Source organism: Ruixingdingia sedimenti (assembly GCF_031432425.1).
Classification (GTDB): Bacteria; Pseudomonadota; Alphaproteobacteria; order Rhodobacterales; family Rhodobacteraceae; genus Ruixingdingia; species Ruixingdingia sedimenti.
Genome location: NZ_JAVKPH010000026.1, coordinates 1 through 57,219 on the forward strand (window position 1 = coordinate 1; position 57,219 = coordinate 57,219).

Genomic DNA, 57,219 nt, shown 5'->3' on the forward strand with positions numbered 1-57,219 from the left:
CCGCCGAAAGCTTCCTGGGCTTCATCGACATCACGTCGATCCGCCTCTGGCTCCGCCATTTGTCAACATGACCTAGAGAGGGGCGGCCCGAGATGAATATCGCTGCAACAGAGTCGCGTGAAACCCGGACGCAGGCCGCGAATGCCCTGCTGGTCATGCGCAACGTCACCAAGGAATACCACGGCGTCCCTGCGATCCGCGACGTCACCTTCACCCTGCGCGAGGGCGAATGCCATGCCCTTTTGGGCGAGAACGGCGCCGGCAAGTCGACGCTGACCAAGATGCTGTCGGGCGTGACCACCCCCACGCGGGGCGAGATCTTCCTGAACGGGCAGAAGGTGACGATCAACTCGCCGATGGATGCGCGGCGGTTGGGCATCGTCATGGTGTTTCAGGAAACCAGCATGGTGCCCTCGATGACCGTGGCGCAGAACCTGTTTCTGGGCGACGAAAAGGCGTTCAACCGGATGCGGCCGCTGAACATCGCGGCGCAGGTCTTTCTGAACTCGCTGAACTTCGACGTCGATCCGCTGGCCATGGTGTCCACCCTCGGCGCCGCCAAGCGCCAGATGGTCGAGATCGCCCGCGCCGTGCGCCAGAACGCCCGCATCATCATTTTCGACGAACCTACCGCCTCGCTGACGCCGGAGGAAAAGGGGCATTTCTTCGCCCTGATCTCGCGGCTGCGGGAACGCGGGATCTCGATCACCTTCATCAGCCACGCGCTGGAAGAGGCGCTGGACATCGCCGACCGCATCACCGTCCTGCGCGACGGGCAGCATGTCGTCACCGACGACGTGGCGAATTTCGACCGCGACCGCATCATCCGCTCGATGGTCGGGCGCGAATTGTCGGGCGAGCTTTACGGCCATGCCGACCGGCAGTTGCGCCAGCGCGGCGAAGAACGGCTGAGCGTCAGCAACCTGTCGATGGGACGGATCGTGCGCAACAGCTCGTTCACCGTCTATGCCGGCCAGATCACCGGCATGTTCGGCCTGATCGGGTCGGGCCGGACCGAGACGGCCAAGATCGTCTCGGGCCTGCTGAAGCGCAACTTCTTCTACGGCGGGCAGGTGCTGCTGGACGGCCGGCCGGTGCGCTACCGCGTGCCGCGCAGCGCCGTCAGGGACGGCATCGTCTATGTGACCGAGGACCGCAAGGTCGAGGGGTTCTTCGAAACCATGTCGATCGGCGACAACTTTCTGGTCAGCAAGCTGGCGGCCACGCGGGGGGCGCCGCTCATCAACCTGGCCGAGGCGCGGACGCTTTACGAATTCTGGAAACAGCGCCTGTCGATCCGGGCGATCAGCGACGCCGCCAAGGTGATCGAACTGTCGGGGGGCAACCAGCAGAAGGTGGTGATCGCCAAGGCGCTGTTGCAGCGGCCCCGGCTGATCATCTTCGACGAACCCACGCGCGGCGTGGACGTGGGCGCCATCGCCGAAATCCACCAGTTCATCAACCAGCTGGCCGATGACGGGATGGCGGTGGTGCTGATCTCTTCCTACCTGCCGGAGATCCTGAACCTGTCCGACCGGATCCTTGTAACCCATGCCGGCCGGGTGGTCGAGGAATTCGACCCGATCGAGGCGACCGAGGAAAGTATCATGTACGCGGCGATCCACTGAGGGCATGGCGCGCCCTGCCGGATTGCCATTCTTTCCCGGCGCCGTCCGGCAGCGTTGAAATCGCGGGCGATCTTCGGTACTGGCGCGGCTTGCGGCAGCAGGAGGCGCGCATGACCACCGATCTGGGCATCGTTCTGGCGCTGCTGCTGGCGACCATCGGGATGTTCGCGCTGAACCGGCCGCGGATGGATGCGGTGGCGCTGATCATGGTCGTGGCGCTGCCCCTTTCCGGCGTGATCGGGGTCGATGCGGCGCTGGCGGGGTTCAGCGACCCCAACGTCATCCTGATCGCCGCGCTGTTCGTGGTGGGCGAGGCGCTGGTGCGCACCGGGGTGGCGCAGCGGGTGGGCGATCTGCTGATGCGTTCCGCCGGTGCGTCCGAGGCGCGGCTGATCGTGCTGCTGATGGTGCTGGTCGCGGGGATCGGCGCGTTCATGAGCTCTACCGGCGTCGTCGCGATCTTCATCCCCATCGTGCTGCGGATCGCGGCCCATTCGGGCATTCCCGCCGGGCGGCTGATGATGCCGCTGTCGGTCGCGGCGCTGATCAGCGGGATGATGACGCTGGTCGCCACCGCGCCGAACCTTGTCATCGACAGCCTGCTGCGGCGCGAGGGGCTGGCGGGTTTCGGCTTTTTCGCCTTCACGCCCTTCGGGGTGCCGGTGCTGGCGCTGGCGATCGGGTGGATGCTGGTCGCGCGCCGCTGGCTGGCGCGCGGGGCGGTGGCGGCGCCGGGCGGGCGGCCGCGGCTGGCCGACTGGATCGACGCCTACGGGCTGGCAGACCGCGAATTCCGTATCCGCATCGGCGCGGGTTCGGCCCTGGCGGGGCGGCGGCTCGACCAGCTGTCGCTGCGCGCGACCGAGGGCGTGAACATCCTCGGGGTCGAACGGCGCGCGGGCTATGGCCAGCGGCTGATCCATCCCGCCGCCGATACCGTGTTGCAGCCGGGGGATGTGCTGTTTCTCGACGTGATCGGCAAGGGCGCGGATGTGGACCGGATCTGCGCCAGCCTCGACCTGACGCGGCTGCCGATGTCGGGGCGGTATTTCAGCGACCATGCGCAGGACATCGGCATGGTGGAACTGATGCTGCCCCCCGACTCGCCGCTGGTGGGGCAAAGCCCGGTGGCGGTGCGGTTCCGGTCCGTCTTCGGGCTCGCCATCGTCGGGATGCGCCGCGACAACCGGCCGGTCGAGGGGCCGGTGGCAGAGGTGCCGATGCGGGTGGGCGACATCCTGCTGGCGGTCGGGCCGTGGAAGGCGATCCGCAACCTGATGCGGCGGCGCGACCTGATCGTGCTGAGCCTGCCGGCGGAACTCGACGAGGTGATCGAGGCCCCGGGCCGCGCCCTGCCGGCGGTGGCGATCCTGGCGGGGGTGGTGGTGCTGATGGTCAGCGGCGTGGTGCCGAACGTTCTGGCGGCGCTGGCGGGCTGTCTGGCTCTTGGCCTCTTCGGCTGCATCGACATGGCGGGGGCCTATCGCGCGATCCACTGGCAGACGCTGGTGCTGATCGTGGGGATGCTGCCCTTTTCCGCCGCGCTGCAGGCCACCGGCGGGGTGGCGCTGGCGGCAGAGGGGATGATGTGGCTGATCGGCACCGCCGGGCCGCGCACGGCGCTGGCGGCGGTGTTCGTGCTGACGGTGGTCATGGGGCTTTTCATCTCCAACACCGCGACGGCTGTGCTGGTGGGGCCGGTGGCGCTGGCGGTCGCGGCGGAACTGGGGGTTTCGCCCTGGCCCTTCGCGATGACGGTGGCGCTGGCGGCATCCTCGGCGTTCCTGACGCCGGTGTCCTCGCCGGTCAACATGCTGGTCGTCGGCCCCGGCAACTACCGTTTCGCCGATTTCCTGCGCGTGGGCCTGCCGCTCGCCGTGATCGTGCTGGTGGTGGCGGTGGCGCTGGTGCCGCTGGTGTTTCCGTTCGGGGCCTAGAAGATCCCGGTCACGTACAGCAGGATGATGACCACGATCGGAACGCCGAGCAGCCAGGCAATGATGCCCTTCATGGGTTTCTCCTTTCGATGCGGCGACATGGCCGCAGGACCGAGTGTGACACCACGGCCCCCTTGGCGCCACCGGCAGCGCGGGCGGTGGCAGATTCCTGCCATGCCGCGCCGCCGCAGGCAAAAATCCGCCGCGGTGCAGCATCGGGGGCGGGGTGTCCTGCGCGGGGCTTGCAAGGGATTGAGGTTGCAGGAAAATTCCTCTTCCTGCGGTTGCATCCGCGGCTTTCGGCGCGGGTTCGTTCGCAGCGTCGCCCGCATCCTTCGTCCGCAGCGCGGGAAAATTTCGCCCCCCGATTGCGCCGCGGCGGGGGCTTCTGCTGGCGTCTTTTCGCGTGATGTAGCATATGTGGACGGGATTTTGATGGCGGAGGGCGGTTTTGCGTATCTTTGGCACGGCTTTGGACGGTGTTGTTGTTTTCGTTCCGCGTCGTTTTGGTGATGCGCGCGGCTATTTTTCCGAAACCTGGTCCCGGCGCGTTCTGGCGGGGCTGGGGGTCGATCTGGACTTCGTGCAGGACAACCAGTCGCTGTCGCGCACGGTGGGGACGGTGCGGGGCCTGCATTTCCAGCGCCCGCCGCATGCGCAGGCCAAGCTGGTGCGCGTGGGGCGCGGGCGGATCCTGGATGTCGCGGTGGATATCCGGGTGGGCTCGCCGACCTATGGCAAATGGGTGGGGGTGGAACTGTCGGCCGAGGACGGGCGGCAGTTGTTGATCCCGGCGGGGTTCCTGCACGGCTTCGTCACGCGCGAACCCGACACCGAAGTGATCTACAAATGCTCCGACTACTACGCGCCCGATTGCGACGGTGCGGTGCGCTTTGACGACCCCGGCATCGGCGTGGACTGGGGGATCGCGCCGGGCGATGCGGTGCTGTCGGACAAGGACCGGGCGGCGCCCCTGCTGCGCGATCTGGACAACCCGTTCCGCTATGCGGGCCCCTTCGCCTATTCCGCGGGGCTGGAGGCGCTGGCATGAAGATCCTGGTGACGGGGGGCGCGGGGTTCATCGGTTCGGCGGTGGTGCGGCTCGCGGTGGCGCGGGGGCACCATGTGGTGAACCTCGACGCGCTGACCTATGCCGCCTGCCTCGACAACGTGGCCTCGGTCGCGGACAGCCCGCTTTACGTTTTCGAACATGCCGACATCCGCGACCGCGCCGCGCTCGACCGTATCTTCGCCGCGCATCGCCCTGATGCGGTGATGCATCTTGCGGCGGAAAGCCATGTGGACAGGTCCATCGACGGGCCCGGCGACTTCATCGAAACGAACATCACCGGCACCTACCAGATGCTGGAGGCCGCGCGCGCACACTGGACCCGCGAGGGCCGGCCCGCAGGGTTCCGTTTCCACCATATCTCGACCGACGAGGTGTTCGGGTCGCTGCCCCCCGACCCGTCGGTCAAGTTCACCGAAGACACGCCCTACGACCCGCGCAGCCCCTATTCGGCGTCGAAGGCGGCCAGCGACCATCTGGTGCGCGCCTGGCACGAAACCTACGGCCTGCCGGTGGTGCTGACCAATTGTTCCAACAACTACGGCCCCTTCCATTTCCCCGAGAAACTGGTGCCCGTGATCATCCTCAACGCGCTGGCGGGCAAGCCGCTGCCGATCTATGGCGACGGCACGAATATCCGCGACTGGCTGTTCGTCGAGGATCACGCCGATGCGCTGCTGCTGGTGGTGGAAAAGGGGCAGGTCGGGCGCAGCTACAACATCGGCGGCGACAACGAGCGCACGAACCTCGAACTGGTGCGCGCCCTCTGCGCGATCCTCGACCGGCTGCGGCCCAAGGCCGGGGGGTCCTATGCCGACCAGATCACCTTCGTGACCGACCGCCCCGGCCATGACGCCCGCTATGCGATCGATGCCGCGCGGATCCGCGCCGAACTGGGCTGGCAGCCCTCGGTCACGGTGGAAGAGGGGCTGGAGCGCACCGTCCGCTGGTATCTCGACAACGCGCCATGGTGGCGCGCGTTGCAGGGGCGCCGGGGCGTGGGCGAACGTCTGGGGGTGAAGGCATGAGCGATCCGCTGCTGTCCTGGGACTATCTCAACGACCGGGGCCGCACGGCGCTGATGGAACGCCATGCCGGCGCGGCGGTGGAAGGCCGGATGCCCTGGGACTGGACGCGGGCGCCCTTCAACCGGGTGGCGCTGGTCAACCGGGTGGTGTGGAACTGGCCCGGCTGCCGCTATCTGGAAATCGGCTGCGACAAGGACGTGCTGTTCCACGCGGTGCCGCTGTCCGAAAAGACCGGGGTGGATCCGGTGCAGGGCGGCAACCGGCGGATGACCTCGGATGCGTTCTTCGCCGGCAACGACCGGCAGTTCGACGTGATCTTCATCGACGGGCTGCACGAATACGACCAGATCCGCCGCGACGTGATCCATGCGCTGGCGGCGCTGGCGCCGGGGGGCTGGATCCTGCTGCACGACCTGCTGCCGCAGGACTGGAAACAGGCGCATGTCCCGCGCTTGCAGGGCGAATGGACCGGCGATGTGTGGAAGGTGGCCTTCGACCTGATGGCGAGCGAGGGGCTCGACTTCCGCATCGTGGCCATCGACCACGGCGTGGGGGTGGTGCGCCGCAAGCCGGGGGCGGGGGATGCGGGGCTTTCCCCGCCCGTGGCGGGCCTGCCCGAGGCGGGGTTCGACTGGTTTCTGGACCGCTGGCGCAGCCTGCCGCTGATCGACTGGCCCCGCGCCCGGGCCTGGATCGCCGCCGCCCACCGCAACGGCCCGGCGGAACCCCCGGAACCGGGCGGGGCCGGGACGGGACTGGCGGCGCCCGGCAAGACCGGAACGGGCGAGGCGGACGGGGACCGCGCATGACACGGCGCCTTTACCTGCATGTGGGCACCCACAAGACGGGCACGACCTCGGTGCAGGCGGTGCTGACGCATCAGGCGGCGGACCTGCGGGCGCGCGGGGTGGAACCGGCGCTCGACGCCCGCGGCCGCGCCAATCTGGCGGGGCTGGCGCATCTGTTCATCCGCCCCGGGTTGCGGACGCCGCGGCGGTTGCAGGATCCCGCAGGCGCGGCCTGGGGCCCCGGGGAACTGGCGGCCTGGCGGCAGGGGGTGCGCGGATCGGCCTGCGCGACCCATCTGATCAGCACCGAGGCTTTCTGCTTTCTGCGCACCCCGGCCGAGGCTGCGGCCCTGTGCACGGAACTGGGCGGAGTGTTCGACGAGATCCGCCCGATCCTCGTGTTGCGGCAGGAAGCGGCCTGGCGGCAATCCTGGCTGGCGCAGTTGCAGCGGATGGGGCTGTCCGAACGGATCGCGGCAGAGCCCGAGGCCAGCCGGATCACCGCCGCCTGGTATTTCGACCGCGAGGCGATCCGCAGTTTCTGGGAGGGGATCGGCCCCACCGCCTGTATCGACTACGATGCCGAAATGGCGGCGCAGGGGACGATCCTGCCGGCGGTGCTGCGCGCGGCGGGGCTGGCGGATCTGCAACCCGCCTGCGGCTGGTGGCTGAACCCGTCCGAGGGCGGGCCGACAAGACCGGCCGGAAGGACGACGAAAAGGATGGCGCAATGAAGCTTCTGGTATTCGGCCGCACGGGGCAGGTGGCGACGGAACTGGCGCGGCGGTTGCCCGTGGGCTGGCAGGCCGATTTCCTGGGCCGCGACCGGGCGGATCTGGCCGACCCCGCGGCCTGCGCGGCGGCGGTCATGGCGGCGGAGGCCGATGCGGTGATCAACGCCGCCGCCTGGACGGCGGTGGACAAGGCCGAGACAGAGGAAGCCGCGGCGACCCTGGTCAACGGCGCCGCCCCCGCCGCGATGGCGCGGGCGGCGGCGGCGCGGGGGATCCCGTTCCTGCATGTGTCGACCGATTACGTTTTCGACGGCACGGGCGACCGGCCCTGGCGGCCCGGGGATCCGACCGGCCCGCTCGGCGCCTATGGCCGGTCCAAGCTGGCCGGCGAGGACGGCGTGCGCGCCGCGGGCGGGGCGCATGCGATCCTGCGCACCTCGTGGGTGGTGTCGGCGCATGGGGCGAATTTCGTCAAGACCATGCTGCGCGTCGGGCGCGAACGCGGGGCGCTGAACGTGGTGGCCGATCAGGTGGGCGGGCCGACCCCGGCCGCGGCCATCGCCGATGCGCTGCTGGCCATCGCCGCGGCCTTCCATGCGGGGCGGGGCGTGACCGGCACCTTCCATTTCGCGGGCGCCCCCGATACCAGCTGGGCCGGTTTCGCGCGCGCGATCTTCGCGCAGGCGGGGCTGGAGGTCGCGGTGACGGATATCGCCACCGCCGACTACCCGACCCCCGCCCGCCGCCCGGCCAATTCGCGGCTGGACTGCGCGGCGCTGACCGAAGCCTATGGCATCGCCCGGCCCGACTGGCGCGCGGGCCTCGCCGACATCCTGCACGACCTGGGAGAGAAAGCATGACCCCCACCCCCGCTTCCGCGCATGGCGCCGGCCGCATTTCGGGCCGCAAGGGGATCATCCTGGCCGGGGGTTCCGGCACGCGGCTCTATCCGATCACCATGGGGCTGTCGAAACAGCTTCTGCCGGTCTACGACAAGCCGATGATCTACTATCCGCTCAGCGCGCTGATGCTGGCCGGCATCCGCGAGATCGCGGTCATCACCACGCCCGAGGATCAGGCCCAGTTCCAGCGGCTTCTGGGCGACGGGGCCGAACTTGGCCTGCGTCTGTCCTATATCCCCCAGCCCTCGCCCGACGGGCTGGCGCAGGCCTATCTGCTGGCAGAGGATTTTCTCGCCGGTGCGCCTTCTGCGATGGTTCTGGGCGACAACATCTTCTTCGGCCACGGCCTGCCGCAACTGCTGGCCGAGGCCGATGCGCAGGCCCTGGGCGGCACGGTTTTCGGCTATCACGTGTCGGATCCCGAACGCTATGGCGTGGTGGAATTCGACGCCGAGGGCCGGGTGCGGTCCATCGTGGAAAAACCCGCCCGCCCGGCCTCGAACTATGCCGTGACGGGGCTTTATTTCCTCGACGGCACGGCGCCCGCCAAGGCGCGGCAGGTCCAGCCCTCGGCGCGGGGGGAACTGGAAATCACCACGCTGCTGGAAATGTATCTTGGCGAGGGCACGCTGGCGGTGAAACGGATGGGCCGGGGCTATGCCTGGCTCGACACCGGCACCCATGCCAGCCTGCTGGATGCGGGGAATTTCGTCCGCACCCTCGAACAGCGGCAGGGCATGCAGGTCGGCTGCCCCGAGGAAATCGCCCTGCAACAGGGATGGATCACGGCCGAGGCCCTGAAGGCGCGCGCGAGGATGTTCGCGAAGAACGAATACGGCAGATACCTCAACGCGCTGATGGGATGATGGGAAGGCCGCCCCGATGACCCGGTTGCCCGAAGCCCCGCCGCAGGCCGACACCCCCGAGGTGGTGATCCTGCTCGCGCTCTACAACGGGGCGCGGCATCTGGGGGCGCAACTGGAAAGCTTCTGCGCGCAGACCCATGCGCGCTGGTCGCTTCTGGTCAGCGACGATGGCTCGGACGACGACGGGCCCCGGATGATCCGCGACTTCGCCGCCGGACAGGCCGGGCGGCGCCATGTGCAACTGATCGAGGGGCCGCGCAGCGGCTTTGCCCAGAACTTCCTGCACCTGCTGCGCGTGGCCGGGCCCCTGCCGGGGATCGTCGCGCTGTCGGATCAGGACGACGTGTGGTTGCCCGAAAAGCTGGCCCGCGGCGTGGCGGCGCTGGCGGCGGTGCCCGAGGGCGTGCCCGCGCTCTATTGCAGCCACTGGTATATCTGCAACGCCGATCTCAGCCGCCGCCTGATGCGCCGCCCGTTCCGCCGCCCGCCGTCCTTCGCCAATGCGCTGGTGCAGAACATGGCCAGCGGCAATTCCATCATGCTCAACCGCGCGGCGCTGGATCTGGTGCAGCAGGCCAGCCGGGAAAGCGCGGGCATCTTCTGCCATGACTGGTGGATCTACCAGATGGTCGCCGGGGCAGGGGGGCGGGTGATCTACGACCCGGCGCCGCAGGTCCTCTACCGCCAGCACGGCGGGAACATGATCGGCGCGAACCATACGCCGCTGGCGGGGCTGGTGCGGCTGCGCATGGTGCTCAAGGGGCGGTACCGCGAATGGAACGCGCGCAATGTCACGGCGCTGATGGCCTCGCGCCAGCGGCTGACGCCGGAAAACCTGGCCCGGCTGACCGATTTCGCCCGCGCGCGCAGCGCGGGCCCGGCCGAACGCTGGCGGCTTCTGCGCCGCGCCGGGGTCTACCGGCAGCAGATGGCGGGCAATCTCGCCTTCTGGATCGCCGCCGTGCTGGGCCGGATCTGACCCGGCGCCGCGATGGACAATGCCGGCGCGCTCGCATAAACAAACCCGGTTGATTTGGGTTCGCAAGGACAGAACAGTATGCTGAAGATTTTCCAGCGCATCCACATGGCGATGCTCTATCCGTTTGCGTTCACGGTCGTGTTTCTGCAATCGACGCGGGCTTGGTACAAGGCACTCGGAAAGAAGCCGAAAATCCATTTCGAGGCAGAGTATGCCGGCCAGCGCATCATGCTGCTGGCGCTTTACGAAAAGGGCGTGCTGCGGCCCGACGTGATCCGCCTGCTACAGGCCGCCCGGGCTGCGGGGCTATACGTGCTGGCGGTCAACACGCTGAAACTGCGCGACCCCGAAAGCCTGCGGGGGCTGGCCGACTGCTATATCGAGCGTCCGAACTTCGGCCGCGATTTCGGCAGCTACAAGACCGGCTTCCTGCATCTGGCGAAACGCGGCTGGGACAAGACCTGCCCGCGGCTTCTGATGCTCAACGACAGCATCTATTTCTCGGAAGACCGCCTGCCGAAGTTCATCGACGACATGATGGGGTCGGACATCGAGGTTCTGGGCAGCACCGAGAACTACGAGATCGAATATCACCTCGGGTCCTTCTGCATCGCCATGGCTGGGTCGATCCTGCGGAATGCCCTGTTCCGCAAATACTGGCGCCAATACCGGCTGACCGACGTTCGCCCGCTGGTGATCCTGCGCGGCGAGATGCGGCTGTCGCGCACGCTCAAGCGGTGCGTGTCGGCGCCATCGGAGTTCTCGGCGCTTTACGGCACTTCGCGCTTCCTGACGGCGTTGCGCAACGACCCTTCCCTTGCGGATTTTACCATCCGCAACCGGCGGACCTCGGATCTAACCGGCTGGAAACGGCTGTCGCCGGAGTTCATCTATAAATTCGTCCAGGACCGCTTTTTCATGCCGGTCTATGGGACGCGCGATCTGGAAGTCTCGATCGAAAGCCAGCTCGAAGAGCTGAACCAGAACGTCTACGTCAACGGGGTCGAGGATTTTCGGAACCTGCTGGAACGGCACTTGGTCGAAGGCTCGACCATGGAGACCGAAAAGCTCCATTCGCTGACGGTCGCGCTGCTGACCGAAATCTTCATGGACGGCAGCCAGATCCACCAGAACCCCACGGTGCTGCTGAAACTGGGGCTGCCGATCGTCAAGCTGGACGGGCTTTACCGGGGCATGTTCAACATCTTCGACATCGAGAACATCGTCCGCCAGATGACCCCGGCCGAGCGCGAGGAACTGCAACGCCTGCTGCTGGAACGGCCCTATGGCGGCACTACGCTGATCGGCTGGAAACGCGCGGCCTTCATGCGCGGGCTGATCTGACCGGGCCCGCAACCCTGCAAGAGTTGCGCCGGGGGGCAAACCGAAATAGACTTGAAGAAAGGGTCGCACAGCCCGACCTTCGCAAAGCAGGATAGTTTCATGAGCATTCAGACAGTCTGGCTGCATGTCGGCCACGGCAAGACGGGCAGCAGTTTTATCCAGTCGGCACTGGCCGCTTCTGTCCCGGTACTCGACGCGGTGGGGCTGCATTATCCCATTTACCGCCGTATTTACGACCGTGCTCGCGCGGGACATGTCAGCAGCGGTAACATGGCGCCCGAGGCGGGCGCGTTGCGGAACCTGCTGGATCGTGTGCCGACCCCGGCGGGTACTACGGACATCCTGTTGTCGAACGAGGGCTTGTTTCATGCGCTGTTCCGCAAGGAAAGGCTGATCGACGAGGTCAGAGAGGCCTTCCCCGGCGCGAAGATCAAGATGTTGCTGTTCATCCGCGACCCGATGGACCACATGATCTCCAGCTACCACCAGGCGGTGAAACGTTCGGGCTTCCTCGACAGTCTCGATACCTACAGCGAGAACTATTCGATCCCGAGCGCGGTTGTCGGTTTTCTCGACGCCGCTGCCGCAGAAGGGATAGAGTTGACGGTGCACAACTATTCGCGCCATGCGGACGCGCTTTTGCCGCTGGTCGAAAAATGGCTTGGACTTGCGCCGGACGCGCTGGTGCGCCCACCCGTGGAACGGGTGAATCGGTCCATGACCAATGCGGAACTGGAACTCCAGCGCGCCTTCACGCGCCATCTGGGCAAGGAATCGTCGCGCTTCATCAGTGATCCGCTATGCGACAGGCTGCCCGATGTGGATTCGGAAACCCCGGGGATGTCTTCCGAGGGGCTGAAGCGGTTCCTCGACAGGATCGGTACGCTTCTGTCCGAGTTAAATGGAAAGGTGCCTGCCGACGAAGCCTATCGTATCGGCACCGAGGCCGATTATGCCGACATGCTCGCGGTGGGGAGGGAGGATTCGATGAATCTCTTTTCCAACGCGCAACTGGAGGTTCTGGCAGAGGCGATTGGCGCCCATATCAAGGCGCTTCAGGATCAGCTGACGATGCGGAGTCCGCGGCATTCGGATGCAACGGAGATCAAGAGTGCGTCGGCCGCACCTGCCGAGATGACCAAGAAGGAACGCCAGGAACGCCAGCGCCAGCGCAGCCTGCGCATGGCGGCCAAGACGGAGCGGGAACGCAAGAAGGCGGAACGCGAAACCGCCAAGGCGGAGCGGGACGACCAGCGTTCGCCGCGGGGGCAGAGCAGCCCCGCCGCCTGAAACGGCGGCGCGCAGCGATGGATGCAAAAACGGGGGCCCTGTGGCCCCCGTTTCCATTTCCGCGCCTGGATGGAGGGCGGGGGCCGCCCACGCCAAGGGATCAGTCCTTGTTGCCTGTCAGCTTCCTGATCCTGCTTTGCAGCCTGTCCACCTGATCCTGCAAGGAAAAGATCATTTGCAGCAGCATCTGGTCCACGACCCAGGGGCTGGCATCGACCGGCTTCTGTGGCTTGGTGCCCAAGGCGAACCCGGGTTGGCCCTTGCGTTCCAGCACGGCATTGATCTCTTCCATGTCGCGGCGGTTGCGGCGCAGGACCTCGGCCAGTTCGGCATCGGTGGGCAGCATCTTGTCGATCGGGGGCAGGCGCGAGGGCTCGTCAATATCGACGCCGGTCTTGCGCATGGCGCGCTGGAACTTGTCGGGCAGCACCGGATCGACACTTTGCGAGTTGTAATAGGCCCACAGCGCCAGCACCTCGGGCGAGGGGGTTTCATAGACCCGCTGCGGCGCAATGCCTTCGGCCCCGATCTGGGTCAGGAAATCGGCAGAGACATCGCCGATCACGTCGAAATTGCGCAGGTTGAAATTCTTGCCGAACTGGGCTTCCCAGACGTCGACCGCCGGCGCGAAATGCAGAGAGCGCGAACGGACCCACTCCGCGAACGGCTTGACCGGGCCGGCATAGGTCTTGTGCTTGATGCCCCATTGCGCATAGGCGCTTTTCGCCCAGTGGTCGTGCCGGCGCACATAGCAGATGATACGGATGCCGACCCCGGTTTCCTCCAGCAGCTTGAGCGCATGGACCGCGGTCGCATTTTGCTGGAACAGGGCCTCGTTGCTCCAGACCGCGCGGGGGATGCCTTTGCTGGCCAGAAGCGTCATCTCGTCCCGAAGGACCTCGAACAGCTCCTTGTGGCGCCGTTCCAACTGGTCGGCCGCGAGAAGCAGGTTCACTTCCGACGGGGCCTGCCATTCATAGCGCGGGTTCTCGCTGCGTTCGAGAGCGTAACCCAAATAGCGGATGCCCTGATGGTCGAGCGCCTCGGAATTGTCGCCAAGCGTTTTCTGGATGGAGGACGTGCCGGTCTTTCCGTTGCCGATATGCACGATCAGTTCAGATTGCATGCCGCCTTACCTGTATCCGGGGCTTGGGTGCCCCGGTGTTGCTGGGTTAAACGAGGGCCAGATGCGCCGCCGCGCAATCCTCGTGCGAAAGCGGCGGGCTGATCCCCTGATGCAACCTATCCCATTGCACTGTATCTGCTGCAACCGATTTCATCGTCTGGCCCCAGGCATGGGCATTGCCCACGTCCACATGTCGCCCGTTGACACCATTCACCACCTTTTCGGCCATGCCGCCGATGTCGGATGCGATCACCGGGCGGCCGTGGGCAAACGCCTCCTGGATCACGAGGGGCGAGTTTTCCCACCAGATCGAGGGCACCACCACCCAGTCGATGTTGCGCAGCCGGTCGGTCATCTGGCGCGGCTCGTAGGGGCCGATCCAGTAGAGCGTGCGTTCGGCCTCCAGTGGCGCGCGCAGGGCGTTGATGCGGTCCTGGAAGTCCTGGGTCTGCACGTCGAGGTTCGCGCCGTGGATTTCCAGCACGATCCCCTTGCGTTCGGTGCGCGTCATGCCCGCAAGGCCGCGCAGCAGGATCTCGATCCCCTTGAACTGGTTGATCTGGCCGAAATAGGCGAACCGGTTGCGCGTCTCGCCGGGGGCCAGCGGGCGGGGGGGCAGGGGGTCGCGCCGGGGCTGGCCGTTCTCGATCGTCACGATCCGTTCGGGCGCGAGGCCCCAGTCGATATACCGCTGGCGCAGGAAATCCGAGGGTGCGACGAACTGGTCCACCAGATCGAAATACTTGACGAAGAAATGCCGCCGCAGCCAGAAATCCTCGGGCGTCTTGTCGGGAAAGCACTGGTGGCAATCGTCGTAGCCCGAGGCATAGCACAGCCGGTTGGTGCCGGTTTTCACCATCTGGCCGGAATTGGCGCAGATCGCGATATATTCGTGCAGCGTCATCACCAGCTTGATCGAGGGGTCGATCTTCTTGATGATGCGCAGGAATTCCAGCCCCATGAACACATAGTGGTGGACATGCACCACGGTGGGTTTCAGCGTCTGGATCAGTTCGGTGAAATAGCCGTGCAGTTCGAACTGGTTGAGCGCCTTCATCTCGTGAAAGCTGCGCATGCCCTGTTCCCACAGGAATTCGTTTTCCCGCCGGTGGACGATGCGCCCGCTCGGCCCGCGGCCGCGTTCGGCGCGGGCAAGGAACCATGTCGCCTCCACCCCCGGGGCGGCGCTGTAGGCCCTGTGCAGGTTGTAGGCGGCCAGTTCCCCGCCGCCCTTGGAAAAGTCGGGGTGGCCATGCGCGATGGTCAGGATGCGATGTGCGGTCATGTCTCGGGCGGCCTTCATTGCTGCGGCGCGGCGCCGTCGGCGCCGAGGTATTTGCGCCACCGGACCTGGTGGCGGGCGGCGTTGGTCAGCGTCACGCGCAGGCGGAAACTGTCCTCGCCGAGCAGGCGGAAGGATTGCCGTTCCAGATGCACCAGCTGCGCCTCCGGCAGGTAGGCGACGGCCAGCCCCGCATCGCGCAGCGCGAGGCAGAGATCCGAATCCTCGTAGTCGCCGATCACATAGCCGGTGTCCCAGCCCCCGATCCGGTCCAGCGTCGCGCGCGTGATCAGCACGCAGGCCCCGGTGATCAGCGGCGTGCGCACCGGGCCGGTGTTGTCGTCCATGGCCGGGTCGAAGCCCATGCGGGGATGGTGGTTGATCCAGATCCCCAGATGTTCGTGCCAGCGGTTGACCATGCCGGCATGCTGGATCCCGCCGTCGGCAAAGACCAGCCGGGGCCCGACGGCGCCGATGTCGGGTTCGTCGTCCAGCACGCGGACCAGCTTTTGCAGCCAGCCCGGCCCGGCCGGAAAGACATCGCTGTTCATGAACAGCATGTAGTCGCCCCGCGCCACCCTGGCGCCCAGGTTGTTCGCGCCCGAAAAGCCGCGGTTCACCTGACCCCAGATCCAGCGGAAGGGCATGCCGTAGATCTTGAACAACTCGTCCGCCTGACTGCGGAAGGGCTCCACCAGCCGGGGATCGTCGATGACATAGATCAACTCGGCGTTGCGGCGCAGCCAGGGATCGTCGATGAATTCCAGCAACTGGTGTTCCACGAAATCCGTCCGGCCATAGAGCGGGATGATGATGGACACCAGCGGCGCATCGGGCAGTTCGCCCTGATCCACCGACAGGATGTCATAGCGGTCCCACTGCGCCTGTTGCAGCGCCAGTGCCCGCGACAGGATCGGCACGTCGAAGAATTCCGCGCGCTTGACCAGATCGGTCATCGGCGTCTCGATGGTGGCGAGGCGCTTGCAGATCTCTTTCACGTCGGACACCAGCGGCGATGCCGCCATCCGCGCCAGCGGCCAGGCGCCCTCCTGCGAAACTGCCCAGATGGCCAGCACATTGCCCGGGCGCGCCTCGGGCAGATGGGCGAAGAAGCCGACATGGGCGTCGGTTGCCGGAATGTCGGGGAACGCGGTCAGCACGTCCAGCCGGTAGCGGCGATACCCGCCGTGGAGCGTCTGCACATGGCCCTGATCGTCCTCGAGCCAGACATGCACGTCGGGCGCATGCAGCACCCAGCCGCTGGCCATGCCGCCCACCTCGTCCGCAGTGGCGCAGGCGATGTCGAAATGCGCCCGCGCCCGCGACGGCGGGGCGCCGCGCACCGGCGGGATCGCGGCGCGCAGCGATTTCCAGATCGGCGAGCCGGGAGGTTCGGAGGTGAAGATATCCAAAAGCCGGTCGGCGATCACGCCAAAGGCGAAGCTGTTGAAGGGCAGCTTGTTGGGCCGCAGCGTGTCGCTCCGCTCTGGGTCCATCCCCGGGACGGTCCAGGTCAGTTCCACCGGGTCGTCCGGGCCCGCCCGCCCGATCAGCACGAAGCCGGTGGTGTCCGGGTCGAGCGGTTCCTCGTCGTCGGCCAATGCGTAGGACTTGACGACATCGGGCCGTTCCATCGGGAAGGCTTCGGTCCTGATCGCCACGCCGTTCGAGGCGAGCCCCGGCACCAGCCCCGGCATCGTGCACCAGCCGACCGCGACCAGCAGCGTATCGCAACGGTAGAAGTAATCGAGCTTGAAATGCCGCAACGCGCCCGTGTCGGGCAGAGCAAAGACCAGGGGGGCCTGGGCCGGATCGGGGCGCGGCGGCGGTTCGTCGGCTTCTTGCGATTCGCTTGCGGGCGGGATCTCCGGCGCTGCTTGCGGTTCCGGCTCGATCTCCGGCCCGGGTTCGTCGGCGTCGGGGGGAGGCACCGTTTCAGTAACTTCGACCTGGAAGAGCGTAAGGTCGTGCCGGGACTCAGGGGGATGCTCGGTATCGCGATTCTTCCACCCGCGGAACAGGTCAGGTGCCTTCATAGGTCACGTCCATATCTTTATCACTGGCCGCCGGGGCGGCATCATTCGTCAGAAAATGGCTTTCGGGGGCTGCTAACTCGGAACCAGGAATCGGCATAATCACCCCGACATCGCGGGTTGTATCGGCCCCCCTCTGATGGGTCAAGCATGGCCACGGGCCCCCTGTGGGCGGCTGCCCGCCGATTGGTCATCCGGTCTTCATGTTGCGGTCATGATGGGCGATCGCGGCCTCGACATCGTCGTACATGGTCAGCGTGCCATCCTCGATCACCGCCGCCATCGTGCACAGCCGGCGCACCTCTGCCATCGAATGCGATACGAAGACCGCACCCGCATTCGACAGCCGTTCAAGGAACACTTCGGCGCTTTTCTTCCGGAAGGCCGCGTCGCCCGTCGCCGTCACCTCGTCCACCAGATAGGTGTCGAACCGCACGCCCATCGAGGTGCCGAACGCCAGCCGCGCCCGCATGCCCGACGAATAGGTGCGCAGCGGCAGGTGGAAATGCTGGCCGATCTCGGCGAAGTCCTGCACGAAGTCGATCAGCTCGTCGCTGTCGACCCCGTAGATCCGTGCGATGAACCGCACGTTCTGCGCCCCGGTCAACTCGGCATGGAAACTGCCGGCAAAGCCCACGGGCCAGGAAATCGTGCCGTCCGACACGATCCGGCCCGAGGTCGGGTCCATCGTGCCGGCGATCATGCGCAGAAGGCTCGACTTGCCCGCCCCGTTGCGCCCCAGAAGCGCGACCGACACGCCCGAGGGGAAGACCGCGTTGATGCGGTCGGCCACCGTCTTGCGCCGGCCCTCGGCGAAATAGATCTTGGTCAGGTTTTCCAGCCGGATCATCGGCAGATCACCGCCTGTCGCGCACGCTGTAATAGACCAGCACCCCCGTGGCCCAGAAGGTCAGCAGAAAGAACCCTGCGATGCCGAGGATGATGAGCCGTTCGGGATATTGCGCCCGTTCGGCCAGCGTCGGGTTGATATGGGCGGCCAGATAGCGCGACTTGCGCTGCGCATCCGCCACCGCGGCGTCATAGCTTGCCATCGCGCCGCGATAGGCTTCTTCGGCGAAATGCTGTTCCACCGCCAGCCGTTCGAATTCCGCCACGAGGGTCGCGTAATCCTCGCCCCCCGGGCCCTTGCCGCCGACGCCGAACTTGCGCCGTTCGTCGTCGATGCGTTTCTGGATCACGTCGATGCGCCGTTCCGCCTGCAGGATCCGGGGGTCGCCCTCGCGCGCGGTCTCGCGCACGAGGTCGAGTTCGATCAGCGCCTCGGCCAGCTGGCCCTGCAAGGTGTTGAGCAACCCCATCTGGCCCTGGATGTCGGCCGAGGGATCGACGATCTGCGTGCGCAGGCGGAATTCGGTCATCTGCTGGCGCGTAAGCGTCAGCCGCCCGACCGCGCGGTCCAGTTCCTCCTTGGCGTAGCGTGTCGCATCCTCGCGCGCGATCATCGACAGCGCGTTGATCATGCGGCTGCTTTCGTCGAAGATCGCCTGCGCGATCTTCTGCGCCTCTTCCGGGGTGAAGGCCAGCACCCGCAGCGTCAGAAGGCCCGTGCCGCTGTCGTAATAGACCTTCACCGCCCGGTCCCAGTAGGACAGCAGGTCCTCGATCGTGCCCGAGGGGTCGTAGGCGAAGACCGGATCCTCGGGCCAGGCGCGCGCATAGATCCGCCGCAGGTCGAGCGCGGCGTCGATCTTGCTGACCAGTTCCTGGCTGCGCACGAACTTGTAGAGGATGTCGGTGTCCGAACTGCTGGATCCCGAAAGCTGCCCGACCCCGCCCAGAAGCTCCAGCGGCGACTGGAATTCCTCCTTGCGGACGGAAAAGCCGACGGTCGAGGCATATTGGTCCACCGCGACCACCCAGAGGTAGAAGGCGATGCACAGCATCGGCGCGACCACGGCCAGAAGGAAACTGGCGGCGATGCCCCAATGGCGCGGGCGCATATGGGCCTCGGCCGCGACCGGCCGGATGGAAGCCGTGCGCGGGGCCTGGGGCTGCGGGGCCTGCGGCGGACGCGGGCCGCCGGGCGGCGACGGGGCAAAGGCCGCCGGACCCGGCGCCGCCGCCCCGGGCGGGCGGAGCGCAGGCGCGCCGGGGGCCGGTTGCGGTGTGGCCGCCGGCGCTGCGGCGGGGGCGGCCGATGCCGGCTGGACGGCGGTGCCGGGCGATGGGGCCGCCTTGGCGGCACCCGCCGGCGGCGTGGCCGCAGGTTGCGGGGCCGCCCTCGCGGCGGGGGGGACCGCCGGGGGCTGTGGTCCTGTTGCAGATACCGGGGCAGGGGGGGGCGCCCCCCGCGCAAGCCCGGCCGTTGCCTGCGGTGCCGCGGCGGGGGCCGGGGTGTCGGCAGCCCCCGCCCCTGTCTGTCCCCCTGTCCGCGATGTCACGGCCGCGGCCCGTGCTTCGGTGCCCTCTGCCGGTGCCGCGGCTCCGGCCAGCCGCGCCCTGCGCCCGCCACGGGCCTCTTCGTCGCCCGCCCGCGCCCCGGGTCCCGCCGTGCCCGCGGCACCGCGGCGGCGGAGCCGTTCGGCCCTTTCCTCCGCGGTTGCGCGGGGGATGGGGGTGCGTGGGGTATCGGATGACTGGCTCAAATCGGCCTCTGCTCTCGCGGCGTGAATTGCCTCGTTCTGCAAATCCATACATAAATGGCACCGGAACTTCCAGCACCCGTTGCTGGCGGACGGAGATCCCGATGGCTGAGAATATCGTGAACGTGGCCCCCAGGCGCCGTTTCCGCATGCCGCGCACCATCGCCGCGCTGATGCTGCGCGAGATGTCGACGACCAACGGCCGCTCGCCCGGCGGCTATCTTTGGGCGGTGCTGGAACCGGTGCTGGCGCTGGCGCTGCTGTCGGTGGTGTTTTCCTACATGTTCCGCACCCCGGCGCTCGGCGTGAACTTTCCGCTGTTCTACGCCACCGGCTATCTGCCGTTCATGTATTACAGCGAGTTGAACGCCAAGATCGCCACCTCGATCCGGTTTTCCCGGCCCCTGCTGGCCTATCCTACCGTGACCTTCGTCGATGCGCTGATCGGGCGGTTCCTGGTGACGTCGATGACGCAGATGCTGGTCGCCTATATCATCCTGACCGGGATCCTGACGCTGTTCGACACCCGCACGATCCTGTCCTTTCCCCCGATCTTCCTGGGCTTTGCGATGGCGGCGGCACTGGGGCTCGGGCTCGGTACGCTCAACTGCTATCTGTTCTCGGCCTTTCCGGCCTGGGAACGCGCCTGGGGCGTGCTGACGCGGCCCTTGTTCATCATTTCCTGCATCCTCTTCACGTTCGAGGCGGTGCCGGAATCGGCCCAGCAGATCCTGTGGTTCAATCCGCTGGTGCATGTGACCGGCACCGTCAGGTCGGGCGTCTATGCGACCTATGACGCGGCCTATACCTCGCCGCTCTACGTATTCGGCATCTCGGCGCTGGCGCTGGCCCTGGGGCTGGCGCTGCTGCGCGGCAGCCACCGGGCCTTCGTCAACGAATAGACGGGGATCAGAGAAGGAAATCCCCCGCCGTCAACCCGGCCACTCCCGCGACGAGAACCGTGAAATCCGCGATCCCGTCGCCGTTCGCATCGCCCTGCACCAGCCAGCCGGTGCCATTCTGCGCCGCGCGCAACTGGCCCGCGGCGGTGAAGGCCGCGTCGCCGACGAACACGAAGGCCTGATCGCCCGCCAGATCGGCCCGTGCGTCGATGGCCGACAGGTCGATGCGGTCCTCGCCCGGGGTGAAATCGGTGATCGTGTCGTGCTGCCGCCCGCGGCTGTCGGCGAGGCCGCGGAACACGAACACGTCATTGCCCGCCCCGCCGGTGAGCGTATCTGCCCCCGGCCCGCCGATCAGCGTGTCATCGCCGACGCCACCCAGAAGCAGGTCATCGCCCGTGCCGCCGCTCAGAAGGTCGTTGCCCGCGCCGCCTTCCAGCAGGTCGTTGCCGTCCTCGCCGTTCAGCGTGTCATCGCCATCTCCGCCGCGGAGCGTGTCGTTGCCAAGGCTGCCGAAGAGGGTGTCGTCGCCCGCGCCGCCATCGGCGATGTCATCGCCGGCGCCGCCCGCGATCCAGTCGTTGCCGTTGCCGCCGTTCAGCAGGTCATCGCCCGCGCCGCCGTCCAGCCGGTCGCCGCCGTCCTCGCCGTTCAGCGTGTCGTTGCCGTTGCCGCCCAACAGCGTATCGTCGCCGGTGCCGCCGAACAGGGTGTCGTTGCCCTCGCCGCCATCGGCATGGTCGTTGCCGGCCCCCCCCGCGATCCAGTCGTTGTCCCCCTGGCCGAAAAGGCTGTCGTCGCCCTCGCCGCCGTCCATCCGGTCGGCCCCCGTGCCGCCCCACATGGTGTCGCGGCCATCACCGCCCAGCATCAGGTCGTTGCCGCCGCCGCCGGTCATGCGGTCGTCGCCTGCGCCGCCTTCGAGCCGGTCGTGGCCGCCCTCGCCCGCCAGCGCATCATTCCCGTCGCCGCCCAGTAGCGTATCGTTGCCCAAGCCGCCGAACAGGGTGTCGTCGCCCTCGCCGCCGTCGGCATGGTCGTTGCCGATCCCCCCCGCGATCCAGTCGTTGTCCCCCTGGCCGAAAAGGCTGTCGTCGCCCGCGCCGCCGTCCATCCGGTCGGCCCCGGTGCCGCCCTCCATCGTGTCTTGACCCTCGCCGCCCAGCATCAGGTCGTTGCCGTCGCCGCCGAACATCAGGTCGTTGCTGCGCCCGCCGCTCAGCCGGTCGTTGCCCGCGCCGCCCTCCAGCAGGTCGTTGCCGTCCTCGCCGTTCAGCGTGTCGTTGCCGTCGCCGCCCAGGAGCGTGTCATTGCCGGTGCCGCCGAAAACGGTGTCGCTGCCCGCACCGCCATCGGTGAGATCGTGGCCCGCGCCCGCGGCGATCCAGTCGTTGTCGCCTTGCCCCAGGATGCTGTCGTCGCCCGCGCCGCCGTCCATCCGGTCGGCCCCCGCGCCGCCTTCCATCGTGTCTTGACCCTCGCCGCCCAGCATCAGGTCGTTGCCATCGCCGCCGAACATCAGGTCATTGTCGCGCCCGCCGCTCAACCGGTCGTTGCCTGCGCCGCCGTCCAGCAGGTCGTTGCCGTCCTCGCCGTTCAGCGTGTCGTTGCCGTCGCCGCCCAGGAGCGTATCGTCGCCGGTGCCGCCGAAAACGGTGTCGCTGCCCGCACCGCCATCGGCGTGGTCGTTGTTGGCTCCTCCCGCGATCCAGTCGTGGCCGTCGCCGCCCAGGATCAGATCATTGCCCGCGCCGCCGTCCATCCGGTCGGCCCCCGCGCCGCCCTCCATCGTGTCGTGGCCGTCGCCGCCCAGCATCAGGTCGTTGCCCTCGCCGCCATCGAGCGTGTCATCGCCCGTGCCGCCATCGAGCCTGTCGTTGCCGATGCCGCCGGTCATCAGGTCGTTCCCCGCCCCGCCGGTCAGCCTGTCGTTCCCCGCGCCGCCGTCCAGCAGGTCGTCGCCGCTCTCGCCGGCCAGCGTGTCGTGGCCCGCCCCGCCCAGAAGCGTGTCGTCCCCGAGACCGCCGAACACGGTATCGTTGCCGTCGCCGCCATCGGCGAAATCATTGCCGGGGCCGCCCGCGATCCAGTCGTTGTCGCCCTGGCCCAGAAGACTGTCGTCGCCCGCGCGGCCGTCCAGCCGGTCGTCCCCGGCCCCGCCTTCCAGCGTGTCGTTGTCAGGTCCGCCGATCAGCGTGTCGTTGCCCGACAATCCGGCCAGCAGCGCCCGCCCCGTTCCCGCGGCCATCTGATCCGCGCGCGCGGTGCCATAGACCATGTTCTCGGGCCCCCTGACCTGAAATCTTGCGGTGTTGAACAGGACCGCATCGGTGAATGCATTGACGGGAATGGGCTTGCGGTCGGTGCTGGTGATGTCCAGCACCTCGTCGCGGAACGTGATGCGCGCGCCTTCGGCGGTGGTCTCGATCAGCAGCTGCATATGGCTGCGTAGCATCGGGTAGGCCGACAGGTCAATGCGATCGCGCCCCGGCTCGAAGTCGAGGATATGGTCGGTCGCGCCGTCCGGGGTCAGCACGAAGATGTCCGCCCCGGGCCCGCCGGTCATCCGGTCGGCGCCGGTGCCGTCGATGAGGATGTCGTCGCCCGCGCCGCCGAACAGCTGATCGTCGCCGTCGCTGCCCGACAGGATGTCGGCGCCAGCGGTGCCGGTCAGCAGATCGGGGCCGAAACCGCCGGTCCGCGTCACGCCAAGGGGGCCCATCGCGGCCTCCAGCGCCGTCACCCCGGTCTCGCTGCCCGAGGCGACGAAGATGCGCAGCACCCCGCCCGCCCCCGCCGCCGCGGCGATGGCGCTGACATTCGCCAGCGTGGTGCCGGTGGTATCGGCAAGGCTGCCCAGATGCAAAAGCCGCCCGTCCGGCAGCAGGGTGAAAAGGCTGATCCCGTCATCCGCGCCCCCCGCCAGCACGAACACCCGGTCCCCGACCGTCACCGTTTCCACCACCGACAGGCGCTGGAAACGGGTGTCGAGGCTGTCGATCACATGGTCGCGCGGGGTCAGCGTGCCGTCGGGGCGGATCTGGAACACGGTCAGCGAGGAACTGCCCGCCGCGCCGAGGATCGCATAGCTTTCCCCGCCCGTTTCCACCACCGCCAGCGCCGAGGGCAGGGAAAAGCCGATGCCGCTGTCCACCCCCGTCACCGACAGAAGGTCGAGCCGCCCGCTCGCGCCGATGCCGTAGACCGCCAGCCGCTGCCCGGATTCCGATGCGGCCAGCAGCAGATCCACCCCGCCCGCCCGCGCGGTGGCCAGCCGGTCGGGCTGCGCCGCGCCGGGGGCCGGGGCTTCTGCGGCGGCGGGGCCGCCGATCTGGCGCAGGCTGGCGGCGGGGCCGGACAGGTCGTAGACTACCGGCGTCTCGTGCCCCGCGCGCCCGGCGAACGCGTAAAGGCGGCCGTCGATGCCGGCGGCGGTGACGGAAACCAGATCGCCCGCAAAGCCCGATGCATCCGCCGGGCGGATCCGCGCCCCGATCGCCCCGCTGCCGTCCAGCCGGTAGATCGCGCCGGAAACCCCGGTCATCCCCACCGGCAGGATCAGCCGGCCATCGGCCGTATCCACCAGACCGAGCCGCGGCACCCCCAGATGGCCCACGCCGCTGCGATAGCTTTCCTGCGACAGCACCCCCAACGCGCCCGCGGGATCGACCGAAAAGGCGCTGAGCCCCCCGCCCGCCCGCGTCACCGCATAAAGCCGCAGCCCCGCCGCGGTCTCGACCAGTTCGAGATCGGTGATCCCGGTGATGAAATTCGTGATGCCACCCGCAAAGGTGGTCATATGGCGAAAGACTGCCATTTCCTGCCCCCAACCCATGCACCCCCGTGCAGGGCAGAGACTGGCCCGGGCCGGCGGGCAGGGGGGGCCGGGAATGGGGCGAAAACGGGGCGTTTCGGAACAATGCGACGGGCCGGACCCGCCGGGAGCGGATCGTTGCCCCCGCCCTGCGTCAGAGAGATGGGGCCCGGCACCCGCGGTATCGCCGGTGCCGGGCGGCCCGGGGGCGAAATAGCGGATTGCCGAACCCCGCCGCCGTCAGCGGGATGCAGACGCCCGCGCCCGCGGCATCGCCGATGCGGGCCTGTCGGGCCCGCCGGGGTCAGATCAGCAGGTCGCCGAACCCCGCCGCCGCGCCGCCCGCCAGAAGGATGCGGAAATCGGCGCCCGCGTCGCCGTCGAGGTCGATCTCGATGCGCCAGCCCGCGCCCTCTGCCGCCAGCCGCACCTGGCCCGCGGCGCCGTCGAAGGCGGCATCGCCGATGAAGGACAGGGGCGTGGCGGCGGAAAGGCCGGTCAGGTCGATCCGGTCCTCGCCGCTTGCGAAATCGAGGATCGTGTCGGGGGCGGCGGCGGTGCTGTCCTGCGCGCTGCGGAACACGAACAGATCCGCCCCCGCGCCGCCCGACAGCACATCCGCCCCCGCGCCGCCGTCGAGCGTGTCGTCGCCCGCGCCGCCGTAAAGCGTATCGTCATCCGCCCCGCCCGACAGCATGTCCTGCCCCGCGTCGCCGAACAGCAGGTCGCGGCCCTCGTCGCCCTCAAGGGCATCATCGTCGGTGCCGCCGTAAAGGCTGTCCGCGCCGGTGCCGCCGTAAAGGCTGTCTGCCCCCGCGCCGCCGAACAGCCGGTCCTCGGCGACGCCGCCCGAAATCACATCCGCGCCCGCGTCGCCATGCAGCACATCGGCCCCCGCGCCGCCGGAAATCCGGTCGTCGCCCGCGCCGCCGAAGATCGCGTCCTGGCCCGTTCCGGCCTCGATCACATCATCGCCCGCGCCGCCCGCCAACTGGTTGTCGCCCTCGCCGCCCGCCAGAACATCACCATCCGCGCCGCCCCACAGCGTGTCGTTGCCCGCCCCGCCGTCGAGCGTGCTGCCCCCCGTGCCGCCGAGGATGAGGTCGTGCCCGTCCTCGCCCCACAACAGGTTCGCGCCGCTTTCGCCCGCCAGCCGGTCGTTGCCCGCCCCGCCCCACAGCGTGTCGTTTCCGGCCCCGGCCCACAGGATGTCGTCGCCCGCCTCGCCATACAGGATGTCGTCGCCGCCGCGCCCCGAAATCTCGTCCGCGCCCGCGCCGCCCCACAGCCGGTTGCCCGAGGCGTTGCCGCCGATCCAGTCGTCGCCGCTGCCCGCGACCGCCTCTTCGATCACGGTGCCGGGGGCGATCATGATGTTGCCGCGCAGCCCGTAGGCATCCACCGTCCCGCCGGGGGTCAGGTCGATGCGTTGCGCGCGCCGGTCCGACCGCAGGTCCAGCCGGTCGGTGCCGCCGTCGTCGATGATGGTCCAGCTCATCGCGGCGCCGGTGCCGCTGGCGAGGATCCGCCCGATTTCGGCGAAGATGCCGCCGGCGGTGCTGTTCTCGCCATAGACCGTATCGCCGGTGCGCAGCGCGACATGGCCGTAAAGGGTGCGCATCGCCAGCGTGTCGGCCCAGGTCGGCGTCATCACGAAGGCGCGGCTGGCGTCGGTATAGGGGTTCTGGTCCTGCGCGAAATAGGACATGACAGAGGTCTGCCAACTGTCGTTGAGATAGAGGTTATCGCGCCCGTACACCGCCTGCGTGTCGTAATTGCCGGTATGGCCGAGACCGAGCGCATGGCCCAGTTCGTGCAGGAAGGTGTGGTAGCTGTAGCTGTCCACCGTGGTGCCGTGGTTGCCCTGCCAGGCGGTCGAGACATTGACCGTGGCCGACACCATCCGCCCGGTGGTGGTCAGCGACATGCTGGTGAACGCGCCCGCCCGGCTGTCGTCCAGGGTGATGTGGACCGCCGCCCCCGCCCGCGGCGCAGTGTCGAACAACAGCCCGCTGGCCGCCGTCCAGGCTTGCAGCGCCATTTCCGCCATCAGGCGGCCGCCGGCGGTCAGGCCGGAAAGATCGACATTGATCACCTCGCCCGGCCGCTGCGCCCAGGACCGCGTGCCCTGGCCCTGCCATTGCCAATAGCCATGCGTCAGCTGGCGGGCGATCTCTTCGGGGCTGTAGACGGGCAGGGCGGTGGCCTCTGCCGTGTCCGTCGCGGCGGTCTGCGTGTTCATCCTGCCCTCGTCCGTTTTGCCCCGGGGCCCCGCGCCGCCCGCGTCATTCGGACGACAGCGCGTTGCTGACGCCGACGCCCTGGCCGATCAGCCCGATCACCGTGCGCAACGAGTTCACCGGCGATTCCGTCACCAGCACCAGATCCTCGGACTGGATGCGGAAGTTGCGCGCGCTGAACAACCCGTCGGCGCTGGTCAGGTCGATGGTGAACACCACGCGGTTGCGGTCGGGCCCGCTGCCGTCGGCGCGCACCATCGTGGCGGGATATTCGCGCAGCACCAGCACGCCGCCGGGGTTCGCCCGCCCCGACTGCACCCCGCCGATCAGCGACACGGCGTCGAGCGCGGACAGCGCGTCCTTGGGGAAGGGGATGATCTCCTGCTTGCTGGCGGCGCCGAGGGCGAGGAAATGGCGCGCGTCCTCTTCCACGATCACCTTGTCGCCGCCGCGCAGCACCGCATCGCGCGCGGGATTGTCGAACAGCGCCGCGACCGAGGTCGAGCGCACCTTGCCGCCGCGCACCAGCTTGATCTGCGGGTTCTTCAGCGCGGGCGACACGCCGCCCCCGGCGCTGATCAGGCTCAGCACGGTGAAGTTGCGGTCGGGCAGGGGATAGCTGCCCGCCTTGGCCACGCCGCCCACGAGGTCGATGGTGTTCTGCCGGCCGGCCTGCACGCTCAGCTGCACCTGCGCCGCGGTCAGCACGGCGTCCACCTGTTTCTGGATCTCGTCGCGCGCCTGTTCGGGCGTCATGCCGCGGACGCGGACCTGGCCGACATAGGGCACATGGATGTTCCCGGCAGGCGAAACCGTCAGCGCCGAAATCGGCACGGCCTTCTGCGTGGGCGCGGTCAGCAGGGCGTTTTCGTCGTTTTCCCAGATCGTCAGCGCCACCGTGTCGCCGGTGGCGATCACCTGCGAACTGCTGCCCTGGCCGCCGCCCGACCAGCCGCCGGGCAGGTCGCCCGCCCGCGCCGGCACCGGCCAGGCGGCGATGCGCGGCAGGTTGGTCTGGGTGACGGGGACGACCTCGATGTTGCGGCTCTCGGACTGGGCGGATCCTACGATCTCGCTCTGGATGGCGGCGCCGCGGGGCAGGCTGCAACCGGCAAGCGCGGTGCAGCACAGCAGCGCCAGGATCCGCGGGGGAAGGGCAGTAGGCGTGAAAAGGGACACCGGGCGATCCATGTAATGACAGGGCGGCGGAATCAGCAGAAGATCCCCCGAAGACGCGCCCACCTTACCCGCCACCCCCGCAAGGTCAACGCCGCAGGCCCCGGGATCGGCGGTTATCCACAGATCCGCCGCCCCCCTGCGGTCATGTCGCCGGGGGGCGGGGGTCACAGGATGAGGTCGCCCCCCGACAGCCCGGCGACGCCCGTCACCTGGATCGAGAAATCGGCCGCCCCGTCGCCATCGAGATCCCCCACGATGGCCGACAGCGCCCCGGCGAACCGCACCTGTCCCGCCACGCCCGAAAAAGCCGCGGTGCCGATGAACGCCATCCCCGCCTGGATCTGGGACAGGTCGATCCGGTCGATGCCGGTTTCGAACCCGTCGATCACGTCGCGGTTGTTGCCGTTGCCCGCCTCTGCCGCGCTGCGGAAGACGAAGCGGTCCGCGCCGGGGCCGCCGTTCATCACGTCCTTGCCCTCGCCCCCGATCAGGCGGTCGTTGCCCTCGCCGCCCAGAAGCGTGTCGGCGCCCGCCCCGCCGAAAAGCGTATCGTTGCCCGCCCCGCCCAACAGCTGGTCGTGGCCGCCGTCGCCGCGCAACAGGTCGTCATCCCGCCCGCCGTGGAGCGTGTCTGCGCCCGCACCCCCGGACAGTTCGTCCGCGCCCGCGTCGCCGTAAAGCAGATCGGCCCCGGCCCCGCCGGCGATGCTGTCATCGCCGCCCCCGCCATAGAGCGTGTCGATCCCGGCGCCCCCGCGCAGCGTGTCCCGCCCGCCGCCGCCGGACAACGCATCCGCCCCGGCGCCGCCGTCCAGCGTGTCGTTGCCATTGCCGCCGTCGAGCGTGTCCCGCCCGCCGCCGCCGGTGATGCTGTCGTTGCCGTCGCCCCCGTCGATCCGGTTCGCGCCGGCGCCGCCGATCACGGTGTCGTCGCCGATGCTCATGACGACGTTCTCGACGTCCCGGATATGCCACTGGGGAAGGGCCGATCCATAGACGCCGCTGTTCAGATCGACGATCAGGGCGGTGCTCGCCCAATCCGGGGCGCCGGTAAAGTCGAACACAACGGTGTCGATCCCGTCGCCGCCATAGAAATAATCGAAGCCCGAGGCGTAGGCGTAAAAGAAGGTGTCGTTGCCGGAGCCGCCGTAAAGGGCATCGCTGCCGTTGCCGCCATAGAGACTGTCGTTGCCTTCCCCGCCGAAAAGATCGTCGAAGTCGTCCCCGCCATAGAGAAGGTCGCGCCCGTTGCCGCCGTAAAGCCTATCCGTTCCCGTGCCGCCGTAGAGCGTGTCGTGACCGCCCGCGCCGTCAAGCGTGTCGTCCCCCCCGCCGCCGGACAACTGGTCCGCGCCGTTGGTGCCGGTATGGTTATCGTTACCGGGCGTTCCGGTGTAGACCTCTTCGGTCAGGTTGATCTCTTGGACAGTCATGGTCGCTCCCTGCTGCTGCGTGGGGGAAGATGTGGCTCCTTCGGCCGATGGATTGTAGAAGGGGTTCGGGCAGGGGAAGCAGGGGGACTTCCGCCCCCCTGATGCGCCTTGCCGGTTGTCGTCACAGGATGAAATCGCTCGCCGACAGGCTGGCGACGCCGGTGACTTCGATGGCGAAATCCGCCGCCCCGTCGCCGTTCAGGTCGCCCATCACCAGCCCCTGCGCCTTGTTGAAGCGCACCTGCCCCGCCACGCCGGTAAAGCCCGCCGTGCCGATGAAGCTCAGCCCCGCCTGCATCGCGGACAGGTTGATCTTGTCGATGCCGCTCTCGAAATCCCCGATCACGTCGCGTCCGCCGCCCGCACCCGCCTCTGCGGCAGAGCGGAACACGAACTGGTCCGCCCCCGCGCCACCGAACAGAACGTCTTTGCCCGTACCGCCTACCAGCCGGTCGTTGCCCTCGCCGCCATGCAGGGTATCGGCCCCACCACCGCCTACCAGCAGATCGTTGCCACCATCTCCCTGCAACAGGTCGGCCTGTGCACCGCCGTAGAGCAGATCGCGGATCCCGCCGCCGCGCAGCGTGTCGTTGCCTGCCTCGCCCCGCAGCAGGTCTTCACCCTGGCCGCCGAACAGAAGATCGTTGTCGGCCCCGCCATAGAGTGCGTCGTCGTCGCCTTCCCCGCTCAGCGTATCCGCGCCCGCCCCACCCCGAAGCAGGTCGCTGCCACCGCCGCCAAGAATGCTGTCGGCGCCGCCGTTGCCGTTGATGAGGTTGGCGGCATTGTTGCCGCGCAAGGTTTCCACCGTGCCGGAAAAATTGTTCGAACCGTTGATGTTCTCGAAATTCAGCACCTGCTCGCTGCCCGCGGAATAGGACCAGATCCCGGCCGCAAGATCGATGGTGACATCCACCACCCAGGACATGTGGGACACGTCATAGGTGTCGACGCCGCCGCCGCCGTCGTAGACGTCGCCATTGATAGAACTGTCGCCGATCACCAGGTCGTTGCCGCCCCCGCCATTGATCTGGTCGCCCCCGCTGCCGCCGTCGATCGTATCGCTCCCCGCCCCGCCGTAGAGCGTATCCGCGCCAGACCCTCCCTCGATCCGGTCGGCGCCGCCGTTGCCGTTGATGAGGTTGGCCGCGCTGTTGCCGCGCAGGGTTTCCACCGTTCCGGCAAGGTTGTTCGAGCCGCTGATGTTCTCGAAGTTCAGAACCTGTTCGCTGCCCGCGGAATAGGACCAGATCCCGGCGGCAAGGTCGATGGTGACATCCACCGCCCAGGACCGGTGCGACACGTCATAGGTGTCGATGCCGGCGCCCCCGTCGTACATGTCGCCGTCGATGGAGCCGTCGCCGAGGACAACGTCGTCCCCGCCGCCGCCATAGATGCTGTCGCCGCCCAGGCCGCCCTCGATCGTGTCGTTGCCGTCATTGCCGTGGATCGTGTCGTTGCCCCCGCCGCCGAAGATGGAATCGGCCTGGGAGGTGGCCTGGATCAGGTTGGCGACGCTGTTGCCGTTGATGATGATCAGATCCTGGTTCACGCTGTCGCGGAACCAGTCCTGGAACAGCCAGCCCGAGATGTCGAGGTTGTTGCCGAAGTCCACATTGACGATGATCGTATCGTCCGCCCCGAGGTTGTAGTTGCCGTCGATCAGCAGGTTGGTGGCGAACTCGCTGCTGCTGTCCAGTTCCTTGTTGCTCAGGACGATGGTCTTGGAGGTGTTCGACTCGGCGTAGAATTCGATTTTCTCGATCGAGTCCACGTCGAAGCCGTTGGACCCCGCGCCGAAGTCGAAGGTGCCCGCCCCCTGCACCAGCAGCCGGTCGGTTCCCGCCCCGCCATAGAGGGCCTCGCCGTAGAGCGCGCCCTGGCCGTTCACATAGTGGAAGGTGTCCGAGCCGTTCCCGCCGTACATCACGTCGAGCCCGCCCCTGCCGCTCAGCGTGTCGTTCCCGGCCCCGCCGTAGAGCGTTTCGTTGCCGGAACCGCCGGCGATGTCGTCATTGCCCCGCCCGCCGTCCAGCAGGGTGGAAAAGTCGTCGCCGATGATCGTGTCGTTGCCGTCGCCGGTGAACACCTGCTGGATGTCCGAATTGGATATCGCCACGCCGTCGACCGTGCCCGAGTTGTTGAGCAGGTCGATCAGCACGGAACTCGTGACCGCCACGGTGTTGAGCGTGTCGACCCCGGCCCCGCCGTCGAACGAGGTGCCGTGGCCGAAGGTTCCGGCGTAGTCGGAAAATTCGTTGGTCAGGATGAAGTGGTCGGCGGTGCTGACCGTCGACCCCCAGGCGGCGAAATCGAGGTCGTAGAGGATCAGTTCGTCCCCGCCGAACGAGTCGGTGATCGTCACCGTCCACTGCCCGGCGCTGGTTTCGCCCCAGAAGGCGTTGGTGGAAAACAGGTAGCGCTGGTTGAGGTCGAGCGAGCCGCCGATGTTGTTGATCACCTGATGCGTCGTGCCGTTCGGCGAGGTGATGGTGATCACCAGATCGCCGATATAGGTCGTTTGCAGGTCGAGTTCGATGGTGACATGCTCGATCCTGACGTTGGTGCCCTCGGACCAGGTATAGCTTTCGCTGCCGGAGGTGGCGTTGGTGTCGCCGCCATAGACCACGCCGTCGATGGTTTCGGCGGCGTTGATCAGATCCTCGACCGCGCTGAAACGGTTGCTGCTGGTCTGGGCGGTGCCGATCCGGGTCCAGACCTCGGCCAGGCGCACGGCGGCCAGCGCATCGGCCAGCCCGAAGCCGTAGTCGTTCGAGAAATGCATGCCGCCGCCGTTCCAGTGGCCAGCGTTGTTGAATTGCCAGGCATATTCCTCGTTGCCCGAGATGCCGCCGCCGATGGCGGTGCCCACATGGCGGGCCGACAGCGCCAGGATCGACTGCACGTCGCGCCAGCCCAGGCCGCTGTTCGCCTCCAGCATCACGGCGACCACACCCGATATCTGCGGCGCCGCGGCCGAGGTGCCGTTGAAGCTGCTGGTGTAGTTGCCGCTGGAATAGCCCGCGCTGCCGGTGCGGTCGGTCGTCACGATCTCGCCCGGGATGGGCGAACCGAAGGCAGAGACGAGGACGTTGGCGCCATGCGCCGAATAGCTGGACACGAACCCGTCGCGCAACACGGCCGCGACCTCGATCGTGACCGGGTTCGCCTTCCAGCTGGTGGCGGCGGAATCGAGGTTCTGCACCCGCCCGTTGCCGGCCGAGGCGACATAGATCGTCCCGAGCCCGCCGCGCCCCGACACCACGCCCGCGTTGAAGGCGGCGTTGACCTGGGCCATCAGCGCCTGGTTGTACACGCTGTCGAAGAACACCGAGGTGCCCGAGGTGCCGTAGCTCATGTTCACGACATCGGCCTGGTAGCTGCCGCCGCCCGCCGTCCCCGACGCGTAACTGGTCGAGGCGATCATGTTGTTCAGGAAGTCGTCGTTGGTGCCGCTGTTGAAATTCAGCCGGAAGCCGAAGATGTTCGCGCCGAAGGCCACGCCGACCCCGCCGACCGCGTTGTCGTTCGCGCCGATGATCCCTGCGACGGCGGTGCCGTGCATGTCGGCGGCCAGCGCGGGCGAGGCGTCGGTGTCGCCATCGGCGAAATCCCAGTCGCGCGCGGTGCTGTAGTTGCCGGCCAGATCCTCGTGCGTGCGGTCCACGCCGTCATCGCCGACGGCGACGAAGACGCCCGCGCCGGTATAGTCGTCCCACACCCGGGTGAGGTTGAGGTCGAGCTGTCCGGCCGCGGTGTTGCGCAGGTGCCATTGCGAGGCGAAGAGCGGATCGTCGGGGATGTATTCGCGCCGGTCGATCCATGCCCCCGGATCGGCCGGGGCGTCGCCCGCCTTGCCGGCGGGGCCCTCGGCCAGCGGCGCCTCGGGGATCAGCAGCCCGGCGCCGAGCGCGGGCAGGGCGGCGGCCTCGGCCCCCTGTCCGGCCCGGGGCGGCGCCGCCGCCAGCACCAGCACATCCGCCGCGGCATCGGCGGGCGACAGCCCCGCGGCCGCCGCCGCCCGTGCGCCGCCGGCCGCGGTCTGTTCGTCGTCGAGCGCCGGGTCGGCCTCGGCCGCGGCCGCCGCAGTGGCGGTCAGGTCGTCCTGCGGCCGGGGTGCGGCGTCATCGGGGCGGGCGCGGGCGGTTTCGGGAAGGATCGCGTCTTGGTCGGCCGGTTGGCCGGGAATCTGGTGGATGGACATGCTGCGCTCCCTGTCAGGAAAAGTCTTATGGCAACGCCCTGCGGGCGGAGTTCTTGAAATCAATGCTGTGCCGTTCGGATGCGGCACGGACATTCTTTCGATAAACTTCGCGTCGATTCGACGCAAACGGATTGACGCGGCGGCAGGGGTGGCCACGAAGAATTCCGGCTGATTCGTGCCGGAGGGGGCCCCTCAGCCCGCCAGCCGCCGCCCCCCGGCCCAGACCGCCCGGATGGCGCGGTCGTCGCCCATCATGATCGTCGGGAACAGCGCCTGCCACAGGTCGCCCGCCCGCGCCGCCGCCTGCGCAATCACGGGGGTGGAGGCAAGATCGACCACCACCAGATCCGCCTCCATCCCCGGGGCGATATTGCCGATCCGGTCGTCCAGCCGCAGCGCCCGCGCCGCCCCCTGCGTCGCCAGCCACCACAGCTGCGCGGGGTGCAGCGCATGGCCGCGCAACTGCGCCACCTCATAGGCCGCCGCCATCGTGCGCAGCATGGAAAAGGACGACCCCCCGCCGATATCCGTCGCCAGCCCCACCCGCTGGCCTTCGGCCACCAGCCCGGCCATGTCGAACAGGCCCGATCCGATGAAGCTGTTCGAGGTCGGGCAATGCACCAGCGCCGCCCCCGCCTCGCGCAGCCGGTCGCGCTCGCGCGGTTCCAGATGGATGGCATGGCCGTAGACGGCATTGGGGCCGAGCAGGCCGAAGGACTCGTAGGTGTCGAGGTAATCGCGCGCCTGCGGATAAAGCCCCCGGACCCAGGCGATTTCATCCATCTGTTCGCTCAGATGCGTCTGCATCAGGCAATCGGGATGCGCGGCCCAAAGCGCGCCCAGGGCCTCCAGCTGTTCGGGGCTGGAGGTGGGCGAGAACCGCGGCGTGAACACATAGGACAGCCGGTCCACGCCATGCCATTTCGCCAGCAGCCGCGCGCTGTCGTCATGGGCGGATTGCGCGGTGTCGCGCAGCCCCTCGGGCGCGTTGCGGTCCATGCAGGTCTTGCCCGCCAGCGCCCGCAGCCCCCGCGCCTGCGCGGCGGTGAAAAAGGCATCCACGCTTTCGGGATGGATGGTGCAATAGCTGCACACCGTGGTCGTGCCCTGCGCCAGCATCAGGTCGAAGAACCGTTCCGCCACCGCCGCCGCATAGGCGGGATCGGCAAAGCGCATCTCTTCGGGGAAGGTGTAGAGGTTCAGCCAGTCGATCAGCCGCTTGCCCCAGCTGGCGATGATCGCGGTCTGCGGATAGTGCACATGCGCATCCACGAAGCCCGCGGAAATCAGCGCATCGCCGTAATCCGTCACCCGCGCCCTCGGATGCGCCGCCCGCAGTGCGGCCGGATCGCCCACCGCCGCGATGCGCCCGCCCGCGACCAGCACCGCGCCCCGCGCGTCATGGCGCGCCGCGCCGGGGCCTTCGACCATGGGATCGCCCGCGAACCGCAGCACCTGCCCGACCAGTAGTTCCGCCATCCCGTCCCCCTTTGCGCGGACCCCAGCCTAACCGGCTTTGGCTGTCGCGTAAATTTGCCGTCGGCGCCCTATACGGCCTGTATCCCGGGCCCGGCTTTGGCTATGGTCCGCCCGGAACCGCAGCGGAGGGCGCGATGGCAGACGATCACATGCAGCAGACCTCCGCCGGCGACGCGCTCGACCGTGCGCGGATCGGGGCGGTGCGCGACGCGCTCGCCGACCGCGACGCGGCGCGCGTGCACGATCTGCTCGACCCGCTGCACCCGGCCGACATCGCCGACCTTCTGGAACAGATCGGCCCGCACGAACGGCGCGCGCTGCTGAGCCTCTGGGGGCGCGAGATCGACGGCGAGATCCTGTCGGAACTCGACGAATCCATCCGCGAGGAGGTGATCGAGGCGCTGGCCCCCGACGTGCTGGCCGAGGCGGTGCGCGAACTCGATTCGGACGATGTGGTCGACATCCTCGAAGATCTCGAGGAACCCGCGCAGGAACGCATCCTCGAGGCGCTGGACGCCGAGGACCGCGTGGCGGTCGAACAGTCGCTCGCCTACCCGGAATACACCGCCGGCCGCCTGATGCAGCGCGAGGTCGTCACCGCCCCCGAACACTGGACGGTGGGCGAGGCGATCGACTTCCTGCGCGCCGAGGACTGGCTGCCCGACCAGTTCTATCACGTGATCCTCGCCGATCCGCGCATGCGCCCGGTGGGCTATGTCACCCTGGGCCGGATCCTGTCGGCCAAGCGCGACACGCGCCTGCGCGAGATCATGGAGGACAGTTTCCGCACCGTGGAGGTGACGGCGGCAGAGGGCGACGTCGCCTATACCTTCAACCAGTACCACCTGATCTCGCTGCCGGTGGTGGATGGCGGCGGGCGGCTGGTGGGGGTGATCACCATCGACGACGCGATGAACGTGCTGGACGAGGAACACGAGGAAGACATCCTCCGCCTCGCCGGGGTGGGGGATGAAAGCAGCATCTCGGACGGCGCGCTGGCGACGGCGGGCCAGCGGCTGCCCTGGCTGGTGGTGAACCTCTTCACCGCCTCGCTGTCGGCGGTGGTGATCTCGCTGTTCGAGGGCACGATCGCGGCGCTGGTGGCGCTGGCGGCGCTGATGCCCATCGTGGCCTCGACCGGCGGCATCGCGGGCACGCAGTCGCTGGCGGTGGCGGTGCGGGGGCTCGCGACGCGCAGCCTGACGGCGGCCAACGCGCCGCGGGTGATCCGCCGCGAACTGGGGGCGGGGCTGCTGAACGGGCTGGGGCTGGCGGTGATCCTGGGGCTGGCCGGGGCGCTGATCTTTTCCGACCCCAAGCTGGGGGCGGTGCTGGGCATGGCGATGATCTGCAACCAGGTCGTGGCGGCATTGGGCGGGGTGCTGGTGCCGCTGACGATGAACCGGCTGAAGCTCGACCCGGCGCTGGCCTCGGGCACCTTCGTGACCACGCTGACCGATGTGATGGGCTTCTTCGCCTTCCTCGGGCTGGCGACGCTGATCCTGCTGTGAGCCTGGCAGAGGCGAAGGCGGCGGCGCGGCGGGTCGCGCAGGCGGCGCGGGCGGCGGCCCATGCCGCGGGTCAGGCGGGGGGTCAGGCGGGCGGGCAGGGGGCCGGGCAGGGGGCGGCGGCGGACCATCTGGCCGCGGTGCTCGCCCCGCATGCGGGCCGGGTGCTGGCGGGCTATATGCCGATGCGGACGGAAATCGACCCGGTGCCGGCGCTGGCGCGCCATAGGGGGCCCCTGTGCCTGCCGGTGGTGACGGCGCCCGCCGCGCCGCTGGCGTTCCGCGCCTGGCGCCCGGGCGCGCCCTTGGTCCCCGGCGCTTTCGGCACGCTGGTGCCCGCCGCGGGCGACTGGCTGGTGCCCGGGGTGCTGGTGGTGCCGCTGCTGGCCTTCGACCGGCGCGGCTATCGCCTGGGCTATGGCGGCGGCTTCTACGACCGCACCTTGCAGGCCCTGCGCGCGGGGGGCGCGGTCCGGGCCATCGGCTTTGCCTTCGCCGCGCAGGAACTGCCCGAGGTGCCCACCGACGCGACCGACCAGCCGCTCGACCTGATCGTGACGGAACGGGGCGCGCTGGTCCCGCAGCCCTGACCGCCGCGCCCCTGTTTTCTGCCGCGCCGGGGGCTTCGCGCCCCCGGACCCCCGCGGGATATTTATGGACAGAAAATGGATACGGTCGCACTCCAGCCCGCCCAGTTCATTTTCTGTCCCCAAATATCCCCGCCGGAGGCCACCGCCCTTTCCACCCGCACTGCAGCGGGGCCTTGCGCCCGTCCGTCCCCCGATGCAGGAACGGCGCATGACCGGCCATGCCTTTCCCTTCCACGGCGAGATCCTGACCGCCCGCGCCTCGGGCGCGCTCTGGTGGGCGGCGGCGGGGGTGCTGGTGGTCGCCGACCTGCATTTCGGCAAGGCCCTGCGCCCGGCCCGCCGGGGCGGGGCGCTGTTGCCGCCCTATGACATGGCCGAGACGCTGGCCCGGCTGGACGCCGAACTGGACGCCACCGGCGCGCGCCGGGTCATCGCGCTTGGCGACAGTTTCGACGCCCCGGGGGCGGAGGCGGAACTGGCGGAACCCGACCGGCTCTGGCTGGCGCGGCTGATGGCGGGGCGGGACTGGATCTGGATCGCGGGCAACCACGACCCCGGCCCGGCGGATGTGGGGGGCAGCCTGCATGGCGCCTATCGCCTCGGCCCGCTGATCTTTCGCCATATCGCCGAACCGGGCGCGGTGGCAGAGGTTTCGGGCCACTATCACCCCAAGGCGCGGCTGGCGGCGGGGGCGGCGCCCTGTTTCCTGATCGACGCCGCCCGGGTGATCCTGCCCGCCTTCGGGCGCTATACCGGCGGGCTCGACTGCCGCGCGGATGTGCTGGCGGGGCTGATGGGGCCGGGGGCACTGGCGGTGCTGACGGGGCGGCGGGCGCGGCTGGTGCCGATGCCGCGCTAAGCGCGCGTTGACCGTCCTGCCCTAGGCCGGAGCGCGCGTATCCCCTAGATTGGGGCAAAGAGGAACCGGATGATCCGCCGCCGCCTGTACATCCTGCTTCGGCTGGCGCTGCTGGCCGTCACCGCCGGGGCGCTGGTTGCGGCGCTGCGGACGGCGCCTTTTGTCGCGCCCTTCACCGAACGGACGGTGGCGGCCACGCAGATTGCGCTGGAACGGGCGATGGCGCGGGTGGTGACGGCGGAATGGCTTCTGCCCCGGCTCGACGGGGCGCTGGCGGCGGAGGATCTGGCGCGGGCCGATATGCTGGCGGGCCTTGCCGCCGACCACGCCATTCCCCTGCCGACCGACCGCATCGCGGCGCTGGAGGCGCTGCGCGCGGCGGAATCGGGCTGGCTCAACGGGGCGTTGGATTGCGGCCTGTGCGCGCTCGACCTGACCGAATGCCGGTCGGTCGGGCAGCTTGCCGCCTGCGGCCTGCCGCTGGAACTGACCCCGGTGGGCGATGCCAATGCCCTGCGGCGGGCCGCCGTCGCGGCGGCGGCGGGGGAGGATGTCGACCGGCTGGAGGTCGGGCTGGCGCTGGTGGGCCTTGGCGCCAGTGCGCTGGTGCTGATGACCGGCGGCGGCTCGGCGGTGGTCAAGGTCGGGGCCTCGGGCCTGCGGGTGGCGCGGCGGATGGGCACGCTGACGCCCGCCTTTGCCCGGGTGCTGGCCGATGCCGCCGACCTGCCGGTGGCCTGGGGGCGGCTGCCGGCCTATGCCGCGGGCAACGCGCCGCTGGCGGCGGTGACGGATACCGCGCGGCTGGCCCGGCTCGGCGCGATCGCGGGCGACATCGGCGTGATCCGCCGCAACACCTCCACCGCCGATACGGTCCTGCTGCTGCGCCATGTGGACAGCGCCGAGGACGCCGCGCGCCTTGCCCGGCTGTCCGACGCCGCAGGCCCCGCCACGCCCCGGGTGATGGAGGTCTTGGGCAAATCCCGCGCCTTCCGCGCCCTGCTGCGGCTGACGGATGCGGCGCTGGCGGCGCTGGCGCTGGTCTGGGCGCTGGCGGTGCAACTGGGCACGATGATCGCCGGCTGGATGGGCCGCGCCGCCCTGCGCGCGCTGCGCCCCCCGCGCCCGCCCCGCCGCGTACCACCGCCGGTTGCCAAGCCGCCCCCCCTGCGCCATGATCCCCGCGCCTGAGGAGGGATCATGCGCAAGTTCCTGGTCGTGCTCGACGACAGCCGCGAATGCCTGAACGCGATGCGCTTTGCCGCGCTGCGCGCCGCGCGCACGGGGGGCGGCGTCATCATCCTGTCGATCATCCCGCCCGAGGAATTCCGCCACTGGCTCGGCGTCGCCGAACTCATGCGGGCCGAGGCGCGCGAGCGGATCGAGGCGCATTTCGAGGTATTCGCGAAATGGATGCGCGACCGGCAGGGGGTGAACCCCGAACTGGTGATCCGCGAGGGCGACCCGGTGAACGAGATCCTCGACCTCATCCGCGACAACCCGGAAATCGGGGTGCTGGTTCTGGGCGCGGGTACCGACAAGGCGGGGCCCGGGCCGCTCGTCACCGCGCTCAGCCGCAATTCGGGCAGCCTGCCGGTGCCGATCACCATCGTGCCGGGCGACCTGTCCAAGGAACGGCTGGAGGCGATCACCTGAACGTGCCCGCCGGCCCACCCGCCTGCGACAATTTAGAAGTGTTCCAAACTTGACTTGCCGACCCCGGGGGCGCATATCCCTTGGCAGCAGTCGGAGTCCCCACATGTTCATCCAGACCGAATCCACCCCGAACCCCGCCACGCTCAAGTTCCTGCCCGGCCAGACCGTGCTGGACATGGGCACAGCCGATTTTCCCTCGGCCGAGGCGGCGCAGAAATCGCCGCTCGCGCGGCGCATCTTTGCCGTCAGCGGCGTGGCCGGCGTCTTTTTCGGCACCGATTTCGTGACCGTGACCAAGGCGGCGGACGTGCCGTGGGAACATGTCAAGCCCGCGATCCTGGGCGCGATCATGGAACATTACCAGTCCGGCGCCCCGGTGATCGAGGGCGATGGCGCGCAGCCATCGGGCCATGCCGCGCATGACGGGCCGGATGCCGATATCGTGGCCCAGATCAAGGAACTGCTGGATACCCGCGTGCGCCCGGCGGTGGCGCAGGACGGCGGCGACATCACCTTCCACGGCTTCGACCGTGGGGTGGTCTATCTGCACATGCAGGGCGCCTGCGCCGGTTGCCCCTCGTCCACGCTGACGCTGAAGATGGGGATCGAGAACCTGTTGCGCCACTATATCCCCGAGGTGCTGGAGGTCCGGCCCGTCGCGGCCTGACCCTTACCGCAACCGGCATGGCGACCTTTCTCAGGCCGATCCTGGCGTTCGACACCTCGGCCGCGCATTGCGCGGCCGCTTTGGTTGTCGATGGCGGCACCGTGCCGCGCGTCGCCCGGTTCGAGCCGATGCAGAAGGGTCAGGCCGAACGGCTGATGCCGCTGCTGGAAGAGATGCTGGACGAGGCCGGTTTGGCGTGGCCCGATCTGGGCGGCATCGCCGTCGGCACGGGGCCGGGGAATTTCACCGGCGTGCGCATCGCGGTGGCGGCGGCGCGGGGTCTGGCCCTTGGCCTGGGCATCCCGGCCACCGGCCTGTCGGCCTTCGCGCTGATGCGCGACCCGGATGGCCCCGCCGCCCATGCCGCCGAATGGGTCAGCCTGCCCGCCCCGCGCGACCAGGCCTATCTGCAGGCCTTCCGCTATGGCGTGCCGCAGGCCGCGCCCCGGGTGGTGGACCCCGCGGCGCTGCCCGACGACCTGACCCCGCCCCCGAACCTGCGCGTCATCGGCCATCGCGCGGCAGAGATCGCGCGCCCCTGCGGCGCCGGGGCGGTGGAGGCGGCGCTGGACCGGCTTCCCGAACGGCTTGCCCGCCTTGCATCGTGGCGGTTCGAAACCGGCGCCCTCGGCCCCCGGCCCGCGCCGCTTTACGTCCGCCCGGCCGATGCCGCCCCGCCCGCCGATCCGCCGCCGGTGATCCTGCCATGACGCCGGGCGATCTGGCCGCGATCCACGGCGCCGCCTTCACCACCCCCCCGCCATGGTCGGCAGAGGCTTTCGCGGGCCTTCTGGCATCGCCCGGCAGTTTCGTGATCGCGGAACCGCAGGGCTTCGCCCTTGGCCGCGTGGTGCTGGACGAGGCCGAACTGCTGACCATCGCCGTCACCCCCGAGGCCCGCCGGCAAGGCATCGGCGCACGGCTGCTGGCAGGCTTCACCGCCGGGGCCGCCGCCCGGGGTGCGGCGCGGGCGTTTCTGGAGGTCGCGGCCTCGAACACCGCCGCCATCGCGCTTTACTCCGGCGCGGGCTGGCGGGTGACGGGGCGGCGGCGGGGCTACTATCACGGCCCGGACGGGGCGGAGGACGCCGTGCTGATGGCGCGCGACATCGGGGGGGCGGCATGACGACGGAAGATCTGGCGGCGCTGGTACGCGCCCGGGCGGGGGATGCGCCGGTGCGGCTGGGGCTGGTGCTGGGATCCGGCCTCGGCCATCTGGCGGGGATGGTCGAGGGCGTGGCGATCCCCTATGCCGACCTGCCCGGCCTGCCGCAGGCGGGGGTTTCCGGCCACGATCCGCAACTGGTGGTGGGGATGCTGGAGGGCCAGCGCGTCGCCGTCTTCGGCGGGCGGGCGCATTACTACGAACAGGGCGATGCGGCGGCGATGCGCCCGGCGCTGGAACTGCTGCGCGCGCTCGGCGCGGACAGCGTGATCCTGACCAATGCCGCCGGCAGCCTGCGCGCCGACCTGCCGCCCGGCGGCATCATGCTGCTGGCCGACCACATCAACTTTTCGGGCCGCAACCCGCTGATCGGCGAGGCGGGGGATGCCCGCTTCGTCCCCATGACCGGTGCCTACGACCCCGCCCTGCGCGCCGCCCTGCGTGCCGCCGCCGCCGCCACGGGCGAGGCGCTGCCCGAAGGCGTCTATGCCTGGTTTTCCGGCCCCTCGTTCGAAACCCCGGCCGAAATCCGCGCCGCGCGCATCCTCGGCGCCGATGCGGTCGGCATGTCGACGGTGCCCGAGGTGATCCTCGCCCGGTTCCTCGGCCTGCGGGTGGCGGCGCTGTCGGCCATCACCAACATGGGCGCGGGCCTGTCGGACGAGGCGATCAGCCACCACCACACCAAGGCCATGGCCCCCCTTGGCGCGGCCCGGCTGGAACGGGTCCTGCGCGCCTTCCTGCGGGCCCTGCCGCCTGTTTGACAACGCCGCGCGGGCGGGCGACTGTGAAGGCCCGCGCAACCTTTTCCCGCCCCGGTGCCGATGCAGATCTATCTTCCCATCGCCGAGGTTTCCGTCAACGTATTCCTGCTGTTGGGGCTCGGCGGGCTGGTGGGGGTGCTGTCGGGCATGTTCGGCGTGGGCGGGGGGTTCCTGATCACGCCGCTGCTGATGTTCATCGGCGTGCCGCCCGGGGTGGCGGTGGCGACGGGGGCGAACCAGGTGGTGGCCTCGTCGATTTCCGGCGTGCTGGCGCAGATGCGGCGCAAGGGCGTCGATTTCCGCATGGGCGCGGTGCTGCTGGCGGGGGGGCTTCTGGGCTCCGGTTTGGGGATCTGGATCTTCGCGCTGCTGCGCAGGCTGGGACAGGTGGAACTGCTGGTGCAGCTGTCCTATGTGGTCTTCCTCGGCCTCGTCGGCGCGCTGATGCTGCGCGAGGGGGTGGCGGCCCTGATGCGCGCGCGCGGGCCGGCCCCGCCGCCGCGGCGGGCGCATCAGCATTTCCTTGTCCACCGCCTGCCGCTGAAGGTGAAGTTCCGCGCCTCGGGCCTTTACATCAGCGTGATCCCGCCGCTGATGGTGGGGGCCTTCGTCGGGCTTCTGGCGGCGGTGATGGGGGTCGGCGGGGGCTTCATCATGGTGCCGGCGATGATCTATCTTCTGGGCATGCCGACGCGGGTGGTGGTCGGCACGTCGCTGTTCCAGATCATCTTCGTCACCGGCTTTGCCACCGTGATGCATGCCGTCACCGCCTATTCGGTCGATATGCTGCTGGCGCTGGTGCTGATCCTCGGGGGGGTGATCGGGGCGCAGGTGGGCGCGCGGATCGGCGCGCGGCTGAAGGCCGAACAGATGCGGGTGGCGATGGCGGCGCTGGTGCTGGCGATGGCGATCAAGATCGCGCTGGACCTGCTGCTGACGCCGGCAGAGTTCTATTCCATCGCCCGGGGGCGGCTGCCATGAGGGCGCGGGCGATCATCGCGGCGCTGCTGCTGCTGGCCGCCCCCGCGCTGGCCCCGGCGCAGACGCCCGAGGAACGGGTGGTCGCCGGTCTCAGCCAGAACCGGGTGGCGATCACGGCGAATTTCGACGGCTCGGAGATCATCGTCTATGGCGCGATCCGGCGCGAGGCCCCGGCGCCCGCCGCACCCCCCGGCATCATCGTCACGGTCGAGGGGCCCGCGGGCCCGGTGACGGTGCGCCGCAAGGAACGGGTGCTGGGCATCTGGGTCAACGCGGCCTCGGTCCAGATCGACAGCGCGCCGAGTTTCTATGCCGTCGCCAGCACCGCGCCGCTGCCCGAGATCCTGACCGGCGAAGAGGACACGCGCCACCGCATCACCGTGCCGCAGATGATCGCCGCCCCGCCGCAGGCCCGCCCCGGCGGGCCGGACGCCGCCTTCACCGAAGGGCTGATCCGGCTGCGGGGGCGCGCGGGGGGGTATCAGGCGGATGCGGATGTGGCGATGGTCGAGGATGTGCTGTTCCGCACCGATGTGATGCTGCCCGCGAACCTGACCGAGGGCCTGTTCCGGGTGCGCATCTTCCTGACCCGCGACGGCCGGGTGATCGACCGGCACGAGACGGAAATCGAGGTCCGCAAGGAAGGGGTGGAACGCTTCCTGCACCACATGGCGATGGAACAGCCGCTGATCTACGGCCTTCTGTCGCTGGCGCTGGCGGCGCTGGCGGGGTGGGGCGCCTCGGCGCTGTTCGCGCGGCTGCGGTTCTAGGGGGCCAGCCCCGCCTCTGCCAGCAGGCGGGCGGCGGCCCTGTCCAGCAGGCGTTCGCGCGCCGCGCCCTCGACCGGCACGCGGCCGTGTTCCAGCATCAGGGGTGCTGCAAGCGGGGTGAGGCGGTCGAGGTGCAGATGGTCGATGCGGCCCTTCGTGCGGGCCAGCATGTCCTCGATCCGGCCGAAATCGACAAGGCCGCGCATCGCCTCGTCCCGGGTGATGCGCAGCAGCAGGTGGCCGGGGTCGTGGCGGCGCAGCGTGTCGTAGAGGATGTCGGACGAAAACGTCGCCTGCCGCCCCGTCCGCCGCTGCCCGGCGCGGGATTGTTCGATCAGCCCGGCGATGATGGCCGAATTGCGGAAGGTGCGCTTCATCACCGCGCTGGCGGCCAGCCAGCCTTCCAGCCCTTGCCGCAGGCGGGCGGGGTCCAGCAGCGGGCGGATGTCGGGGATTTCCGTCAGGCCCCAGACCAGCGTCGCATAATCCGTGGCGACGAAGCCGAGGGGGTCGAGCCCCTCTTCCTCCATCCGCCGGGTCAGCAGAAGGCCCAGTGTCTGTTGCGCATTGCGGCCCGCGAAGCCGTAGATGCAGCTATGCGCGCGCCCTTCGGCCGGAAAGCTTTCGACCAGCAGCCGCCCCGGTTCGGGCAGGTGCGACACTGCGCGCTGCAATGCCAGCCAGCGGGCGGTATGGGCCGGCAGGCCGGGCCAGCGGTCCTGGTGCAGGAACGTCAGGATGCGGTCGGCCAGCAGGGTCGATGTGGCGAATTTCGTGCCGCTGAACACCGCCACCTTGGGGTCGCGGCCGGGCTGGCGGCTGACCTCGACCGTCAGTTCGTGCAGCGATTCGTAGCGCACGACCTCGCCCCCCATCAGGAAGGTGTCGCCGGGGATGAGCGAGGCGGCGAAGCCTTCCTCGACCTCGCCCAGGGGGGTACCGCGCCCGCGCAGGCGGACTTTCAGCGTTTCGCTGTCGATGATGGTGCCGATGTTCTGGCGGATGACGGCGGCGGCGCGCGGGTCGCGCAACTGCCAGCGCCCGTCGCGTTCCATCAGCCGCCGCCAGCGGTCATAGGCGCGCAGGGCATAGCCGCCGGTGGCGACGAAATCGAGGCAGGCGTCGAAATCGGCGCGGGGCAGGGCGGCATAGGGGCCGGCGGTGGTGACTTCGGCGTAAAGCTCATCCGCCGCGAAGGGCCCGGCGCAGGCGCGGATCAAGAGATGCTGGCAGAGCACGTCCAGCGGCCCCGGCCCGCGCGGTTCGCCATCCAGCGCCCGGTCGCGCACGGCGGCAAGGGCGGCCTGGCATTCCACCACCTCGAACCGGTTCGCGGGCACCAGCAGCGCCTTGGAGGGCGCGTTGTAGCGGTGGTTTGCCCGCCCGATCCGCTGCACCAGCCGCTTGACGTTCTTGGGCGCGCCGACCTGCACCACCAGATCCACATCGCCCCAGTCGATGCCCAGATCGAGGCTGCCGGTACAGACGACGGCGCGCAGCCGGCCCTCTGCCATCGCCTGTTCGACGCGGGCACGCTGTTCGCGCGACAGGCTGCCGTGGTGGATGCCGATGGGCAGGCCGGCCTCGTTCTGCATCCAGAGGTGGTGGAAGAAGATTTCCGCCTGCGCACGGGTGTTGTGGAAGATCAGCGTGGTGCGGTGGCGGGCGACCTCGGCCAGGATTTCCGGGATCGCGTGCCGCCCGCCGCCCCCGGCCCAGGGGGGGGCGGCGGCGGTGTCCAGCATGGCGATGTCGGGGTCCGGCCCCGGGTCGGCGGTCAGCACCGCGCAGGCGGGCGACAGGAACCGGGCCAGCGCCGGCGGATCCTCGACCGTCGCCGACAGGCCCACCCGGCGCAGCCCCGGGGCCAGCGCCTGCAACCGCGACAGGCACAGCATCAGCTGATCGCCCCGCTTGCTTTCGGCCAGCGCGTGGATTTCATCGACGATCACCCGTTGCAGCCCCGCGAAGATGCGCGGCGCGTCGGGATAGCTCAGCAGCAGGGCGAGGCTTTCGGGTGTCGTCAGCAGGATATGCGGCGGGTCGGCGCGCTGGCGCTTGCGGGCGGTAGCGCCGGTATCGCCGGTGCGGTCCTCGACCCGGATCGCCAGCCCCGCACCGTCCAGCGGCGCGCGCAGGTTGCGGGCGATGTCGGCGGTCAGCGCCTTCAGCGGCGAGATGTAGAGCGTATGGAGCCCCGGCCCCGGCGCGGGCCCCAGTTCGGCCAGCGTCGGCAGGAACCCCGCCAGCGTCTTGCCCCCGCCGGTGGGCGCGATCAGCAGCAGTGCGGGTTCGTCCGCCCGCGCCAGCATCGCCGCCTGATGCGGGTGCAGCGTCCAGCCCTTGCGGGCGAACCAGTGGGCGAGGGGGGCGGGCAGGGCAGTCATGCGCCGAACATAAGCCCTGCGCAGCCGCGGCGCAGGGGGGCGGACGAAAAATCCCTAGCGGGCGATCTTTTCCTCCATGACGAACATGTTCGCCCAGGCCCGGTCGATCAGGTCGGGGGTCATCTGGTAGGGGATGCCCTCGAATTCGCAGATCGAGATCATCTGGTCGATCAGGAATGTCGGCTGGTAGTTGGCGAAATTGTTCTGGATCGTCGGGTACTTGACCTTCAGCAGATGGATCAGCGCGGCCTCGTTCAGGGGCATCTTCTTCTTCTTCGCCACCATGGCGAAGATCTTGAGGAACATTTCCTGGTTCGGCCCGTCGATCTTGATCTTGAAGAAGATCCGCCGCAGCGCCGCGCCGTCGAAGATCTCGTTGGGGTGGAAGTTGGTGGAAAAGATCACCAGCGTGTCGAAGGGCACCACGAACTTCTCGCCCGATTGCAGCGCGAGGATGTCGTAGCCCATTTCCAGCGGCACGATCCAGCGGTTGACGATGGCCTGCGGCGGTTCCTGCTGGCGGCCGAGGTCGTCGATGATGAAGATGCCGCCGGTGGCCTTGAGTTGCAGCGACGCCTGATAGGTGCGCGCGACGGGGTTGTAGGCCAGGTCGAGCATGTCCAGCGACAATTCGCCCCCCGTGATCACCGTGGGGCGTTCGCACAGCACATAGCGGTTGTCGAACCGGTTCGAGGTGCGGCGCAGGCTGTTCGGGTCGTCCACCGCGGCCTCGGCCTTGGAATGCACGATCGGGTCGTAGACGGTGATGATCTGGCCGGAATATTCGATGGCGCGGGGGACATAGATCCTGTCGCCCATCGCGTCGCGGATACCGTTGGAGATCGAGGACTTGCCGTTGCCGGGCGGCCCGTACATCAGGATCGACCGGCCAGAGGTGACGGCCGGCCCGAGGTGGTCCAGCAGGCTGTCGGGCAGGATCAGATGGCCCATGGAGCCCACGAGCTGCTGCCGCGTCAGGCGGATGTCGCGGATTGACTGGCGCTTGACCTGTTCGCGGAACATGTCGAGCGGGATCGGCATCGGGCCGAAATATTCCGACTGCGCCAGCGCATCGAGCGCGCGCGCCTTGCCCGCGTCGGTCAGCTGATAGCCCATCTCGTTGCCCGAGGTCGCGTGCAGCGTCCCCGTCGCCTCCACCAGCCGCTGGCTGCGCGCGAGGTCCACCAGTTCCTGCATGATCGGCACCGGCAGACAGCAGATGCGGGCAAGGTCCGACACCATGTCCACGTTCATGCGGAACATGGTCTTGAGCAGCACGTCGCGCATCATCACCGGCGTCAGGCCCACATCGGCCATCGTGCGGGGCGGCGGGGGCGGCTGGACGCCGGCCGGGGCGGTGGCGTTGGGGGCCTGCATGTTCATCGGGCAACCTCGAGTCGTCGCGGATCGCGCGCAGGATGTGCGGGGATGATGGTCAAATTTGGGCCGATCTCAGGCCCCGAAGCGGATCGCGGCCAGAAGATAGAGGATCAGCGACCCCGCCAGCGCGAGGCCCATGGGAAACTTGGCATGGGTCCAGCTGGCCCAGTCGGGCGTCGCGCCGCGGAAGGCGGGCAGGGCGCGCATCGCGCGATGGGCGGCAAAGGCGCCCAGAAGCGCGGCGGCAAAGATGGCCAGGAACAGCCGCAGGTCGCCGAGCGCGACGAAGGGCGCCATCGCGGCGGCGAATTTGGAATCCCCCGCCCCCACCAGCCCCGCCGCGGTCATCACGAACCCCGCCGCCAGTACCACCACCAGATGCAGCCAGCCCCAGGCCCAGACGTCGAGCGGCAGCGCCAGCGGGCCGATCACCAGATAGACCGCCGCCAGCGCGATGACGGCCTTGTTGGGGATGCGCATGAACTTCATGTCGCTCCACGCCACCCAGATGGCGATGGGCAGGGCGAAGGGCAGGAACCAGAGCGCGGCGGCGGCAGGCAGGGCCAGCATCGGATCACGCCCCGCCGTCGAGCGCGCGCAGGCTGCGCACGGCGGCGTCGAAATGCTGCGGATGGGTGTCCACCGCCTCTTGCAGCAGCGCCTTGCCGACGGAAACGTCGCCCGCCTTGACCGCCGTCAGCGCCATCGTGTGCAGCAGTTGCGCCCGTTCGGTCTGGGTCATCTGGATCACCGGCAGGTCGTAGTTGCGCTGCGCGCCGCGCGCCATGACGAGGTTGTTCTTGGCGGTGAAAAGGGCGGGTTCGTAGGTGATCGCCTCGACGAACAGCCTTTCGGCCCCGGCATAGTCGCCGCGCGTCAGCTTGGAAAAGCCCCAGTTGTTCAGCACCGGCCCGGGACGGTTGGTCAGGCCCGCGGCGATTTCATAGAAACTGTCGGCCTTTTTCCAGTCCTGCTTGGAATCGGCCACCATCGCCTCCAGCCGGTAGCGGGCGAAGGTTTCGTGGGTGGGCGGGATGCGGTTCAGCTGCGCCTCTGCCCCCGGCCAGTCGTTGGCGCGGATCAGCGCCTCGGCCAGGTCCACGCGGTCGTCCATGGTCGCCTCGGGCCTGGCCACGATTTCCGACCAGATCTGCGCGCCCTCGGTCGCCCGGCCCGCGCGGACCAGCGATTTCGCCAGCCCCCGGCTCAGGTCCAGCCGGTCGGGGTTTTCGGCCGATGCCTTGGTGAAATAGGCCACCGCCTCTTTCGGGTCGGCGACGGTCAGCATGATGTCCGACAGGTTGCTTTCGTCGATGACGTTCACGCTTTTGATCGCGCGGTCGACTTCGGCGTCGCTGGTGCCCTGGCAGGCGCTCAGGGCCGCCGTGCCGGCAAGGCACAGCAGGGCAAGGATGGGGCGGCGCATTTCGCGTCCTTTGCTGCTCGGCCCTCACCGATCCGAAAGAAGCAGGTACTCACCCGGCCCCCGCCTGACCAGCGAGAAGTTGTGATTATCGTTTTCGCCAGAATAGACCTGATTTTCGGTCTTTGCGATTGCCAGCCGCAGATTTTCGCGGATGGCGTCCGAATTGCCACTGTCGAGCGCGAAGGCGCGCTGAAAGACGCGCCGCGCCTCGCCCGTTTCGCCCTTTTCCATCAGCACGACGCCGAGGTTGTTGAGCGCGGGGATGAAGTCGGGATCCTGTTCCAGCGCCCGGCGCAGGATCTGTTCGGCCTGCCCCAGACGCCCCAGACGCAGGTTGGCCGACCCGATGGCCGACAGCACATCCGCATCCGCCCCGCGTTCGGATGCCGCGCGCAGATAGGCCTTCAGCGCGAGTTCGTGTTCCCCCGCCGCCATCAGCCGGTGGCCCACGGTCAGGCCATCCACCGCCTCGCCCCGCCGGTCGGCGCGGGGCAGGGCGGTGTCATCGCCGGTGCCACCCGAACAGGCCGAAAGCGCGAGGCATCCCGCCACCAGAACCGCCGCGCGCCATGCCACTGTTCACCTCACATCCCACCCCCGCCAAGGACCTTGGCGATCCCGTGCAGCGACGGTCCGATGAGGATGATCATCAGCGGCGGCACGGTGAACAGCATTGTGCCGAGCGTGAGCTTGGTCGGCAAGACGTTCGCTTTCTCTTCGGCGCGCATCACGCGCTTGTCACGCATTTCCGAGGCATAGATCCGCAGCGCCTCGGCGATCGAGGTGCCGAAGGTGGCCGATTGCACCAGCGTGGTGACGAAGGACGCGATGTCAGGCACGCCCGCGCGTTCGGAAAAATCCTTCAGCACCTGGATGCGTTCCTTGCCGGCCTTGACCTCGTGCGCGACGATCTCGAATTCCTCGCCGAGCGCGGGATAGCCCGCCTTGATCTCGCGCGCGACGCGGATGATGGACTGGTCGAGCGACTGCCCCGCCTCGACGCAGACAAGCATCATGTCGAGACTGTCGGGAAAGCCGTTGATCATTTCCTGCTGGCGCGATTGCAGGCGGCGCTGCACCCAGTAGATCGGCAGGTAATACCCCAGCCCGCCGGGCAGCAGCGTGGAAATCAGCATCATGGTGGTGTCGGGTTCGCCATCGCCCTTGGTCGCCATGGTGTAGATCACGCCGAGCAGCAGCAGCCCGATACCCAGCACGAATTGCGCCGCGTGGAAAGTGCGCACCGCGTTCTTGGACCGGTAGCCCGCCCGCAGCATCTTGAGCCGCGCGGTGCTGAGCTGTTTGGCGTCCTGCGGTTCGAGGAAGGTGGCGAATTTCTGCAGCTTGTCGGATCTGTCGGCGACGCGCAGCCGCTGTGCCGGGTCGGGCGTCTCGGTCCGCGCCCGCGCGGCCTCGCGCAGCTTGTCGAGCGGGTCTTCGCGCTTGCGCAGCATCACCGGCAGCGTCAGCAGAATCAGCACGAGGCCGAGCCCGCCGACCGCCATCAACGGCCCCATGGGGCCGAGCCGGGCGACGAGGAAATCGTTGAGAGCGGCGATCAGTTCCATGACCCGTCAGACCTTGATGTTGACCATGATGCGCATGTAGATGACGTTGATCAGCAGAAACGTCCCCACGATCAGCGCCGCCGGGATGAAGGCGGATGTTTCCTTCACCTCGTCGTAGTAGTCGGGTTTCAGCACCTGGATCGCCACCATCGCGACGATGGGAAAGGCCGACAGGAACATGCCCGACCATTTCGCCTCTGCCGTGATCGCCTTCACGCGGCGGAACAGCTTGAAGCGCGAGCGGATCACCTTGGCCAGCCCTTCGAGGATTTCCGCGAGGTTGCCGCCCGACTGCTGCTGGATCGACACCGCCACGGCAAGAAAGCGCAGGTCCTGCATGTCCATCCGTTCGGCCAGCGCCTTGAGGCTTTCGGCCACGTCGCGGCCATAGGCGGCCTCGTCGGCGATGATGCCGAACTCGGTGCCCAGGGGGTCGGGCACCTCCTTGGCGACGATGCCGATGGCGGAAGAGAACGGATGGCCCACGCGCAGCGACCGCACCATCAGTTCCACCGCGTCGGGCAGTTGTTCCTCGACCAGCGCGAGGCGCTTCTTGGCCTTGTTGCCGACCCACATGTAGACGCCGCCCACGCCCATGCCCACCGCGACCAGCGCGCGCACGGCCGTGTCGGCGCTGGTGCCCACCGTCAGCCCCATATAGGCGACGGCGGACAGGGCCATCATGATCATCACCAGTTGGCGGGGCGAAAAGGCGATGTTGGCCTTCTGCGCCTTGGACGCGAGGATGGAATAGAGCGGGATCGACTTCGCGCTCATGTGCTGGCCCATCTCCTTGCGGAGCTGTTCCAGAACCTGTTCGCGGTTGCCGCCCTTTTCCATCAGCGCCAGGCGCCGGTTGACCTTGCTGTTGAGGCTGATCGACTTGCCGAAGACGGTCAGATACAGCCCCTCGACCAGCAAGAGGACGCCGATGAAAACGAGGCCATAGATCAGGGGTGCGGCGCTGATTTGCATGATCGGTCCTCAGGGCAGGGGTTCGTAGATCGACGCCGGCAGGTCGTAGCCCCACTGGCGGAAACGTTCGGAATAATGCGACCGCACGCCGGTGGCATTGAAGCGGCCGATGATCTTGCCGTCGGGCGCAAGGCCGAGGCGTTCATAGCGGAAGATCTCCTGCATCGAGATCACCTCGCCCTCCATCCCGGTGATCTCGGTGATCGACACCATCCGCCGGCTGCCGTCCTGCAGGCGGGATGCCTGCACGATCAGGTTGACGGCCGATGCGATCTGGCTGCGCACAGCCTTGAGCGGCATCTCGATCCCGGCCATCGCCACCATGTTTTCCAGACGGCTGATCGCGTCGCGGGCGTTGTTGGCGTGGATCGTGGTCATCGACCCGTCATGGCCGGTGTTCATCGCCTGCAACATGTCGATGACCTCTTCGCCGCGGGTTTCGCCCACGATGATCCGGTCGGGGCGCATCCGCAGCGCGTTGCGCAGACAGTCGCGCTGCGTCACCGCGCCCTTGCCTTCCACGTTCGGGGGGCGGCTTTCCATCCGGCCGACATGGGTCTGCTGCAGTTGCAGTTCGGCCGTGTCCTCGATGGTCAGGATGCGTTCGTGGTCGTCGATGAAGGACGACAGCGCGTTGAGCGTGGTGGTCTTGCCCGACCCCGTGCCGCCCGACACGATGACGTTCAGCCGCGTGGCCACGGCGGCTTGCAGATAGGCCGCCATTTCCTCGGTGAAGGCGCCGAATTTCACCAGATCGGGGACCTTCAGCTTTTCCTTCTTGAACTTGCGGATCGAGACGAGCGATCCGTCCACCGCCACCGGCGGCACCATCGCGTTGAAGCGCGAGCCATCGGCCAGGCGGGCGTCGACATAGGGGTTCGATTCGTCCACCCGCCGGCCGACCGCGGACACGATCTTGTCGATGATCCGCAACAGGTGGCGTTCGTCCTTGAAGGTGATGTCCGACAGTTCCAGCTTGCCCGACCGTTCCACGAAGATCTGCTGCGGGCCGTTGATCAGGATGTCGTTGACGGTATCGTCCTTCAGCAGCGGCTCGATGGGGCCGAGGCCCATCACCTCGTCGTACAGTTCCTGGTAAAGGGCGCTGCGGTCCTCCTTGTTGAGGACGACGGACATCTCTTCCAGCGCCTCGTTCGAGATGTCGACGATTTCCGAACGCAGGTCGGATTCGCTGGCATGTTCCAGCGCCGAGAGGTTGAGGTTTTCCAAAAGCCGCTTGTGCAGTTCGACCTTCAGTTCGCCCAGCCGTTCCTTGCGCTTTTTCTCCTTGTCCACCGCCACGGCCTGCGCGGCGGTGCGCGGGGGCGGCAGGGCGGCGCGGGGCTGTGCGGCCGGGGTGCGGGCCGGGGCCTGCGCGGGGGCGGCCACCGCCTGCTGTGCGGGGGCCGTCGTCACCGGCCGGGGGCGGGTGCTGTCTGCGCCGGTTTTCTTGAAACGGGAAAACATCGTGCCTCGTGTCCTGCCTTACTTGCGCCCGGCCTCGACCGCGCGGTTGAGGTCGTGGAGCGACTTCGCCAGTTTCTGGATCTCGCGCCGCAGCGGGTTCTTGGCGGCGCTTTCCGCCAGCGGCAGGCCGTGGTCGTTGGCCTGCGTCACCTGACGGCCGCCATCGGGCAGCATCAGTTCGATGTCGATGGACAGGCTTTCCGCCAGCCGCTTGGCCCGGCCCTTGCCCGACAGGTCGGTGAAGCGCGGCGCGCGGTTCAATGCGAAGCGCAGCTTTTCATGCGGCAGGTCCTCGGCCTTGAGCGCGCGCACCAGGCGCAGCGTGTTCTGGGCGGACCGCATGTCCAGCTCGATCAGCGCGAAATAGACATGCGCCTGCGCCAGCACCGTTTCCGTCCAGGCCACGATGGTCTTGGGCATGTCGATGATGACGTAATCGAAATTCGCCTGCGCGATGGACAGGATCCGGTTCATGTCGTCGGGGCCGACGAAATCCAGCGGCAGCATGTCGGGCGGCGCGGTGAAGACATGCACCTTGTCGTTGAAGCTGACCATCGCCTGCACGAAGGATTCACTGTCGAGTGCTGCGGTATCGGACAGCACCTCGAAGATCGCCTCGCGCCGCGGCAGGTCCAGATAGGTGGAGACCGAGCCGAACTGGAAATCGAAATCCAGCACGCAGACGCGCGGGGGTTCGGTCTTGGAAATCGTCGCCAGTTCCCAAGCGAGGTTGGTGACGAAGGTCGTGGCCCCGGTGCCGCCCGCCAGCCCGTGCACCGGCAGCACCACGCCGTCGCGGTCGCCCTTGGGCTTGAAGGTCGGGCTTGCGGCCTCCTGTTCCGTCGCCGCCATCGGCCCCCCGGGGGGGGCGGCCCGGCGCAGCCGGTCGATCGCGTCATGCAGCGCGCCATCGGGCAGGGGGTAGGGCACGAAATCCTCCGCCCCCATGCGCAGCAGGCGGTGCAGCGCGCCGGGGCTGATCTGGCCCGCGACGAGGATCACCTTGATGCCCTTGTCGCGCGCCGCCGCGACGATGGCGCCGATCTGTTCCAGGTCGGCCTCGTCCGCGGCATCGACCGCGACCGCGACGAATTCCAGCGTCGCCGCATCCGGCTGGCCGAAGAACCGCAACGCGTCGTCGAAGGACAGGTCGCCCCAGGTTTCGCCCAGTTCGGTTTCCATGTCCTCGATGAGGATGTCGAAGTTCTGCACATCGCGCGAGATGGTGCAGGCGACAATCGGCGCGGGTTCGGGTTGAAGGGGGGCAACATTCGCCATCTGCTCGGTTCCCTTTTCGGAAGCGCGCCCATTGCCCTGATCCTGATCGGGTGCGTTAGGGGTCTTCATCGCCGTTACACTCTACCCAGTACATGGTCGCACCGGCCGACTCGGATCGGGGGCACGCCGTTTTCATTTCCTCGTTTTGGTGGACAATGGTGGCGAGATTTGGGTCAAAACGCGTTATTGCGTAAATTTGCGCTGACATTCCGTCGCGGCAAGGCAGGCAGGGGGCGGACGGGGAAGGGCAGGGCTGCGGCCCATGCAAAAGGCCGGGCAGAACCTGCCCGGCCTTGGTGCGGCGCCCGACGGCGCGGCGATCAGATGGAAACAATCATTCGTCGCCGCCGACCTGCGTCGCCACCACCTGGTTCTGCGGATGGCGCGTGGTCGCGCTTTGCACGTATTCGCGGTGGATGACCTGCGCGTATTTGCCGTTCAGCACCATCGGATGCTGCGCGACGAAGCCGTTGACCTCTGTCACCGCGCGGCGGTTCAGCCGTTCTTCATGCGGGGTCGGGATCTGGGGTTCCGACTCGCCGCGCGACACCATCGCCTCCAGCCGCGACCGGCTGACGCCGAGCGTGCCCAGATAGGCGACCACCGCCTGCGCCCGGCGCAGGCCGAGCTGCTTGTTGTAGCTTTCCGACCCGACCAGGTCGGTATGGCCGTAGACGCGGAACCGCACCTCCGGGAACTGGCGGATCCAGCCCGCCTGCTGGCGCAGGATGGCGCGCGCGCCCTCGTCCAGCACGGCGGAGTTGAAGGCGAAGTTGACGGTGGTGGGCACTTCGCTGGCGAACCGGCCGGACAGCTGTTCGACATAGCCCTGCTGGCCTGTCTGGACCAGCGTGTTGTTCATCGTGGCATTGCCGAAGGTGCCGTCATCCACCCCCGAGCCCAACTGGCTGCCGGCGCAGCCGGCCAGGGCCGCCACCGCCGCCGCCGCGATCACAAGGCGCATCCGCGATCCCATCGGTTACTCCATCACATAGCCGTAGGGGCCGGCGAAATCCTGCCGTGCGACCTCGCCCGCCGCGCCCTTGGCGCGGGTGCCGCCCGTGACCTTGCCGAACAGGAAGAATTCCTTTTCCGACGGCAGGCGCACCCGGTCGGTCGGCAGGGCCAGCGCCTCGCCGCGGGTGGGCGTGACCAGATGGGGGGTGACGATGATGACCAGTTCGCTTTGCGCGCGCTGGTATTCGGACGACCGGAACAGCGCGCCGAGGATCGGCACCTCGCCCAGCCACGGCACCTGCCCCTTGAGGTTGCGGAAATCGTCCTGCAAGAGCCCGGCGATGGCAAAGCTTTCGCCGTCGCGCATCTCGACCGTGGTCGAGGTTTCGCGCCGCTTGAAGGCGTTGATGGTGAAACCCGCGTTCTGCACCGTGATGGTGGTGTCGATCGCCGACACGGCGGCGTTGATCGTCAGGTTGATGCCGTCGCCATCGACCACCCGGGGCACGAAGTTCAGTTCCACCCCGAAGGGCTTGTATTCGATGCCGATACCGCCGTCGGTGTCGCGCACCGGGATCGGGTATTCGCCGCCGGCGAGGAACTTTGCCTCCTGCCCCGACAGGGCGGTCAGGTTCGGTTCGGCCAGCGTGCGCACGACGCCCTTGGATTCCAGCGCCTCGAGCAGCACCGCGAATTCAAGGCTGCCGGCGGAAAAGCCAAGCCCCACCCCGCCCGAGGCCGACGGGTTCTGCGGGAAGTTGCCGCCGTCGAGCGTGCTGCCGACCGACCCCGGCGTGGTGAAGCTGCCGGTGCCGATGATCCCGCCCACGGTGTTAGAGTTCGACCGCACGCCGAGCGAGGCCGACAGGTTCTTGGACACCGACCGCTGCATTTCGGCGAAGCGGACCTTGAGCATCACCTGCTGCGTGCCGCCCACCGTCATCAGGTTCGACACCCGTTCGGGGGCATAGCGGCTGGCCAGGTCCAGCGCGCGGTCCAGTTTCGCGATGCTCGACACCTGTCCCGACAGCACGATGCCGTCATTGGCGGTGCGCACCTCTATCGGTTCGCCCGGCAGGATCTGGCGCAGGCGTTCCTTGAATTCGGCGATGTCGGGGGTGACATGCACGTCCACGTTCGCGATCAGCCGCCCGTCGGGCGACAGCAGCGTCAGCGTGGTGCGCCCCGGCGTCTTGCCGAGGACATAGATCGAACGGTCCGACAGGGTGGAGATGTCGGCGATGCCGGGGTTGGCGATCGACAGTTCCGCAAAGGCGGTATCGCTTTCCACCACCACGGCGCGGTTCATCGGCACGTTCAGCGCCGACGAGGGCGAGCCCTGCATGACGCGCAGCGTTTCGGCCATGACGGGCGGAGCGGCGGAAAACCCGACCGCCAGCCCGAACAGGGCGGTCGATAAAATCGTGAACTTGATCATGTGACCTGCCTCTCCGATCACGTCTGCCCGCGGGTCTTGGCGCCCGTAAACGCGTCCACTTTGCCGGAGTCGGGCTTTTTTTGCAAGAATCAAAGATTTGTTGCGCGGCATTGACATGAATGGGGCCGTGATGGGCGGGGGTATGGCACAAGGGCTTGGGCCCGCTGCGCCCGCGACGGGCAGATGCGGGGATCAGCCCGCCCCCGCCCTGTTGCGGAAATGCGCCAGCACGAACAGCCGGATGGCCGAGGCGAGCCCGATCCCGGTGCCCCTCGCCGCGTCGATTTCCGCGGCGAGCGTGTTGAGCGGCTGACCGCGTTCGGCCGCGATGTCGCGGAAGGCGCGCCAGAACTCGGGCTCCAGCGACACCGAGGTGCGGTGCCCGGCAAGGGTCAGCGAATGTTTCTCGGGCCGGCCCGTCATGGGTCCTGCGGGTCCTCGCGTCCGTCCTCGCGCCGGTGGGCGTCGAGATGCGCGCGGGCGCGGGCCTTGTCGGCGTCTGCCTGTGCGCGCTCGGCCTTGC

The 57,219-nt window shown here is 68.6% G+C and carries 49 protein-coding genes (1 of these 49 only partly in view); 24 read left to right on the plus strand and 25 right to left on the minus strand.

Going from position 1 to position 57,219, the window contains the following annotated elements; all coding sequences use genetic code 11:
- Window positions 1-92 precede the first annotated feature (92 nt).
- Complete coding sequence (locus RGD00_RS17580; protein ID WP_310458581.1) at window positions 93-1,628, plus strand: sugar ABC transporter ATP-binding protein; 1,536 nt, start codon at window positions 93-95, stop codon at window positions 1,626-1,628.
- Between the two features lie 110 nt (window positions 1,629-1,738).
- Entirely contained in the window at window positions 1,739-3,565 is a 1,827-nt protein-coding gene (locus RGD00_RS17585) for an SLC13 family permease (protein WP_310458582.1), read from the plus strand.
- Here the strand turns inward: RGD00_RS17585 and RGD00_RS17590 are convergent.
- Window positions 3,562-3,897, minus strand: a complete 336-nt coding sequence (locus RGD00_RS17590; RefSeq protein WP_310458583.1) for a hypothetical protein — start codon at window positions 3,895-3,897, stop codon at window positions 3,562-3,564. The genes RGD00_RS17585 and RGD00_RS17590 overlap by 4 nt on opposite strands.
- Before the next feature lie 119 nt (window positions 3,898-4,016).
- On the opposite strand from RGD00_RS17590, the gene rfbC reads away from it, so the two are divergent.
- From rfbC to RGD00_RS17635, 9 genes are all read left to right on the plus strand, one after another.
- Window positions 4,017-4,616, plus strand: coding sequence for a dTDP-4-dehydrorhamnose 3,5-epimerase (gene rfbC / locus RGD00_RS17595; RefSeq protein ID WP_310458584.1), 600 nt, complete (start codon window positions 4,017-4,019; stop codon window positions 4,614-4,616).
- Window positions 4,613-5,662 carry a dTDP-glucose 4,6-dehydratase gene (rfbB, locus tag RGD00_RS17600; protein ID WP_310458585.1) on the plus strand — a complete coding sequence of 350 codons (1,050 nt, stop codon included), beginning with the start codon at window positions 4,613-4,615 and terminating at the stop codon, window positions 5,660-5,662. The genes rfbC and rfbB overlap by 4 nt, the downstream gene beginning before the upstream one ends.
- Window positions 5,659-6,471 carry a class I SAM-dependent methyltransferase gene (locus RGD00_RS17605; RefSeq protein WP_310458586.1) on the plus strand — a complete coding sequence of 271 codons (813 nt, stop codon included), beginning with the start codon at window positions 5,659-5,661 and terminating at the stop codon, window positions 6,469-6,471. The genes rfbB and RGD00_RS17605 overlap by 4 nt, the downstream gene beginning before the upstream one ends.
- Window positions 6,468-7,184: a hypothetical protein gene (locus RGD00_RS17610; RefSeq protein WP_310458587.1), complete on the plus strand. Its 717-nt coding sequence runs from the start codon at window positions 6,468-6,470 to the stop codon at window positions 7,182-7,184. Before RGD00_RS17605 ends, RGD00_RS17610 begins: the two co-directional genes overlap by 4 nt.
- Window positions 7,181-8,044 carry a dTDP-4-dehydrorhamnose reductase gene (gene rfbD / locus RGD00_RS17615; protein ID WP_310458588.1) on the plus strand — a complete coding sequence of 288 codons (864 nt, stop codon included), beginning with the start codon at window positions 7,181-7,183 and terminating at the stop codon, window positions 8,042-8,044. The genes RGD00_RS17610 and rfbD overlap by 4 nt, the downstream gene beginning before the upstream one ends.
- Window positions 8,041-8,952 (plus strand): glucose-1-phosphate thymidylyltransferase RfbA, encoded by a 912-nt coding sequence (gene rfbA / locus RGD00_RS17620; protein ID WP_310458589.1) that lies wholly within the window; start codon window positions 8,041-8,043, stop codon window positions 8,950-8,952. The genes rfbD and rfbA overlap by 4 nt, the downstream gene beginning before the upstream one ends.
- Window positions 8,953-8,968: 16 nt before the next feature.
- Window positions 8,969-9,931, plus strand: a complete 963-nt coding sequence (locus RGD00_RS17625) for a glycosyltransferase (RefSeq protein WP_310458590.1) — start codon at window positions 8,969-8,971, stop codon at window positions 9,929-9,931.
- A gap of 78 nt (window positions 9,932-10,009) precedes the next feature.
- Window positions 10,010-11,275 carry a rhamnan synthesis F family protein gene (locus RGD00_RS17630; protein WP_310458591.1) on the plus strand — a complete coding sequence of 422 codons (1,266 nt, stop codon included), beginning with the start codon at window positions 10,010-10,012 and terminating at the stop codon, window positions 11,273-11,275.
- 51 nt (window positions 11,276-11,326) lie between these two features.
- Entirely contained in the window at window positions 11,327-12,565 is a 1,239-nt protein-coding gene (locus RGD00_RS17635) for a hypothetical protein (RefSeq protein ID WP_310458592.1), read from the plus strand.
- 100 nt (window positions 12,566-12,665) lie between these two features.
- On the opposite strand, the gene RGD00_RS17640 is transcribed toward RGD00_RS17635, so the two are convergent.
- The 5 genes from RGD00_RS17640 to RGD00_RS17660 all read right to left on the minus strand — a co-directional run bounded on the left by RGD00_RS17640 (window position 12,666) and on the right by RGD00_RS17660 (window position 18,967).
- Window positions 12,666-13,691: a hypothetical protein gene (locus RGD00_RS17640; protein WP_310458593.1), complete on the minus strand. Its 1,026-nt coding sequence runs from the start codon at window positions 13,689-13,691 to the stop codon at window positions 12,666-12,668.
- A gap of 46 nt (window positions 13,692-13,737) precedes the next feature.
- Complete coding sequence (locus tag RGD00_RS17645) at window positions 13,738-14,976, minus strand: glycosyltransferase family 4 protein (protein WP_310458594.1); 1,239 nt, start codon at window positions 14,974-14,976, stop codon at window positions 13,738-13,740.
- A gap of 14 nt (window positions 14,977-14,990) precedes the next feature.
- Window positions 14,991-17,009, minus strand: coding sequence for a glycosyltransferase (locus tag RGD00_RS17650; protein ID WP_310458595.1), 2,019 nt, complete (start codon window positions 17,007-17,009; stop codon window positions 14,991-14,993).
- Window positions 17,010-17,196: 187 nt separating this feature from the next.
- Window positions 17,197-17,856 (minus strand): ABC transporter ATP-binding protein, encoded by a 660-nt coding sequence (locus RGD00_RS17655; RefSeq protein WP_310458596.1) that lies wholly within the window; start codon window positions 17,854-17,856, stop codon window positions 17,197-17,199.
- 7 nt (window positions 17,857-17,863) lie between these two features.
- On the minus strand, window positions 17,864-18,967 hold the full coding sequence (locus RGD00_RS17660; RefSeq protein ID WP_310458597.1) for a KpsE/RkpR family capsule polysaccharide export protein: 1,104 nt from the start codon (window positions 18,965-18,967) through the stop codon (window positions 17,864-17,866).
- Window positions 18,968-19,713: 746 nt separating this feature from the next.
- On the opposite strand from RGD00_RS17660, the gene RGD00_RS17665 reads away from it, so the two are divergent.
- Entirely contained in the window at window positions 19,714-20,511 is a 798-nt protein-coding gene (locus RGD00_RS17665) for an ABC transporter permease (protein ID WP_310458598.1), read from the plus strand.
- A gap of 7 nt (window positions 20,512-20,518) precedes the next feature.
- Here RGD00_RS17665 and RGD00_RS17670 read toward each other — a convergent pair whose 3' ends face one another.
- The 5 genes from RGD00_RS17670 to RGD00_RS17690 form a co-directional block, all read right to left on the minus strand.
- Window positions 20,519-24,310, minus strand: coding sequence for a M10 family metallopeptidase C-terminal domain-containing protein (locus RGD00_RS17670; protein ID WP_310458599.1), 3,792 nt, complete (start codon window positions 24,308-24,310; stop codon window positions 20,519-20,521).
- Window positions 24,311-24,629: 319 nt separating this feature from the next.
- On the minus strand, window positions 24,630-26,567 hold the full coding sequence (locus tag RGD00_RS17675; RefSeq protein ID WP_310458600.1) for a M10 family metallopeptidase C-terminal domain-containing protein: 1,938 nt from the start codon (window positions 26,565-26,567) through the stop codon (window positions 24,630-24,632).
- A gap of 43 nt (window positions 26,568-26,610) precedes the next feature.
- Window positions 26,611-27,744, minus strand: coding sequence for a polysaccharide biosynthesis/export family protein (locus tag RGD00_RS17680; protein ID WP_310458601.1), 1,134 nt, complete (start codon window positions 27,742-27,744; stop codon window positions 26,611-26,613).
- 164 nt (window positions 27,745-27,908) lie between these two features.
- The gene (locus tag RGD00_RS17685; RefSeq protein WP_310458602.1) at window positions 27,909-29,177 is read right to left on the minus strand and encodes a calcium-binding protein; all 1,269 of its coding nucleotides are present in this window, start codon (window positions 29,175-29,177) and stop codon (window positions 27,909-27,911) included.
- 121 nt (window positions 29,178-29,298) lie between these two features.
- Complete coding sequence (locus RGD00_RS17690; protein WP_310458603.1) at window positions 29,299-33,381, minus strand: S8 family serine peptidase; 4,083 nt, start codon at window positions 33,379-33,381, stop codon at window positions 29,299-29,301.
- On the opposite strand from RGD00_RS17690, the gene RGD00_RS17695 reads away from it, so the two are divergent.
- The gene (locus RGD00_RS17695) at window positions 33,374-33,553 is read left to right on the plus strand and encodes a hypothetical protein (RefSeq protein ID WP_310458604.1); all 180 of its coding nucleotides are present in this window, start codon (window positions 33,374-33,376) and stop codon (window positions 33,551-33,553) included. The genes RGD00_RS17690 and RGD00_RS17695 overlap by 8 nt on opposite strands.
- A 20-nt stretch (window positions 33,554-33,573) precedes the next feature.
- On the opposite strand, the gene guaD is transcribed toward RGD00_RS17695, so the two are convergent.
- Window positions 33,574-34,860 (minus strand): guanine deaminase, encoded by a 1,287-nt coding sequence (gene guaD, locus RGD00_RS17700; protein WP_310458605.1) that lies wholly within the window; start codon window positions 34,858-34,860, stop codon window positions 33,574-33,576.
- A gap of 134 nt (window positions 34,861-34,994) precedes the next feature.
- On the opposite strand from guaD, the gene mgtE reads away from it, so the two are divergent.
- From mgtE to RGD00_RS17755, 11 genes are all read left to right on the plus strand, one after another.
- A complete protein-coding gene (mgtE, locus tag RGD00_RS17705; RefSeq protein WP_425603433.1) occupies window positions 34,995-36,371 on the plus strand; it encodes a magnesium transporter in 1,377 nt (458 codons plus the stop codon).
- Complete coding sequence (locus RGD00_RS17710; protein WP_310458606.1) at window positions 36,368-36,958, plus strand: 5-formyltetrahydrofolate cyclo-ligase; 591 nt, start codon at window positions 36,368-36,370, stop codon at window positions 36,956-36,958. The genes mgtE and RGD00_RS17710 overlap by 4 nt, the downstream gene beginning before the upstream one ends.
- 208 nt (window positions 36,959-37,166) lie before the next feature.
- Window positions 37,167-37,817: a ligase-associated DNA damage response endonuclease PdeM gene (gene pdeM / locus RGD00_RS17715; RefSeq protein WP_310458607.1), complete on the plus strand. Its 651-nt coding sequence runs from the start codon at window positions 37,167-37,169 to the stop codon at window positions 37,815-37,817.
- Between the two features lie 69 nt (window positions 37,818-37,886).
- On the plus strand, window positions 37,887-39,008 hold the full coding sequence (locus RGD00_RS17720) for a hypothetical protein (RefSeq protein ID WP_310458608.1): 1,122 nt from the start codon (window positions 37,887-37,889) through the stop codon (window positions 39,006-39,008).
- 9 nt (window positions 39,009-39,017) lie between these two features.
- Entirely contained in the window at window positions 39,018-39,473 is a 456-nt protein-coding gene (locus RGD00_RS17725) for a universal stress protein (protein WP_310458609.1), read from the plus strand.
- 103 nt (window positions 39,474-39,576) lie between these two features.
- Window positions 39,577-40,140: a NifU family protein gene (locus RGD00_RS17730; RefSeq protein ID WP_310458610.1), complete on the plus strand. Its 564-nt coding sequence runs from the start codon at window positions 39,577-39,579 to the stop codon at window positions 40,138-40,140.
- Window positions 40,141-40,157: 17 nt separating this feature from the next.
- The gene (gene tsaB / locus RGD00_RS17735) at window positions 40,158-40,850 is read left to right on the plus strand and encodes a tRNA (adenosine(37)-N6)-threonylcarbamoyltransferase complex dimerization subunit type 1 TsaB (protein ID WP_310458611.1); all 693 of its coding nucleotides are present in this window, start codon (window positions 40,158-40,160) and stop codon (window positions 40,848-40,850) included.
- The gene (gene rimI / locus RGD00_RS17740; protein WP_310458612.1) at window positions 40,847-41,266 is read left to right on the plus strand and encodes a ribosomal protein S18-alanine N-acetyltransferase; all 420 of its coding nucleotides are present in this window, start codon (window positions 40,847-40,849) and stop codon (window positions 41,264-41,266) included. The genes tsaB and rimI overlap by 4 nt, the downstream gene beginning before the upstream one ends.
- Window positions 41,263-42,069, plus strand: a complete 807-nt coding sequence (locus RGD00_RS17745; RefSeq protein WP_310458613.1) for a purine-nucleoside phosphorylase — start codon at window positions 41,263-41,265, stop codon at window positions 42,067-42,069. The genes rimI and RGD00_RS17745 overlap by 4 nt, the downstream gene beginning before the upstream one ends.
- Window positions 42,070-42,129: 60 nt before the next feature.
- Entirely contained in the window at window positions 42,130-43,050 is a 921-nt protein-coding gene (locus RGD00_RS17750) for a sulfite exporter TauE/SafE family protein (RefSeq protein WP_310458614.1), read from the plus strand.
- A complete protein-coding gene (locus tag RGD00_RS17755; protein ID WP_310458615.1) occupies window positions 43,047-43,820 on the plus strand; it encodes a TIGR02186 family protein in 774 nt (257 codons plus the stop codon). Before RGD00_RS17750 ends, RGD00_RS17755 begins: the two co-directional genes overlap by 4 nt.
- Here the strand turns inward: RGD00_RS17755 and RGD00_RS17760 are convergent.
- From RGD00_RS17760 to RGD00_RS17820, 13 genes are all read right to left on the minus strand, one after another.
- Window positions 43,817-46,207, minus strand: coding sequence for a ligase-associated DNA damage response DEXH box helicase (locus RGD00_RS17760; protein WP_310458616.1), 2,391 nt, complete (start codon window positions 46,205-46,207; stop codon window positions 43,817-43,819). The genes RGD00_RS17755 and RGD00_RS17760 overlap by 4 nt on opposite strands.
- Before the next feature lie 54 nt (window positions 46,208-46,261).
- Entirely contained in the window at window positions 46,262-47,590 is a 1,329-nt protein-coding gene (locus tag RGD00_RS17765; RefSeq protein ID WP_310458617.1) for an ATPase, read from the minus strand.
- Window positions 47,591-47,659: 69 nt separating this feature from the next.
- Window positions 47,660-48,157 (minus strand): prepilin peptidase, encoded by a 498-nt coding sequence (locus tag RGD00_RS17770; protein ID WP_310458618.1) that lies wholly within the window; start codon window positions 48,155-48,157, stop codon window positions 47,660-47,662.
- Window positions 48,158-48,161: 4 nt separating this feature from the next.
- Window positions 48,162-49,013: a tetratricopeptide repeat protein gene (locus RGD00_RS17775; protein ID WP_310458619.1), complete on the minus strand. Its 852-nt coding sequence runs from the start codon at window positions 49,011-49,013 to the stop codon at window positions 48,162-48,164.
- A 24-nt stretch (window positions 49,014-49,037) separates the two neighbouring features.
- Window positions 49,038-49,508, minus strand: coding sequence for a tetratricopeptide repeat protein (locus RGD00_RS17780; RefSeq protein ID WP_425603436.1), 471 nt, complete (start codon window positions 49,506-49,508; stop codon window positions 49,038-49,040).
- A gap of 89 nt (window positions 49,509-49,597) precedes the next feature.
- A complete protein-coding gene (locus RGD00_RS17785) occupies window positions 49,598-50,581 on the minus strand; it encodes a type II secretion system F family protein (RefSeq protein WP_310458621.1) in 984 nt (327 codons plus the stop codon).
- Window positions 50,582-50,587: 6 nt separating this feature from the next.
- Window positions 50,588-51,556: a type II secretion system F family protein gene (locus RGD00_RS17790; protein WP_310458622.1), complete on the minus strand. Its 969-nt coding sequence runs from the start codon at window positions 51,554-51,556 to the stop codon at window positions 50,588-50,590.
- Window positions 51,557-51,565: 9 nt separating this feature from the next.
- Window positions 51,566-53,023, minus strand: coding sequence for a TadA family conjugal transfer-associated ATPase (locus tag RGD00_RS17795; protein WP_310458623.1), 1,458 nt, complete (start codon window positions 53,021-53,023; stop codon window positions 51,566-51,568).
- A gap of 18 nt (window positions 53,024-53,041) precedes the next feature.
- Window positions 53,042-54,301, minus strand: a complete 1,260-nt coding sequence (locus tag RGD00_RS17800; RefSeq protein ID WP_310458624.1) for a CpaE/TadZ family protein — start codon at window positions 54,299-54,301, stop codon at window positions 53,042-53,044.
- A 334-nt stretch (window positions 54,302-54,635) separates the two neighbouring features.
- On the minus strand, window positions 54,636-55,277 hold the full coding sequence (locus RGD00_RS17805) for an OmpA family protein (RefSeq protein WP_425603434.1): 642 nt from the start codon (window positions 55,275-55,277) through the stop codon (window positions 54,636-54,638).
- A 3-nt stretch (window positions 55,278-55,280) separates the two neighbouring features.
- Window positions 55,281-56,696 carry a type II and III secretion system protein family protein gene (locus tag RGD00_RS17810; RefSeq protein WP_425603435.1) on the minus strand — a complete coding sequence of 472 codons (1,416 nt, stop codon included), beginning with the start codon at window positions 56,694-56,696 and terminating at the stop codon, window positions 55,281-55,283.
- Window positions 56,697-56,888: 192 nt separating this feature from the next.
- Window positions 56,889-57,119, minus strand: a complete 231-nt coding sequence (locus RGD00_RS17815) for a ribbon-helix-helix domain-containing protein (protein ID WP_310458625.1) — start codon at window positions 57,117-57,119, stop codon at window positions 56,889-56,891.
- Window positions 57,116-57,219 carry the 3' portion of a DUF4169 family protein gene (locus RGD00_RS17820; protein WP_310458626.1) on the minus strand. The gene runs 97 nt beyond the window's last position, so only the last 104 of its 201 coding nucleotides appear in the window; the start codon falls outside the window, past its right edge — the gene reads right to left on this strand; its stop codon occupies window positions 57,116-57,118. Before RGD00_RS17820 ends, RGD00_RS17815 begins: the two co-directional genes overlap by 4 nt.

Bases quoted from the DNA above. Each gene is read 5' to 3' on its own strand.
- RGD00_RS17770 (WP_310458618.1), bottom strand. From the start codon at position 48,157: ATGCTGGCCCTGCCTGCCGCCGCCGCGCTCTGGTTCCTGCCCTTCGCC.
- RGD00_RS17800 (WP_310458624.1), bottom strand. From the start codon at position 54,301: ATGGCGAATGTTGCCCCCCTTCAACCCGAACCCGCGCCGATTGTCGCC.
- RGD00_RS17795 (WP_310458623.1), bottom strand. From the start codon at position 53,023: ATGTTTTCCCGTTTCAAGAAAACCGGCGCAGACAGCACCCGCCCCCGG.
- RGD00_RS17585 (WP_310458582.1), top strand. From the start codon at position 1,739: ATGACCACCGATCTGGGCATCGTTCTGGCGCTGCTGCTGGCGACCATC.
- RGD00_RS17610 (WP_310458587.1), top strand. From the start codon at position 6,468: ATGACACGGCGCCTTTACCTGCATGTGGGCACCCACAAGACGGGCACG.
- RGD00_RS17760 (WP_310458616.1), bottom strand. From the start codon at position 46,207: ATGACTGCCCTGCCCGCCCCCCTCGCCCACTGGTTCGCCCGCAAGGGC.
- RGD00_RS17645 (WP_310458594.1), bottom strand. From the start codon at position 14,976: ATGACCGCACATCGCATCCTGACCATCGCGCATGGCCACCCCGACTTT.
- RGD00_RS17815 (WP_310458625.1), bottom strand. From the start codon at position 57,119: ATGACGGGCCGGCCCGAGAAACATTCGCTGACCCTTGCCGGGCACCGC.
- RGD00_RS17730 (WP_310458610.1), top strand. From the start codon at position 39,577: ATGTTCATCCAGACCGAATCCACCCCGAACCCCGCCACGCTCAAGTTC.
- RGD00_RS17655 (WP_310458596.1), bottom strand. From the start codon at position 17,856: ATGATCCGGCTGGAAAACCTGACCAAGATCTATTTCGCCGAGGGCCGG.
- RGD00_RS17755 (WP_310458615.1), top strand. From the start codon at position 43,047: ATGAGGGCGCGGGCGATCATCGCGGCGCTGCTGCTGCTGGCCGCCCCC.
- rimI (WP_310458612.1), top strand. From the start codon at position 40,847: ATGACGCCGGGCGATCTGGCCGCGATCCACGGCGCCGCCTTCACCACC.
- RGD00_RS17810 (WP_425603435.1), bottom strand. From the start codon at position 56,696: ATGATCAAGTTCACGATTTTATCGACCGCCCTGTTCGGGCTGGCGGTC.
- RGD00_RS17745 (WP_310458613.1), top strand. From the start codon at position 41,263: ATGACGACGGAAGATCTGGCGGCGCTGGTACGCGCCCGGGCGGGGGAT.
- RGD00_RS17625 (WP_310458590.1), top strand. From the start codon at position 8,969: ATGACCCGGTTGCCCGAAGCCCCGCCGCAGGCCGACACCCCCGAGGTG.
- RGD00_RS17725 (WP_310458609.1), top strand. From the start codon at position 39,018: ATGCGCAAGTTCCTGGTCGTGCTCGACGACAGCCGCGAATGCCTGAAC.
- RGD00_RS17660 (WP_310458597.1), bottom strand. From the start codon at position 18,967: ATGCGCCCGCGCCATTGGGGCATCGCCGCCAGTTTCCTTCTGGCCGTG.
- tsaB (WP_310458611.1), top strand. From the start codon at position 40,158: ATGGCGACCTTTCTCAGGCCGATCCTGGCGTTCGACACCTCGGCCGCG.
- RGD00_RS17775 (WP_310458619.1), bottom strand. From the start codon at position 49,013: ATGCGCCGCCCCATCCTTGCCCTGCTGTGCCTTGCCGGCACGGCGGCC.
- rfbD (WP_310458588.1), top strand. From the start codon at position 7,181: ATGAAGCTTCTGGTATTCGGCCGCACGGGGCAGGTGGCGACGGAACTG.
- RGD00_RS17665 (WP_310458598.1), top strand. From the start codon at position 19,714: ATGGCTGAGAATATCGTGAACGTGGCCCCCAGGCGCCGTTTCCGCATG.
- rfbA (WP_310458589.1), top strand. From the start codon at position 8,041: ATGACCCCCACCCCCGCTTCCGCGCATGGCGCCGGCCGCATTTCGGGC.
- RGD00_RS17695 (WP_310458604.1), top strand. From the start codon at position 33,374: ATGGACATGCTGCGCTCCCTGTCAGGAAAAGTCTTATGGCAACGCCCT.
- RGD00_RS17630 (WP_310458591.1), top strand. From the start codon at position 10,010: ATGCTGAAGATTTTCCAGCGCATCCACATGGCGATGCTCTATCCGTTT.
- pdeM (WP_310458607.1), top strand. From the start codon at position 37,167: ATGACCGGCCATGCCTTTCCCTTCCACGGCGAGATCCTGACCGCCCGC.
- RGD00_RS17650 (WP_310458595.1), bottom strand. From the start codon at position 17,009: ATGAAGGCACCTGACCTGTTCCGCGGGTGGAAGAATCGCGATACCGAG.
- RGD00_RS17790 (WP_310458622.1), bottom strand. From the start codon at position 51,556: ATGCAAATCAGCGCCGCACCCCTGATCTATGGCCTCGTTTTCATCGGC.
- RGD00_RS17750 (WP_310458614.1), top strand. From the start codon at position 42,130: ATGCAGATCTATCTTCCCATCGCCGAGGTTTCCGTCAACGTATTCCTG.
- RGD00_RS17640 (WP_310458593.1), bottom strand. From the start codon at position 13,691: ATGCAATCTGAACTGATCGTGCATATCGGCAACGGAAAGACCGGCACG.
- rfbB (WP_310458585.1), top strand. From the start codon at position 4,613: ATGAAGATCCTGGTGACGGGGGGCGCGGGGTTCATCGGTTCGGCGGTG.
- RGD00_RS17580 (WP_310458581.1), top strand. From the start codon at position 93: ATGAATATCGCTGCAACAGAGTCGCGTGAAACCCGGACGCAGGCCGCG.
- RGD00_RS17675 (WP_310458600.1), bottom strand. From the start codon at position 26,567: ATGAACACGCAGACCGCCGCGACGGACACGGCAGAGGCCACCGCCCTG.
- RGD00_RS17785 (WP_310458621.1), bottom strand. From the start codon at position 50,581: ATGGAACTGATCGCCGCTCTCAACGATTTCCTCGTCGCCCGGCTCGGC.
- guaD (WP_310458605.1), bottom strand. From the start codon at position 34,860: ATGGCGGAACTACTGGTCGGGCAGGTGCTGCGGTTCGCGGGCGATCCC.
- RGD00_RS17690 (WP_310458603.1), bottom strand. From the start codon at position 33,381: ATGTCCATCCACCAGATTCCCGGCCAACCGGCCGACCAAGACGCGATC.
- RGD00_RS17720 (WP_310458608.1), top strand. From the start codon at position 37,887: ATGATCCGCCGCCGCCTGTACATCCTGCTTCGGCTGGCGCTGCTGGCC.
- RGD00_RS17670 (WP_310458599.1), bottom strand. From the start codon at position 24,310: ATGACCACCTTTGCGGGTGGCATCACGAATTTCATCACCGGGATCACC.
- mgtE (WP_425603433.1), top strand. From the start codon at position 34,995: ATGGCAGACGATCACATGCAGCAGACCTCCGCCGGCGACGCGCTCGAC.
- RGD00_RS17605 (WP_310458586.1), top strand. From the start codon at position 5,659: ATGAGCGATCCGCTGCTGTCCTGGGACTATCTCAACGACCGGGGCCGC.
- RGD00_RS17805 (WP_425603434.1), bottom strand. From the start codon at position 55,277: ATGGGATCGCGGATGCGCCTTGTGATCGCGGCGGCGGCGGTGGCGGCC.
- RGD00_RS17590 (WP_310458583.1), bottom strand. From the start codon at position 3,897: ATGCGGGCGACGCTGCGAACGAACCCGCGCCGAAAGCCGCGGATGCAA.
- RGD00_RS17765 (WP_310458617.1), bottom strand. From the start codon at position 47,590: ATGAACATGCAGGCCCCCAACGCCACCGCCCCGGCCGGCGTCCAGCCG.
- RGD00_RS17685 (WP_310458602.1), bottom strand. From the start codon at position 29,177: ATGACTGTCCAAGAGATCAACCTGACCGAAGAGGTCTACACCGGAACG.